Below are 57,671 nucleotides of genomic sequence, written 5' to 3'. Positions count from 1 at the left end.
CTACGAACTCGCTCGCCCGGGACGATTGTTCCGGGTCGAATTCGACCTGACCCAACCGGTGCCGGCGCCTCCGCCGCCGTGGGGCAGCTGAGCAACGCCTGACACGCCGACACTCGCCAGGCCACGCCGGCTGGCGATAATGCGCCGACGCTTTCTCCCGTGATCGTGCCGCATGCACGCCCATGACCCGCCGATGCCATCGCCTCGGTCCATCGCCCACACGGATGCCACGCCATGAACCTGTTGCGCCACGCTCTGTCGATCGCCCTGCCCATCGCCCAGCTGGTCGCTTCGCCGCTCGCGCAAGCCGCCGACTTCGTCGTCGAAAGCCCGGACATCCGCGAAGGCGACACGATCGACGCGCGCTTCGTGTCCAACGGCTTCGGCTGCAAGGGCGGCAACCGTTCGCCGGCCCTGGCCTGGCACAACCCGCCGGCCGGCACCCGCAGCTTCGCGGTCACCGTGCACGATCCCGATGCGGCGGGCGGCAAGGGTTGGTGGCATTGGGTGGTGGTCAATATTCCGGTCAAGGCAGCGTTTCTCGACAGCGGCGCAAGCTCGGTCGCGAAAGCCTTCCCGCCCGGCGCGGTGCAGACCCGCAACGATTTCGGCCGGGCCGGCTATGCCGGGCCCTGCCCGCCCGTGGGCACCACCCACCGCTACGAATTCACCGTCTGGGCGCTTAAGGTCGACAAGCTCAAGGTCGACGGCAACGCCGGCGGCGCCCTGGCCGCCTTCATGCTGCGCGACCAGGTCATCGGCCAGGCACGGATCACCGCGAACTACGGCCGCTGAGTCCGCGCCGGCGCCTCCCCACGCCCCAGGTCGGCATCCGCCTGCGCACAGGGACCGGGCGGCGGCCGATTCCGCCGTTCGCCACATTCTCGCCGACCCCCACTTGACGCGCCGCACAACGGCGGGGTATTGCTAGCCCCATGCACCCCGCCTTCGCCATCGCCCGCAACGTCTCGACCCAGCCGCAAGGCGGGGTATCGGCGATTGCGTCGATGTCGATTACCACCACCGGTACCGGTACCACCTCTCACAAGGTGCGGACGGGCGTGTCCAGCTAATCGACCACGCCGCTCCGCACCCGACCAGGGTGCGGGCTGCCAGCCTCACCCGAACCGGGACACGGAGCTCCAACAGGAGTTTCCCATGTCGTCCGCTCAGCCTCAGCCCGCTCTAGACGACCAGCCCGAAGCGGCTGGGTCCGACGCCGAAGCGTCCAAACCGGCGCAAGCCTTCTCGCCGCCAGCGCAGGGCTCGGCCTATGCGCCGGCCCGCGCGCCCGCACGCCATGCCCACAAATTCGGCGGCAGCAGCCTGGCCGACGCCGGCCGCTACCGCACCGCCGCCGCCCTGCTCGACGATGGCGCGCCGCAACGCGTGGTCGTGGTCTCGGCGATGCAAGGCATTACCGACGCCCTGGTCGCCCTGGTCGCCAGCGCACGCGCCGGCCGGGACTGGGCTCCGGCCTGGTCGCAGTTGCGCCAGCGCCACCTAGACACCGCCGACGCCCTCGACAGCCAGCACCAACACGGCGCCAAGGCCGCGATCGAAGCCGAGCTGGAAACCCTGCGCGCGGCGCTCGAATCGCTGGCGCACGCAGCCGACCCCGCCCACGGCGAGGCCCTGCCCGGCCTCGGCGAGGTGCTGTCCTCGCACCTCATGCACGCCGCGCTCGGCGGCGACGCCGCGGGCTGGACGCGGCTCGACGCACGCGAGGTGCTGGTGGTGCATCCGGGCGAGATGGGCGTCGGCGTGGATTGGGCGCTGAGCCGTGCGCGCCTCGCCGACTGGCGCAAGCAACATGCCGACGGCGATATCGTCGTCACCGGCTTCGTCGCCCGCGACGGACAGGGCCGCGACACCACCCTCGGACGCAACGGCAGCGACTACTCCGCGGCGATCTTCGCCAACCTGTTCGATGCCGATGCATTGACGATCTGGACCGACGTCGACGGCGTGCTGTCGGCCGACCCGCGCCTGGTGCCCGATGCGGTGTGTCTACCGACCATGTCGTACGCCGAAGCCTGCGAGCTCGCCTACTTCGGCGCGAAAGTCCTGCATCCGCAGACCCTCGCGCCGGTGCAGCAACGCGGCATCCCGCTGCGCATCCGCAATACCCGCAACCCGCAGGCGCCCGGCACCCTGATCAGCCTGGTGTCGGAACCCGATGCGGCGCCGGTCAAAGGCCTGAGCCTGGTCCACGACCTGGCGGTGCTCGAATTGATCGGCAACGGCATGGTCGGCGTGCCCGGTACCGCCGAGCGCCTGTTCGGCGCGCTGCGCAGCGCCGGCGTGTCGGTGACGATGATTTCGCAAGGCTCGTCCGAGCATTCGATCTGTTGCGTGGTGCGCGCCGACCAGGCCGCGCGCGGCCGCGACGCCATCGTCGCCGCGTTCGCCGATGCCATGGCCGACGGCCAGGCCCAGGAAGTCACCGTCACCCCGGACATCTGCGTGCTCGCCGCGGTCGGCGACGGCATGGTCGGCACGCCCGGCGTCGCCGCGCAATTGTTCGACGGCCTGGCCAAGGCGCGCATCAACCTGCGCGCGATCGCCCAGGGCGCCGGCGAGCGCAACATCTCGGTCGCCATCGCTGCGCGCGACGCCACCCGCGCCCTGCGCGCGGCGCATTCGGCGTTCTGGCTGTCGCCGCATTGCCTCTCGATCGGGTTGATCGGCCCCGGCAAGGTCGGCCGCGCCCTGCTCGCGCAACTGCACGAAGCGCAATCGCGTTTCCAGCGCGACAGCCGCCACAACAAGGTCGACCTGCGCCTGCGCGCGATCGCCGACAGCCGCCGCATGCAGTTGGCGCCGCGCGCGATGGCCTTCGACGATGCCCACGAAGCGCTGACCGCCGACGGCGTGGAAACCCTGGATCTGGAACGCTTCGCCGCCCACGTGCGCGCCGAGCACATCCCGCATGCGCTGATCGTCGACTGCAGCGGCAGCGATGCGGTCGCGGCGTTCTATCCGCAATGGATCGCCGCCGGCATCCACATCGTCACCCCGAGCAAGCACGCCGGTTCCGGCCCGTTGGCGCGCTACGAAGCGATCCGCGAGGCCGAACGCAGCGGCGGCCAGTTCCGTTACGAAGCCACGGTCGGCGCCGGCCTGCCGGTGATCCAGACCCTGCGCTCGCTGCTCGACACCGGCGACGAACTGACCGAGGTCGAAGGCATTCTCTCGGGCACGCTGGCCTGGTTGTTCAACCGTTACGACGGCCAGACCGCGTTTTCCGAACTGGTGCGCGAAGCGCATGCGCTGGGCTATACCGAACCCGACCCGCGCGACGACCTGTCCGGCACCGACGTCGCCCGCAAGCTGGTGATCCTGGCTCGCGAAGCCGGCCGCGCCTTGTCGCTGGACCAGATCGAGGTCGAGAGCCTGGTGCCGGAAGCGCTGCGCAGTGTATCGAAGGAAGAATTCTTCGAGCGCCTGCACGAACTCGATGCGCCCTTGCAGCAACGCTTCGACGCCGCGCGCGCCGCCGGCCTGAGCCTGCGCTACCTCGCCCGCCTCGATCGCGAGGGTCGCGCCAGCGTCGGCGTGGTCTCGCCGCCGCCGGGCCACGCCGCCTTGCACGGCGCGCTCACCGACAATCTGATCCAGTTCCGCACCCGCCGTTACGCCGATAATCCGCTGGTGGTGCAGGGCCCCGGCGCGGGCCCGGACGTCACCGCCGCCGGCGTCTTCGGCGACCTGCTGACGATCGCGCAAACCCTTGGAGCCCGTGCATGAGCGCCGCTTTTTCGTACCGATCCTCGTCCGCTTCGTCCGGCTCCGGCGCCGCCGCGGAACGGTGCCAGGCCAGCGCGTTCGCGCCGGCCAGCGTCGGCAACATCGGCGTGGGTTTCGATCTGCTCGGGCATTCGATCGAAGGGCCGCGCGACGTCGCCACGGTGCGTCGCATCGAGGCGCCCGAAGTACGCATCCGCGCGATCCGCGGCGACGTGCCCGGCGCCGATTCGCTGCCGTTGGAAGCCGCGCGCAATACCGCCGGACAGGCCTTGATCGCGCTGCGCGAAAAACTCGGCCTCGAACATGGCTTCGAACTCGAACTCGACAAGGGCATTCCGCTCGGTTCCGGACTGGGCGGCTCGGCGGCGTCCTGCGTCGCCGCACTGGTCGCGGCCAATGCGGTGCTGGCGCAACCGCTGTCGCGCGATGCCTTGTACGAATTCGCCCTCGACGGCGAGTCGGTGTCGAGCGGCAGCCGCCACGGCGACAACGTCGCACCGATGCTGCTCGGCGGCGTGGTCATGGCGACCTCGACCCGGATGATTCCGCTGTCGGTGCCGGAGTGGCTGCATGCGGTCGTGGTGCATCCCGACCAGGTGCTGGAGACGCGGCGCGCCCGCGCCGTGCTCGCCGACCCGTATGACTTGCCGCTGGTGGTGAAGCAGAGCGCGCACCTGGCCTTGTTCCTGACCGGATTGCAGCGCGGCGATGCGAGCTTGTTGCGCGAAGGCCTGGTCGACCTGTTGGTTGAACCGCGTCGCGCCCCGTTGATCCCCGGCTTCGCCGCGGTCAAGACGGCGGCACTGGATCATGCCGCGCTCGGCGCGAGCATCTCCGGCGCCGGCCCGAGTTGCTTCGCCTGGTTCGCCTCGCGCGCCGAAGCCGCTGCGGCGGCGCCGGCGATGCAGCAGGCCTTCGCCGATGCCGGCTACGATTCGCGCGCCTATGTCACGCCGGTGGCAGGACCGCGTGCGGAGGTGATCGGGTAGGAATACGGCAGAGCAAGAGCAAATCCCCCCTGCCCCCCTTTTCCAAAGGGGGGAACAGCAACGGCAAGAGCTCTCGGCTTTCGGCTTCCGACTTCCGGCTCTCACCTACTTCCGGCTTCCACCTATTCGACGTGCTTGTCTTCCCCCTTTAACAAAGGGGGATCGAGGGGGATTTGCTCTACCCGCAACAAGCGCAACACCATCACTTCCGGACATCGCATGAACTTCCTCAGCACCCGCGGCAACACCCCGCCGACCGCGATCGACCAGGCGCTCGTCGCCGGTCTCGCGCCCGACGGCGGGCTGTACGTGCCCGAACGCATCCCGCCCTTGTCGCAACCGCTCAACGCCGAACGCCTTGCCGACACGGCGCACACCGTCCTGGCACCGTATTTCGAACACTCGCGCCTGCGCGAAGGTCTTGCCGAGATCTGCGAGCACGCCTTCTCCTTCGACGCGCCATTGCGCCCGTTGTCGCGGCCCGACGATTGGCTGCTCGAGTTGTTCCATGGCCCGACCGCCGCGTTCAAGGACTACGCCGCGCGTTTCCTCGCCGAAGCCCTCGCCGGCTTGCGCGAAGCCGACGCGCCGTCGACCACGATCCTGGTCGCGACCTCGGGCGACACCGGCGCCGCGGTCGCGGCCGCGTTTCATCGCCGCCCCGGCTTCGAAGTGGTGATCCTGTATCCCGACGGCCGCGTCTCGCCGCGTCAGGCGCACGGCCTGGGCTGTTGGGGCGACAACGTCCGCGCCCTGCGCGTCGACGGCGATTTCGATGCCTGCCAGCGCCTGGCCAAGCAAGCCTTGTCGGATGAGGCCCTGCGTGCGCAACGGCCGCTGAGTTCGGCCAACAGCATCAGCCTGGGCCGTTTGTTGCCGCAGGCGGCCTACTACGCGCATGCCGCCGCGCGCCATTACGCCGAGCGCGGCGAGCCGCTCAACTTCATCGTCCCGACCGGCAACCTCGGCAACGCCTGCGCCGCCTTCGTCGCCAAGCGCATGGGCCTGCCGATCGGCGAAATCGTGCTGGCGACCAACGCCAACGACACCTTGCCGCGCTACTTCGCCGGCGCCGATTACCTGGCCCAGCCGACCCGCGCCACCCTCGCCAACGCGATGGACGTCGGCGCACCGAGCAACTTCGAGCGCCTGCGCCACTGGCACCGCGACGATGCCGAACTGCGCGCCACCGTGCGCGCGATCGGCGTCGACGACGCCACCATCACCGAGACCATCCGCGACGCGCCGCAGCGCCACGGCATCGTGCCCTGCCCGCACACCGCGACCGGCCTGCACCTGCTCGAGACCCTGCGTGCGCAAGGCGACGAGCGCCCCTGGGCGGTGGTCGCGACCGCGCATCCGGCGAAGTTCGACAGCATCGTCGAGCCGTTGGTCGGTCATGCGGTGGAACCGCCGCCGGCCCTAGCTGAGTCCTTGGCGCGACCGGCGAGCGCCGAGCCGCTGGCTGCCGACTACACGGCGTTGCGCGAGCGTTTGTTGGCGGGTAGCGCCTGAAACGGTTTCCAGCAAACGCACGCGGTCCATGCGCCGCCTTTGGCAAAGGGGGCCACGCCCGGCGCAGACATGAAGTCTGAACGCGCCGACGCGTGGGGGGATTTGCTTTCGCGAAGAGATAAAAGCCAGAGCAAATCCCCCCTGCCCCCCTTTTCCAAAGGGGGGAACTGCATGGGCAACGACAATAGAAGGGCAAAGCACATTGGCTGCGCCAAGCGAGGTGTGACCGCCTACGCGGCCTGCGATTGTTTTCCAAGAAACTATTGACAAGCCCAGAACGGGCATGTTCTTCTCGCTGACATGACGCAGCGCAACAACCACTCGCAGACGACTTCGGTCCAGGCCCAGCAGGCCTCGAACGACGCCGCGCGCGTTGCGCTCCGACTCGGGCCGGCCATCGCCACGCTTATTCTCGTCCTCGTACTTATTACCTCGCTTACAAGCGCGGGAGTCGGGTTCGTGTAGCAAAACCACACAACCCAGGTCGAAAGAACCTAGACCCCGCGCCCGAAAGGCGCGGGGTTTTTCGTTTTAAGGCCCTGGGTTCCTGTCGCCAACGACTTTAGGAACACCCGTTCGTGAGAAGCAACGCCATCAAGCAAGGCCCGGCCCGAGCCCCCGCACGCGCGATGTTGCGTGCGACCGGTCTCGACGACGCGGCCATCGCCAGACCGCTGGTCGCCGTCGTCCACACCTGGTCCGACGTTTCGCCGTGCAACATCACCCTGCGCGACCTGGCCCAGCACGTGCGCCGCGGCGTGCACGACGGCGGCGGCACGCCGATCGAGTTCAACACCATCGCCGTCACCGACGGCATCGCAATGGGCACCGACGGCATGCGCGCCTCGCTGGCCTCGCGCGAAACCATCGCCGATTCGATCGAACTGGCGGTGTCCGGCCATTGCCTCGACGCGATGGTGCTGCTGGTCGGTTGCGACAAGACCATCCCGGCCGCGGCGATGGCCGCGGCGCGCCTGGATATCCCGACCGTGATCCTCTACGGCGGCACGATCATGCCGGGCCACTGTCCGTCGAAGGCCGGCCAGGACGACAAGCCGCTGACCGTGCAGGACGTGTTCGAGGCGGTCGGCGCGCATTCGGCCGGGCGCATCGACGACGCCGAGCTGCATCGCATCGAATCGCATGCCTGCCCCGGCGCCGGCGCCTGCGGCGGCCAGTTCACTGCCAACACCATGGCGATGGTGCTGACCTTCCTGGGCCTGTCGCCGCTGGGCCTCAACGACATCCCGGCGATCCACGCCGACAAGCCCGAGGCCGCGCGCGCCTGCGGCGAAATGGTCATGCAACAGTTGCGCAATGGCGGGCCGAGACCGCGCGCGCTTCTCTCTCCCCATGCGTTGCGCAACGCAGCGCGCGCGGTCTCGGCCACCGCCGGTTCCACCAATGCCGCGCTGCACCTGTTGGCGATCGCCCACGAAGCCGGCGTCGCTTTCGACCTGGAAGAGTTCGAAGCCGCCGCGCATACGCCGGTCATCGCCGACCTGAAACCGGGCGGCCGTTACACCGCCGCGGAGATGTTCGAGTTCGGTGGTGCGGCACTGGTGGCTCGCGAACTCAAGGCGGCCGGTTTGATCGAGGATATTCCGACGGTCACCGGCCGTTCCTTTTTCCAGGAGCTGGCCGAGGCTCGGATGGCCGACACGCAGGACGTGGTGCGTCCGATCTCCAACCCGCTGAAGCCGCGCGGCGGCTATTCGATCCTGTACGGCAACCTCGCGCCCGAGGGCTGCATCCTCAAGCTGGCCGGTCACGGCCGCGAACATTTCGCAGGCCCGGCGCGGGTGTTCGATTCCGAGGAAGCCGCATTCGCCGCGGTGCAGGCGCGCCGGATCAATGCCGGCGACATCGTGGTGATCCGCTTCGAGGGCCCGGCCGGCGGCCCCGGCATGCGCGAAATGCTGGCGGTCACCGCGGCTCTGGTCGGCCAAGGGCTGAGCAACGACGTCGCCTTGATCACCGACGGCCGTTTCAGCGGCGCCACCCACGGTTTCATGGTCGGCCACATCTCGCCGGAAGCCGCGCACGGCGGCCCGATCGCGCGTCTGCGCGAAGGCGACGTGGTCAGCATCGACGTCACCACCCGCCGCCTCGACGTCGCCGCCGACCTGGCCGCGCGCGAGCCGGCACGCATCGAGCCGCGCGTGACCACCGGCGTGTTGGCCAAGTACGCGCGCCTGGTCGGTTCGGCTTCGCAGGGTGCGGTCACCGCGCCCGGCCCGCTGCAATCGCCGACCCCGAAAAAGATCGACGCGGCACTGATCGACACCCCGCTGCCCCAACCAGCCTGATCCGCCTGACCCGCTCCATCGCTCACTCCTCTCCGCTCACTCCTCCTTACGAGACCGTCATGACCACCAGCACCGCCTCCCGCCCCAAGATCGCCATCGTCGGCTACGGCAGCCAGGGCCGCGCCCATGCGCTGAACCTGCGCGACTCCGGCTTCGACGTCACCGTAGGCCTGCGCCCGGGCGGCCCGACCGAGATCAAGGCCAAGGCCGACGGCTTCACCGTCAAGTCGCCGGCCGAAGCCGTCGCCGGCGCCGAGATCGTCGCCGTGCTGACCCCGGACATGGTCCAGGCGCAGCTCTACCGCGACGTGATCGAACCCAACATCGCCCAGGGCGCCTGCCTGCTGTTCGCGCACGGCTTCAACGTGCATTACGGCCAGATCGCGCCGCGCGCCGACCTCGACGTGGTGCTGGTCGCGCCGAAGGGCCCGGGCGCGCTGGTCCGCCGCGAATACGAAATCGGCCGCGGTGTGCCGAGCGTGTACGCCGTGCACCAGGACACCAGCGGTCGCGCCGAAGAGTTCGCCCTGACCTACTGCGGCGGCATCGGCGGCGCACGCCAGAACGCGATCAAGACCACCTTCAAGGAAGAAACCGAGACCGATCTGTTCGGTGAGCAGGCGGTGCTGTGCGGCGGCGCGACCAAGCTGGTCCAGGCCGGCTGGGAAACCCTGGTCGAGGCCGGCTATCAGCCTGAAGTCGCCTACTACGAGTGCCTGCACGAGCTGAAGTTGATCGTCGACCTGTTCTACGAAGGCGGCGTGACCCGCATGCACGAGTTCATCAGCGAGACCGCGCAGTACGGCGCGCTGACCCGCGGCACTTATGTCGTCGACGACAACACCAAGGCGCAGATGCGCAAGGTGCTGACCGAAATCCAGGACGGCACCTTCGCCCGCCAGTGGATCGCCGAGTACGCCTCGGGCAACGCCAACTACAAGAAGCTCAAGCAGGGCGACCTCGACCACCCGATCGAAGCGGTCGGCAAGAAGCTGCGCGCCAACATGAAGTGGCTGGACACCGCGCCCAAAGCGCAGACCGCCGCACCCGCCGCGCCCCGCGGCGAACGACAGGAAGAGGCTGCCTGATGAACGGTGCCCGCTGGCTGGTGCAAGCACTGGCCGCAGAAGGCGTGGACACGCTGTTCGGTTATCCGGGCGGCACGATCATGCCTTTCTACGATGCCCTGCACGGGTCGGACCTCAAGCATGTGCTGGTCCGTCACGAGCAAGGCGCGGCTTTCGCGGCCAACGGCTATGCCCGTGCCAGCGGGCGAGTCGGTGTATGCGTAGCCACGTCCGGTCCGGGCGCGTCCAACCTGGTCACCGGCATCGCCGACGCGATGCTGGACTCGGTGCCGATGGTCGCCATCACCGGCCAGGTCGCGACCTCGCTGATGGGCACCGACGCGTTCCAGGAACTGGACGTGTTCGGCATGACCATGCCGATCGTCAAGCACAGCTTCATCGTGCGCCGGGTCGACGACTTGCCGGGCATGGTCGCCGAGGCCTTCCGGCTGGCGCGTTCGGGCCGTCCGGGCCCGGTCTTGATCGACCTGCCCAAGGACGTGCAAAACGCCGACGCGACCCACCTGGCCGCGCATGTGCCGCTGCCGACCGATCCGGTGCCGAGCGCACCGGATGCGGCCTATCACGAAGCCGCGGCGCTGATCGCGCATGCGCAAAAGCCGCTGATCTATGGCGGCGGCGGCATCGCCCTGGGCGATGCGGTCGAGTCCTTCCGCGCCTTCGTCGACGGCTGCCAGATTCCGGCGGTGTTGACCCTCAAGGGCCTGGGCGCCCTGCCGGCCGCGCATGCCTTGAACCTGGGCATGCTGGGCATGCACGGCAACCGCGCGGCCAATATGTCGGTGCAGGAATGCGACCTGTTGATCGTGGTCGGCGCGCGCTTCGACGACCGCGCCACCGGCAAGCTGGCCGAGTTCGCGCCGAACGCGCGCGTGGTGCACATGGACCTGGACGCCTGCGAGATCGGCAAGCTGCGTCACGCCGACGCCGCGGTCAACGGCGACCTGCGCCGTGCGCTGGACGCGCTGACCCCGCCGTGCACCGCGCAACTGCGCGGCCGCAACGGCAACGCACGCCGCAGCTGGCGCGACACCTGCCTGCAGCGCAAGCGCGACTGCACGCCGCGCTACGACGCACCCGGCGAAAGCGTGTACGCACCCTCGCTGCTGAAGCGTCTGTCGGAGCTGGCGCCGGAAGCGGTGGTCAGCTGCGACGTCGGCCAGCACCAGATGTGGGTCGCCCAGCACTGGCGCTTCGACGACCCGCGCAAGCACCTGACCAGCGGCGCCCTCGGCGCGATGGGCTTCGGCCTGCCCGCGGCGATCGGCGCACAACTGGCGCTGCGCCGCGACGGCGAGCCGGAGCCGCAGGTCATCTGCGTCAGCGGCGACGGCTCGTTCCTGATGAACGTGCAGGAGCTGGCGACTGCCGCGCGCTATCGCCTGCCGGTCAAGATCGTGCTGCTCGACAACCAGGCCCTGGGCATGGTCCGCCAGTGGCAGGAACTGTTCTTCGAACGCCGCTATTCCGAGATCGACCTGTCCGACAACCCGGACTTCTGCGCCCTGGCCACCGCGTTCGGCATCAAGGCCATGTACGTCGACCGCGCCGACTCGGTCGAGGAAGCGCTGGCCTACATGCTCGACACCCCGGGCCCGGTGCTGCTGCACGTCGCCATCGACCAGGCCGCCAACGTCTGGCCGCTGGTGCCGCCGAACCACAACAACGCCCAGATGCTCGACCCCGAGGCCGACGACGCCGACGCGATCGTCGGCCTGACGCCCCCCACCACCGCCGAGAAGGAGGACGCCCATGCGATACCAGCTTGAACTGACCCTGCGCCAGGCCGAAGGCGCGCTGGCTCGCGTATTGGGCGCCGCCGAACGTCGCGGCTTCCGTCCCCTGTCGGTGGACGGCGAAGCGCAACCCGACGGCGATCGTTGGCACCTGCGCATGACGGTGGAGGGCGACCGCGCCGACTCCGCCCTGCAGAGCCAACTCGCCAAGCTGTACGACTGTCTTGCTGTCGAGGTTTCCCCATGCACCTGAATGCCGAAATCCTGGAGCGCCCGGCGCAAGCCGAGGCGCAATCGCCCGCGCAGGCCGCCTCGACGATGCGCGAGCGGGCCTATGCGCCGGCTCGTAGTGAAACGTCGCGTGCTGAAGTCGATGATTCGACCGCGTCTCGTGGTTCTGAGTCCCGCGCTCGGAGCGAAGTCCCCAGCGCTGAAGACGATCGTTCGATCACCTCTGATCGTTCTGAGTCCCATGCTCGCAGTGAAGTCCCGACTTCTTCGCAGCAACCACTCATTTGGTTCGACGGCAACTTCATCGCCGGCGATACGCCGGAAGCGCCGCTGACCACCCATGCCATGCACTACGGCACCGCGGTGTTCGAGGGCATCCGCAGCTACGCCACCGCCGACGGCGGCGCGGCCGTGTTCCGCCTGCCCGAGCACATGGAGCGCATGCGCAAGGGCGCGCAGATGTTCGGCATCGACTTCGACGTCGAACGCGCGAGCGAGGCGACCTTGGCGACCCTGCGCGCCAACGGCCATCGCGACGCCTACATCCGTCCGCTGACCTGGATGGGCACCGGCACCATCGGCCTCGACGTCGATCCGCTGACCCAACACCTGATGATCGCGACCCTGGCCAAGGTCGTGCACCTGGGCGGTGCGCGCACGCGTCTGACCGTGTCGCCGTGGAAGCGCAACCCGGCCACGTCGTTGCCGCCACTGAAGCTGAGCGGCGCCTACGTTAATTCGATCCTGGCCAAGCGCGAAGCCAAGCAGCGCGGTTTCGACGAGGCGCTGTTCACCGACGACAAGGGCTATGTCGTCGAATGCACCGGCGCCAACGTGTTCATGGTCAAGAACGGCGTCATCACCTCGGTCGACCATCGCGACGCCCTGCCCGGCATCACCCGCGACACCATGATCGAACTGTCGGGCGCGCAGTCGCGCGAAGTGACCCTGCACGAACTGCTCGACGCCGACGAAGTCTTCGTCTGCGGCACGGCCGCCGAAGCGACCGCGATCGCCGTGCTGGACCGCCGCGAGTTCGGCGACAACCCGGTCACGCGCGAGCTCGCCGCCCTGTATGCACGCGTGGTGCGGGGCGAGGAATCGCGCTACACCTCGTGGCTGACTCCGGTCTGACGCCGTGGACTGCGACGTAGCCAGCCTGGCCCAAGTCAGCGCCGCCGATCTGTTGGCGGCGCAGGCACGGCTGCGGCGTTATCTGGAACCCACTCCGCTGCACCACGCCGAACGTTTCGGCTGCTGGCTGAAGCTGGAGAACCTGCAGCGCACCGGTTCCTACAAGGTGCGCGGCGCCCTGAACGCCCTGCTGGCCGCGCGCGAACGCGGCGATCACCGCACCGTGATCGCCGCCTCCGCCGGCAACCATGCGCAAGGCCTGGCCTGGGCGGCTTATCGCCTGGGCATCAACGTCATCACGGTGATGCCGCGCTGCGCGCCGCAGACCAAGATCGCCGGCGTCGCCCACTGGGGCGCCACCGTGCGCCTGCACGGCGAGACCTACGACGAGGCCAAGGCGTTCGCGATCGAATTGGCCGACCAACACGATTACCGCCTGCTGTCGGCTTTCGACGACCCCGACGTAATCGCCGGCCAGGGCACGGTCGGCCTGGAACTGGCTGCGTTCGCACCCGACGTGGTGATGGTGCCGATCGGCGGCGGCGGCCTGGCCGCCGGCGTGGTGCTGGCGCTGAAATCCGAGTTGCTGGCGCGCACCCCTGCGGCGCGCCGCATCCGCGTGATCGGTGCCCAGGTCGAGGGCGTCGATTCGATGGCGCGCGCGCTCAAGGGCGACCGCCGCCTGATCGAGCCGGTCGCGACCCTGGCCGACGGCGTGCGGGTCAAGGACCCGGGCCGCCTGACCGAACGCGTGCTCAGCAGCATGCTCGACGACATCGTCATCGTCCGCGAAGCCGAGCTGCGCGAGACCCTGGTCCGCCTGGCCCTGGAAGAACACATCATCGCCGAAGGCGCCGGCGCGCTGGCCCTGGCCGCCGGCCGCCGCATCGTCGGCAAGCGCAAATGCGCGGTCGTCTCCGGCGGCAACCTCGATGCCGGCGTACTCGCGCGCCTGCTCTCGGAAGTGCGCCCGCGCGCGCCCCGGCGTCCGCGCCGGCGCACCCGCGAAGCGCTCGGTCGCGAGACCGCAACCATCGAGGCGGACATTTATACGCTGGCCAATCTTCCTCCCGCGCTGCGACTTAGCCGGGGCCCGAGCGGCCCCGACTCCCCCCCCCGCCACCGACGCCCCGTATTCCACCCGCCCGCATTCCAACCGAAATCCGGCTGCAACAGAGGAAGTCCCCGCATGAACGACTCGCCAGGACCGGTAGTACCGATTACCGACGCGATCACCGACGCGCCTCAACACGTCACCATTTTCGACACCAGCCTGCGCGACGGCGAGCAATCGCCCGGTTGCAGCATGACCGCCTCGCAGAAGCTCCGTTTCGCCCACGCCCTGTCCGAACTCGGCGTCGACGTCATCGAAGCCGGCTTCCCGGCCAGCTCCGAGGCCGATCTCGAAGGCACCCGCGCGATCGTGCGCGAAGTGCGCGGCTCCACCCTCGCCACCCTGGCGCGCTGCCATTCCGGCGACATCGAAGCCTGCGCGCGCGCGCTCGAAGGCGCGGCCAAGCCGCGCATCCACGTCTTCATCTCGACCAGCCCGCTGCATCGCCAGCACAAGCTCAACCTGGACAAGGAGCAGGTGATCGAACGCGCGATCGCCGCGGTCGAGCAGGCGCGTCGATACGTCGACGACGTCGAATTCTCGGCCGAAGACGCGCTGCGCACCGAACACGATTACCTGGCGGAGATCTGCAGCGCCGCGGTCGCCGCCGGCGCACGCACCCTGAATATCCCCGACACCGTCGGCTACACCACGCCGAGCGAGATCCGCAGCCTGTTCGAATACCTGCGCACCCACGTGCGCGACGCCGACCGCGCTATCTTCAGCGCCCACTGCCATAACGACCTGGGCCTGGCCGTGGCCAATAGCCTGGCCGCGATCGAAGGCGGCGCGCGCCAGGTCGAGTGCACCATCAACGGCATCGGCGAGCGCGCCGGCAACTGCGCGCTGGAAGAACTGGTGATGGCGCTGCGCGTGCGCAACGCCTACTACAACGTCGGCACCCGCATCGACACGCGCCGGCTGGTGCCGACCTCGCGCCTGCTGTCGCGCATCACCGGCATGGTGGTACAGCGCAACAAGGCCATCGTCGGCCAGAACGCCTTCGCCCACGAGTCCGGCATCCACCAACACGGCATGCTCAAGCATCGCGGCACCTACGAGATCATGCATCCGGAAGACGTGGGCTGGGCGCAGTCGCAGATGGTGATGGGCCGCCACAGCGGCCGCGCCGCGTTGAGCGACCGCCTGCAGACCCTGGGTTTCACCCTGGACGAGGCGCGCTTGAACGCGGTGTTCGCCGGCTTCAAGGCCCTGGCCGAGAAGAAGCGCGAAGTGTTCGACGCCGACCTGGAATCGCTGGTGCTCGGCGCCGACGCCAAGGCCGGCCGCGGCCATCGCCTGGTGCGCGCGCATGTCAGCACCGGCGTCGCCGACGGCAGCCTGCCGACCGCGAGCGTCCAGCTGCTCGATCCCGACGGCGCCGCGGTCAGCGAAGCGGCGATCGGCGACGGCCCGGTGCACGCCTTGTTCGCCGCGCTCGCGCGCGCGACCGGCATAGCCTTGCGCATCGACAGCTACAACGTGTCGAGCGTGACCACCGGCGACGACGCCCAGGGCCAGGCCAGCGTCACCGCGCGCATCGACGGCGTCGAGATGACCGGCTCGGGTACCAGCACCGACATCATCGAAGCCAGCGCCCTGGCCTGGCTCGATGTCGCCAATCGTATTCGACGTACCCAACAGGCGCCGCAGCGGCTGACGGCTACGGCATGAATCAAGCCCCTCTCCCGCTTGGCGGGAGAGGGGTTGGGGTGAGGGCACGGTTTGAAGCGGTTCAAACACCGAAGCCAGACGCCCTCATCCCAGCCTTCTCCCGCCGAGCGGGAGAAGCAGCAAGAAGCAAACAGCCGGCTCCACTACGAACCACCCCAGCCATAGCAGCCAAACAGAACACCGGACTCCATGACTACCACCTCGGCTCCTCCCAGCACCCTGTTCGACAAACTGTGGGACGCGCATCTGGTATCGCCCGAAAGCGACGCCGTGCCCGCGGTCCTCTACATCGACCTGCACCTGATCCACGAAGTCACCTCACCGCAGGCGTTCGCCGAACTCGAATCGCGCGGGCTGAGCCCGCGCCGCCCGGACCTGACCAAGGGCACGCTCGACCACTCCACGCCGACCCTGCCGGCCGGCGCCGACGGCCGCCTGCCCTACTTCACCGCCGAGGCCGAGAGCCAGGTCGAGACCCTGCGCCGCAACTGCGCGCGCCACGGCGTCGAGCTGTTCGATTTCGACAGCGCCTACCGCGGCATCGTCCACGTGATCGGCCCGGAACTCGGCCTGACCCAGCCCGGCATGACCATCGTCTGCGGCGACAGCCACACCGCCACCCATGGCGCCTTCGGTGCGCTCGCCTTCGGCATCGGCACCAGCGAGGTCGGCCACGTCCTGGCCACCCAGTGCCTGTTGCAACGCAAGCCCAAGACCCTGGCGATCAACGTCGAAGGCGAGCTGGCCCCGGGTGTCGGCGCCAAGGACTTGATCCTGCACATCATCGGCGAGATCGGCGTCAACGGCGGCACCGGCCAGGTCATCGAATACCGCGGCTCGACCATCCGCGCGCTGTCGATGGATCAGCGCATGACCGTGTGCAATATGTCGATCGAAGCGGGCGCACGCGCCGGCCTGATCGCGCCCGACCAGACCACCTTCGATTATCTGGCCGCAACTCCGCGCGCGCCGAGCGGCGCCGACTTCGAGCGCGCCGTCGAACGCTGGAGCGCTTACAAGACCGACGACGGCGCGGTGTTCGATCGCGAAGTGCATATCGATGCGAGCGCGATCAAGCCGACCCTGACCTGGGGCACGCACCCGGGCCAGGTCGCGGCGATCGATGCGCACCTGCCGCAGGCCAACGATGCCGACGAAGCCAAGGCCCTGGCCTACATGGGCTTCGACGGCGGCGCGGCGATGGCCGGCCGCCCGGTCGACGTGGTCTTCGTCGGCAGCTGCACCAACTCGCGTTTGTCGGATCTGCGCGAAGCCGCCGAGGTATTGCGCGGCCGCCACATCCATCCGCGCGTGCGCATGCTGGTGGTGCCGGGCTCGGAACAGGTCAAGCGCGACGCCGAGGCCGAAGGCATCGATCGCATCGTGCGCGAGGCCGGCGCCGAATGGCGCGAGCCGGGCTGTTCGATGTGCATCGCCATGAACGGCGACCTGGTCGGCCCCGGCCAGCTCGCGGTATCGACCAGCAACCGCAATTTCGAAGGCCGCCAGGGCAAGGGCTCGCGGACCTTGTTGGCCTCGCCGCTGACCGCCGCCGCCTGCGCGATCGCCGGCCACGTCACCGACCCGCGTCCTTATCTCACTGCCGTGAAGGAGGTCGCGTAATGTCCGCGTCCCAATTGTCCAGCACGCCCCCTACCGCTACTCCGTCGAGCGACGGCTTCGTCGAGCTGATCGCGCGCACCGTGGTGCTGCGCGAACGCAATATCGACACCGACCAGATCATCCCGGCGCGTTTTCTGACCACCACCGAGCGCAAGGGCCTGGGCCGCTTCGCCTTCAACGATTGGCGCGCGCTGCCGGACGGTTCGCCGAACCCGGAGTTCGTATTCAACCGCCCCGAGAACGCCGGTGCCGCGATCCTGGTCGCCGGCCGCAACTTCGGCTGCGGCTCCTCGCGCGAACACGCGCCGTGGGCGCTGACCGACCTGGGCCTGCGCGCGGTCGTCAGCAGCGAGATCGCCGACATCTTCCGCAGCAACTCGCTCAAGAACGGCCTGCTGCCGATCGTGGTATCGCAGGAGCTGCTGGACGAACTGCTGGACCAGCCCGGCATCGAGCTGCGCATCGACGTGCGCACGCGCCGCCTGCACCTGCCCGACGGCCGCGCGATCGAGTTCCCGCTCGACGCCTTCGCCCAGACCTGTCTGATCGAAGGCGTGGACCAGCTCGGTTATCTGCTGCGCCAACTCGACACCATCAACCAGTACGAACAGCGCCGCGCGACGGCGCTGAACCCCCGTCAGGAGAATCAACATGCGCGCTGACATCGTCGTTCTGCCGGGCGACGGCATCGGTCCGGAAGTCACCGCCGCCGCAGTCGAAGTGCTGCGCGCGGTCGGCCGCCGCTACAGCCATCAGTTCACCCTCAACGAACACCTGATCGGCGGCGCCGCGATCGATGCCACCGGCGAGCCTTTGCCGGCCGCGACCCTCAGCGCCTGCCAGCGCGCCGATGCGGTCCTGCTCGGCGCGGTCGGCGGCCCTAAGTGGTCCGACCCGAAGGCGAAAGTGCGTCCCGAGCAGGGCCTGTTGGCGCTGCGCAAGGGCCTGGGCCTGTACGCCAACCTGCGCCCGGTGCAGCCGCACTCGGCCACCCTCGGCGCTTCGCCGATCAAGCCGCATCTGCTGGCCGGCGTCGACATGATCGTGGTGCGCGAACTCACCGGCGGCATCTATTTCGGGCAGAAACAACGCAGCGAGACCAGCGCCAGCGACCTGTGCGAATACAGCGTCGAGGAAATCGAACGGGTCGTGCGCCGCGCCTGCCAGCTCGCGCGCGGCCGCCGCCAGCACGTGGTCTCGGTCGACAAGGCCAACGTGCTGGAAACCTCGCGGCTGTGGCGCGAAGTCGCCACCCGCGTCGCCCGCGACGAGTTCCCCGACATCACCCTGGAACACCAGCTGGTCGACTCGATGGCGATGCATCTGATCGCCAAGCCACGCGCGTTCGACGTCATCGTCACCGAGAACATGTTCGGCGACATCCTCACCGACGAGGCCTCGATGCTGGCCGGTTCGCTGGGCCTGCTGCCGTCGGCCTCGCTCGGCGAAGGCAAGGTCGGTCTGTACGAGCCGATCCACGGTTCGGCGCCCGACATCGCCGGCCGCGGCATCGCCAACCCCTGCGGCACCATCCTCAGCGCGGCGCTGTTGCTGCGTCATTCGCTGGGCCTGAATGCGGAAGCCGAGTGCATCGAACAGGCGGTCGCGGCGGTGCTCGAAGCCGGCGTGCTGACCGCCGACCTCGCCCCGGCCGGCCAGGCCGTCGGCACCCGCGCGGTCACCGACGCGGTGCTCGCGCAACTTGAACTGCCGTGCCACATCCCCGAACTGCGCGACTGACGCCTCGATCCATCTTCCGCAGGCCGCACCGACGGCTTGCGGCAGCTGCAGAACCTCTCTCTCCAAAGTTCTGGTAACTCCTAGCCCGATGCTCGTGCATCGGGTTTTTTTTGACCATCGCCCGGCCGCACCGCTACACCGCCGTCACCCGTCGTTGATGTGAACCCCGGCCACAATCGATTCGTCACCGTATGCCATCATCCTGACGTGTCCTGGGTCGACGCCGCGGCCCGCAGCATTCGCGAGAGCGCATGACCGAACCCGCATCCTCTCCCGACCGCCCCAGCCACCAAGCGCCCGCCGCGAATCCGTCCGATGCCGTCCTGCCCGACGTTGATCCGCATGCTGTCGAACTGCCTGCCGTCGATCTGTTGATCGTCGGCGGCGGCATCAACGGCGTCGCCATCGCCCGCGACGCCGCCGGCCGCGGCCTGTCGGTGTTGTTGTGCGAACGCGACGACATCGCCTCGCACACCTCCAGCGCGAGCACCAAACTGATCCACGGCGGCCTGCGCTATCTCGAACAATTCGAGTTCGCCCTGGTCGGCAAGGCCCTGGCCGAACGCAAACGCCTGTTGCGCATGGCGCCGCACATCATCTGGCCGCTGCGCTTCGTCCTGCCGCACCAACCGCATCTGCGCCCGGCCTGGATGATCCGTATCGGCTTGTTCCTGTACGACCGGCTCGGCGGCCGGCGTGGACGCGGCCTGCCGGGCTCGCGTTCGGTCAATCTGCGCAAACACATCACCGGGCGGCCGCTGCGCGACGACTTCATCCACGGCTTCGTCTACTCCGACGCCTGGGTGCAGGACGCGCGGTTGGCGGTGCTCAACGCGATGGATGCGGCCGAACGCGGCGCGACCGTGCTGACCCGCACCGCCTGCGTCTCGGCGCAGCGCGGCGCCGAAGCCTGGGACGTGCAATTGCGCGGTGCCGACGGCGCGCCGCGGCGAGTTCGCGCACGCGTTCTGGTCAACGCCACCGGCCCCTGGGCGGCGCGCTTCCTCGACGAAGTCGCGCAGGTGAAACATCGCCATAACCTGCGCCTGATCAAGGGCAGCCACATCGTCGTGCCGCGGCTGTTCGAGCACGATCACGCCTACATCTTCCAGCAACCCGATCGCCGCATCGTGTTCGCGATCCCTTACGAACACGACTACACCCTGATCGGCACCACCGACGTCGACTACCGCGCCGACCCCTCGGCGCCGCGCATTGACGACGCCGAAATCCATTACTTGTGCGAGGCCGCATCGCGCTATTTCAAGCGCGCGATCCAACCGAGCGACGTGGTCTGGACCTACAGCGGCGTGCGGCCCCTGCTCGACGACGAAAGCGACGCCGCCTCGGAGATCACCCGCGACTACCTGCTCACCCTCGACCGCGACGGCGCGGCCTTGCTCAACGTGTTCGGCGGCAAACTGACCACCGCGCGCAAGCTGGCCGAGGAAGCCTGCGACCAGCTCGCGCCGTTGTTCGGCGGACCGCGCCCGGCCTGGACCGGCGCTGCGCCGTTGCCGGGCGGCGACCTGCCCGAGGCCGATTTCGAGGCCTTCCACGCCGATTTCAGCCTGCGTCGTCCGTGGCTGCCGGATGCGCTGGCCCTGCGCCTGTGCCGTAACTACGGCAGCCGGGCGCTGCGGATCGTCGAGAGTTGCTCGCACCTGGAAGAGCTGGGCGAATGTTTCGGCGCCGACCTGTACACGGCCGAGGTCGATTACCTGGTCGACTGCGAATGGGCGCGCAGCGCCGAGGACATTCTCTGGCGGCGGTCGAAGCTCGGGCTGCGCATCGATGCCGCCGGGGTCATGCAGCTGCAGGGCTATGTCGCGCGACGCGTGGCTGGGCAGGCCGATGTCGCGTGAGTTGCCACATTCTCTCCGGGGGGACCTTACCTGCGTTAACAGACACGCGAATCCCAATCGATTCGCCGCTTTAACCCGCAACGCCATTACCGTCGCCGTCAGCCAACAATCCGCACCAACGCGACACCCAGGAGATCCCTCGCAATGGTCACACCGATGTCGCAATACCTCAGCGAGTTCATCGCCACCGGCATGTTGATCCTGCTCGGCAACGGCGTGGTCGCCGGCGCCCTGCTCCATCGGTCGAAGGCGCAAGGCGCCGGCTGGGGCGTGATCACCGCGGCCTGGGGGCTGGCGGTGCTGATCGGCATCTTCATCGCCGGGCCGAGCAGCGGCGCGATCATGAATCCGGCGCTGACCATCGCCCTGGCCAGCATCGGCAAGCTCTCGTGGGCGGTGGTGCCGGGCTATGTCGCCGCGCAGATCGCCGGCGCCTTCGCCGGCGCGGTGCTGGTGTGGCTGGCCTATCTGGCCCATTGGCGGATCAGCGACGACCCGGGCGCCAAGCTCGCGATCTTCTGCACCGCGCCGGCGGTGCGCGACATCAAGGCCAACGTCTTGACCGAGGTCATCGGCACCTTCGCCCTGACCTTCGGCGCACTGGCGATCGGCGCCAACACGCTCGCGCCCGGCATGGGCCCGCTCGGCGTCGGCCTGCTGGTGGTGGTGGTCGGCATGTCGCTCGGCGGGCCGACCGGTTATGCCATCAACCCCGCGCGCGACCTCGGCCCGCGCATCGCCCACGCGCTGCTGCCGATCGCCGGCAAGGGCGGCTCCGACTGGGGCTATGCCTGGGTGCCGGTGGTGGCGCCGATCGTCGGCGCCTTGCTCGGCGCGTTCGCGTTTCAGGCTGTTTACGGCTAGGCGGAAGCGAGGAGTGAGCGGAGAGGAGTGAGTGGAAGCGGACTTCGCCACCCCTTATCCAGACGCTCTCAGTTCTCGTTTCTCACTTCCGCTTACTCACTTCTCACTCCTCTCCACTCACTCCTGATCAAGCCCATGACCAAATCCTACATCCTCGCCATCGACCAGGGCACGACGAGTTCGCGTGCGATGATGTTCGATCGTAACGGCGCTGTGGTCGGCGTGGCCCAGCGCGAATTCGAGCAGATCTTCCCGCGCCCGGGCTGGGTCGAACACGACCCGCGCGAGATCCTCGCCAGCGTGCAGACCACCGCCATCGAGGTCATGACCAAGGCCCAGATCAGCGCTTCGCAGATCGCCGGCATCGGCATCACCAACCAGCGCGAAACCACGGTGGTGTGGGACCGCCACACCGGCCAGGCGATCCACAACGCCATCGTCTGGCAGTCGCGCCAGACCGCGGCGATCTGCGACCAGCTCAAGGCCGACGGCTATGAAGAACTGGTGCGCGAACGCACCGGCCTGCTGATCGACGCCTACTTCTCCGGCACCAAGGTCAAGTGGATCCTCGACCACGTCGAGGGCGCGCGCGAACGCGCCGAGCGCGGCGACCTGTTGTTCGGCACCATCGACACCTGGCTGATCTGGAACCTGTCGGAGAACAAGGCCCACGTCACCGACTACAGCAACGCCTCGCGCACCTTGATGTACGACATCCATAAGCGCCAGTGGTGCCCCGAACTGTTGAAGATGCTCGGCGTGCCGGCGGCGATGCTGCCGGAAGTGCGCTCCAGCAGCGAGGTCTACGCCCACACCGGCGCGCGCCATTTCTTCAACAACTCGGTGCCGATCTGCGGCGTCGCCGGCGACCAGCAGGCGGCGCTGTTCGGCCAGGCCTGCTTCGAGGCCGGCATGGCCAAGAACACCTACGGCACCGGCTGCTTCCTGCTGATGAACACCGGCGAGAAGGCGGTGCGCTCGGACAATGGCCTGCTCACGACCATCGCCTGGGGCATCGACGGCAAGGTCGAGTACGCGCTCGAAGGCAGCATCTTCGTCGCCGGCTCGGCGGTGCAATGGTTGCGCGACGGCCTGCGCATGCTCGGCAAGGCCGGCGACTCGCAAGCCTATGCCGAACGCGCGCGCTCGACCGAAGGCGTGTACTTCGTGCCGGCTTTCGTCGGCCTGGGCGCGCCGTACTGGCGCAGCGACGTGCGCGGCGCGATGTTCGGCCTGACCCGCGGCACCAGCAAGGAGCATTTCGTCCGCGCCGTGCTCGAATCGCTGGCCTACCAGACCCGCGACGTGCTCAGCGCGATGCAGGCCGATTCGGGCATCGAACTGAAATCCCTGCGGGCCGACGGCGGCGCCATCGCCAACGATTTCACCGCCCAGTTCCAGGCCGACATTCTCGACGTGCCCTTGAAACGCCCGCGGGTCAGCGAGACCACCGCGCTCGGCGCGGCCTATCTGGCCGGGCTGGCGGTCGGGTTCTGGGAAAGCCGCGAGCAGATCGCCCAGCAATGGCAAGTCGAACGCAGCTTCGAACCGCAGATGCTGGAAGCCGAGCGCGAGCGTTTGTATGCGGGCTGGAAGCGGGCCATCGACGCGACCTTGGCGTTCAGCGTCGAGCACGCTTGAAGCAATGGGGCTCGGTTTTAACCCCTCTCCCATGCAGGGGAGAGGGCTTGGGGTGAGGGCACGCGAAATTTCAATCCCGCAACGCACGCAAGCTGTCGCTGACCCTCACCCCAGCCCTCTCCCGTAAACGGGAGAGGGAGTGTTCGGCGCAGTCGGTAGCTATGTCTTCCCTCGGACTTCGATAGCCCCTTTCCCGTTTACGGGAGAGGGGTTGGGGTGAGGGCCTGCTTCAAGCAGGGGCCCACCTCAAGCGTCGCTCGGCACCTTGATCCGGAACCAGGCCGCGTACAGCGCCGGCAGGAACAGCAGGGTCAACGCGGTCGCGACCATCAGGCCGCCCATGATCGCCACCGCCATCGGGCCGAAGAAGGCGCTGCGCGACAGCGGGATCATCGCCAGGATCGCGGCCAGCGCGGTCAGTACGATCGGGCGGAATCGCCGCACGGTCGCATCGACGATGGCCTTCCACGGTTCGTGCCCTTCGCTGCGGTCCTGTTCGATCTGATCGACCAGGATCACCGAGTTGCGCATGATCATGCCGGCCAGCGCGATCGTGCCGAGCATCGCGACGAAGCCGAACGGCACCCGGAACACCAGCAGGAACAGGGTCACGCCGATCAGGCCCAGCGGCGCGGTCAACAGCACCATGAAGCTGCGCGAGAAGCTGCGCAACTGGATCATCAACAGGGTGAACACCGCGAACAGGAACAGCGGCATGCCGGCGTTGATCGACTTCTGCCCGCGCGCCGAGTCCTCGACGCTGCCGCCGATGTCGATCGAATAGCCGTACGGCAACTTGGCGCGCAGTCCGTCCAGGGTCGGCGAAATCTGCGCCATCACGCTCGAAGGCTGGGTACCGTCGTAGATGTCGGCGCGAACGGTCATGGTCGGCAGGCGGTCGCGATGCCAGATGATGCCCTCCTCGAAACCGTATTCGAGGGTAGCGATCTGGGTCAACGGCACGCTGCGGTTGTTGCCGGTCGGCACCATCAGGCTGCCGAGCATGTCGAGCTGCAGGCGCTCCTGGTCGGGTCCGCGCAGCAGCATTTCGATCAGTTCGTTGCTTTCGCGGTAGGTGCTGATGTGCGAGCCCGACAGCGAACTCGACAGGAACTGCGACAACTGCGCCGAGCTGATGCCGAGCGCACGCGCGCGCTCCTGGTCGACCTGCAGGCGCACGACCTTGCTCGGCTCGTCCCAGTCGAGATTGACGTTCGCCACGTGCGGGTTGGCGCGGATCTGCTCGCGTACCCGGTTGGCGATCTTGCGCACCTGGTCGATGTGTTCGCCGGACACGCGGAACTGCACCGGGTAACCGACCGGCGGGCCGTTTTCCAGTCGCGTCACCCGCAACTGCAGTTCGGGGAAACGCGGCGCCACGTCGCGGATGATCCAGGTGCGCAGGGTTTCGCGTGCCTGCAAGTCCTTCGGCATCAGCACGAACTGGGCGAAGTTCGCCGCCGGCAGTTGCTGATCGAGCGGCAGGTAGAAGCGCGGCGAGCCGGTGCCGACGTAGGACACGTAGTTGGCCAGGTCCTTGCGCTGCTTGAGCATGGCTTCCAGGCGCTTGACCTGTTCGCCGGTCTGGCGCAGCGAACTGCCTTCGGCCAGTTCCATGTCGACCATCAGTTCGGGGCGCACCGAGTCCGGGAAGAACTGCTGCGGCACGAAGCGGAACATGAACACCGACAGCAGGAAGGCGCCGACGGTGATGCCGATCACCAGCCAGCGCCGGCGCACGCACCAGGTCACCCAGCCGCGGAAGCGCACGTAGAACTTCGACTCGTAGGGGTCGTGGGCGTGGCCGTCGATCGGCGGCTTCGGCGCGATCACACCGGCCAACATCGGCAGGCGCCGGGCCCAGGCCACACGCGCATCGTGCCAGCGCGCGGCCAGCGAACCCGGCTTCGGCGGCGCCGCGGCGTGGCCGTAGTCGGGCAGCAGCTTGTCGCCGAGGAAGGGAATGAAGGCGACCGCGGCGATCCACGACACCAGCAAGGCGATGGTTACCACCTGGAACAGCGAGCGCGTGTACTCGCCGGTGCTCGATGCGGCGGTCGCGATCGGCAGGAAGCCGGCCGCGGTGACCAAGGTGCCGGTCAGCATCGGGAAGGCGGTGCTGTCCCAGGCGAAGGCGGCGGCGCGCAGGCGGTCGAAGCCCTGCTCCATCTTGATCGCCATCATCTCGACCGCGATGATCGCGTCGTCGACCAACAAGCCCAGCGCCAGCACCAGCGCGCCCAGCGAAATCTTGTGCAGGCCGACGCCGAAGAAGTCCATGACCGCGAAGGTCATCGCCAGCACCAGCGGAATCGACAACGCCACCACCAGGCCGGTGCGCAGGCCGAGCGAGAAGAAACTCACCAGCAACACGATCGCGACCGCTTCGGCGAGCACGCGCACGAACTCGCCGACCGATTCCTCGACCGCGGCGGGCTGGTCGGCGACCTTGCGCAGTTCCATGCCGGCCGGCAGGGTCTTCTGCAGACGCGCGAATTCCGATTCCAGGGTCTTGCCGAGGTGCAGGATGTCGCCGCCCTGCTTCATCGACACGCCGATGCCGATCGCGTCCTGGCCCATGAAGCGCATGCGCGGCTGCGGCGGATCGGAGAAACCGCGACGCACGTCGGCGACGTCGGCCAGGCGGAAGGTGCGATCGCCGACCCGGATCGGGAATTCGCGGATCTGCTCGACCGACGTGAATTGGCCGCCGACGCGCAAGGGCACGCGGCTGCTCGGGGTCTCGAAGAAACCGGCCGTCACCAGCGCGTTCTGCTGATTGAGCGCTTCCTGCACGGCCTGTGCCGGCACGCCCAGGGTCGACAGCTTCACGTTCGACAGCTCGACCCAGATCTTTTCGTCCTGCACGCCGATCAGTTCGATCTTGCCGACATCGGTCTGGCTCTGCAGCGCGAGTTGCACGCGCTCGGCGTAATCCTTGAGCACGGCGTAGTCGAAGCCCTCGCCGGTCAGCGCGTAGATGTTGCCGAAGGTGTCGCCGAATTCGTCGTTGAAGAACGGGCCGACCACATCGCTGGGCAAGCTCGGGCGGATGTCGCCGATCTTCTTGCGCACCTGATACCACAACGGCGCGACCTCCTTGGAGCGCATCGAGTCGCGCGCGGCGAAGATCACCTGCGATTCGCCGGCGCGCGAGTACGAACGGATGAACTCGTACTCGCCGGTCTCCATGAGTTTCTTCTCGATGCGCTCGGTGACCTGGCGCGAGACTTCCTCGGCGGTCGCGCCGGGCCACAGGGTGCGCACCACCATCACCTTGAAGGTGAAAGCCGGGTCCTCGCTGCGGCCGAGGCGCAGGTAGGACATCGCACCGGCGATGGCCAGCACCAGCATGGCGTAGACGATCAGGCTGCGATGGCGCAGGGCCCATTCGGAAAGATTGAAGCGCATGGATCAGCTCACTTCGTAGGCCCCTGTCCAGGCGACGGGACAGGGTTGGGGTGAGGGTGCGGGCGGTCGCGCGAGGGCATGGCCGGCCTGGTCGGGGTCGCGGGGCGGTTAACGCTTTACGTCGCTGAGCGACTGGGGCTTTACGCCGCTGGGCGACTCACGTTTTCCGTCGCTGGGCGACTGCGGCTCGACCGGATGGTTGTCGCGGTCGACGGCGACGACTTTCTGGCCGTCGCGCAGCAGATGGCCGCCGGCGGCGACGACCCAGTCGCCGGGTTGCAGGCCCGAACTCACCGGCACCCGCTCGGGGCCGTAGGCGCCGGTCTGCACCGGTCGCAGCTTGACCGTGCCGCTCTTGAGGTCGGCGACGAACACCGCCGAGCCGCCGGCCGCGGTGCGCTGCAGGGCCGCGAGCGGCACGCTGAGCCCGCTGGCGGCCTGGTTGGGCAGGTAGATGCGTGCGCTCTGGCCCAGTTCCAGGGTGCCGGCCGGCGCGTCGACGGTGACCCGCGCGGCATAGGTGCGCGAGGCCGGATCGGCCGCCGGCGAGACTTCGCGGACCCGGCCCGGCCAACGCTGGCCGGACTGCGACCACAGTTCGATCAACACCTCCTGGCCCGGCTTGAAGGTCGCGATCGCGCCCTCGGGCACGGCGAAGGCGACTTCTCGGGCGCCGTCGGCGGCCAGCGCGAACACCTGCTGGCCGGCGGCGACCACCTGGCCGGCCTCGGCACTGCGGCTGGCGATCACGCCGGCGCTCGGCGAGCGCAGATGGGTGTAGGCGGACTGATTGCGCGCGACTTCGAGGTTGGCGCGGGCGGCGTTGACCTGGCCCAGCGCGGCCTTGGCCGCGGCGTCCTGGGCGTCCTGGGTCGAACGACTGACCAATTGGTCCTTGGCGAGCTGCGAGTAGCGGACCTGGTCGGCGCGGGCGCGGCCGTAGTCGGCCTCGGCGGCGGCGAGCTGGGCCTGGGCGGCGCGCGCCTGGGCCTCCAGATCGCCGGCGTCGAGTATCGCCAGCACCTGGCCTGCGGCAACATGGGCGCCGATGTCGACCTTGCGTTCGACCAGCTTGCCGCCGACCCGGAACGACAGGGGGCTCTCTTCGCGGGCCCGCACTTCGCCGGCGAAGGCCGAGACCCCATTGACCGCGCCGCTCGGCCGGGCGACCAGCACCGGCCGCGGCGATTCTTCGACCTGCTGGCCGTTGCCGCAGGCCGACAGGACCAGCATGAGCGCCGCGCCGAACAGCCTCGGGGCGGTGGTCGCAGCGGAAAAAGTCCGGTGGCGCATTGCGGTTGGCCTCATCGCGAATTAATGTACTTGCCAGTACTGTATAAATAACGAACCCGGTAGTCCAGTATTCCTTATGTCTTCGCCCCGACCCTCCAGCCCCCCTACGCCCCCGGCCAAGCCGGCCGGCCCAGGCCGCCCGAAGGACCTCAGCAAGCGCAACGCGATCCTCGACGCGGCCAAGCGCCTGTTCCTGGTCGACGGCTTCGACGGGGTCAGCATGGACCAGATCGCCGCGGGGGCCGGGGTCTCCAAGCTCACCGTCTACAGCCATTTCGGCGACAAAGAGAGCCTGTTCGGCGCCGCGGTCCAGGCCTATTGCGAGCAGCACTTGCCGCCGCTGATGTTCGTGCCCGACCCGGCCACGCCGCTGCGCGAGCGCCTGCTGGCGATCGCCAACGCCTTCTACGAGATGGTCAGCTCGCCCGAGGCGATCCAGATTCATCGCCTGTTGTGCTCGCCCCAGGTCGCCCAATCGCCGCTGTCGAAGATGTTCTGGGAGGCCGGGCCGCAGCGCCTGCACGACGAATTCACCGCCTTGCTGCAGCGCCGGGTCGACGCCGGCGAACTGGAAATCGACGACGTGGCCCGCGCCGCGCCGCAGTTTTTCTGCCTGCTCAAGGGCGAACCGCACGCTTTGCTGATGTTCGGCTGCGGCGCGCCGGGCCGGACCGAGGTGCGTGCGCACATCGACGCCTCGGTGACGATGTTCCTGCGCGCCTATGCCCGCCGCGAGCGCTGAAACCGCCGCGCTACGGCCCGAAACCCGCACGGTGCCGAGAGTTCCGGTGACTTTCGGCACTAAGCCCGGACCCGGGCGTGGTTAATTCTTTTGCTCCGGGGGTCGCGTGGTCCCGGTAGAATTCGCAGTTCCCACGCACCATGAAGACGCCCGAATGACTACGCTCGATTACGCAAAAGCACGTGAACTGATGGTCGAACAACAGGTTCGGCCGTGGGACGTGCTCGACCCGCGCGTGCTCGATGTGCTGGCGGCTTTGCCGCGCGAGGCCTTCGTCGACGAAGCGCACCGCAATCTGGCCTATACCGACGTGCAGCTGCCGTTGGCGCACGGCGAATTCATGATGAAGCCGGTGCTCGAAGGCCGCACGCTGCAGTCGCTTGCGGTCGACCCGACCGACGACGTGCTCGAGATCGGCACCGGCAGCGGTTACCTGACCGCCTGCCTCGGCCGCCTCGCCCGCGAAGTGGTCAGCCTGGAATGCCATGCCGACCTCGCCGCGACCGCGCGCAAGCGCCTGGCCGCGCAATCGATCAACAACGTCCAGGTCGTCGACGCCGACGCCCTGACTTACCGCACCGACCGCCGCTTCAACGCGATCTGCGTGACCGGCGCGGTCTCGGAAATTCCGCCGCAGTGGTTGCAGTGGTTGCAGCCGAACGGCCGTTTGTTCGTCGTCCGCGGCCGTTCGCCGGCCATGGAAGGACTGCGGGTCACCGCCGGCGAACGCAACGATGTCAACGCTGCGCGCATCCAATCGTTGTTCGAAACCGACCTCCCCTATCTCGTCGGCGCGGCCCCCACGCCTGCCTTCGAGTTCTGAACGCTCAAGGAAGCCGCATGATCCGCCGCCCTCTCGTTCTTGCCCTGGCCTTATCCCTGCTGCCGGCCGTCGCGTCGGCGGAAGACTTGTTGCAGACCTATGAACTCGCGCGCCAGGGCGACCCGCAGCTGTCGGCGGCCGAATCCAACCGTCTGGCGACCAAGGAAGACCGCATCCAGGCCCGCGCCGCATTGCTGCCGTCCCTGTCGGGCACGGCGCGGCTGACCCGCAGCCGCACCACCACCGAAGGCGGCTCGGGCAGCAGCGATCCGACCGATCCGATCCCGGCCGGCATCGACTTTCGTTCCGACAGCACTTCGCGCAACTACTCGCTCGCCGCGAGCCAGATGATCTACAACCGCGCCAGCATCAAGACCTACCAGGGTCAGAATGCGATCAGCCAGGCCAGCGACTTCACTCTGGAGTCGGCCAGCCAGGAACTGATCACGCGCACCTCGGCGGCCTACTTCGACGTGCTGGTCAAGCTCGAAAACCTCGCCGCCGCCGAAGCGGCCGAAACCGCGCTGCAGAAGCAGTTCGACTACGCCTCCAAGCGCCTGGAAGTCGGCCTGGCGCCGATCACCGACGTGCACGAAGCGCGCGCCCAGTACGACACCGCTCGCGCCGGCACCATCACCGCACGCAACGCGGTCGAGGACGCCTATCAGGGCCTGAGCCAGATCACCGGCCAGCCGGTGCGCACGCTCAAGGCGCTGCCGGCCGACTTCAAGCCGAACCTGCCGGAAGCGCAGGACGTCGAAGGCTGGGTCAACAACGCGGTGCAGAACAATCCCTCGCTGCGTGCGCAGGACCTGCAGGTGCGTGCCGCCGAGATCGGCGTGGAAACCGCGCGCGCCGGTCACTGGCCGACCCTGAGCTTGAACGGCAGCTACGGCGACAACGCCAATTGGGGCGACCGCACCTTCATGGGCCAGACCTTGAACTCGCCCGGCAACGCCAACCACGGCCCGAGCATCGGCCTGGAACTGTCGGTGCCGTTGTACGCCGGTGGCCGCATCCAGTCCGGCGTGCGCCAGGCCCTGGCGCGTCGCGACTCCGCCCAGGACGAACTCGAACGCCAGAAGCGCCTGCTCGTGCGCACCACCCGCAATGCCTACCAGACCCTGGTCGCCGGCATCAGCGAAGTCGAAGCGCGCCGCCTCGCCCTGGTCTCGGCGCAGGCCGCCTACGACGCCTCGCAAGTCGGCCTGGAAGTCGGCACCCGCACCGTGCTGGACGTGTTGAACAACCAGCGCACCCTGCTGGAAGCGCAGCAGGCCTATGCCCAGTCCAAGTACAACTACCTGCAGAACCGCCTGCTGCTGGAACAGGCCGCCGGCTCGCTCGACGTCGCCGACGTGCAGGACATCAACCGCCTGCTGACCGCCGACGCGGCGACCAACCTGGCACCGCCGCAGGCGCAGTAACGCGGCGACCCGGATACGATCGAAGTCCTACAAAAAACCGCCGGCCTCCGGCGGTTTTTTCGTTTGCGGCTGCGGACACCCCATCGTCGACATGGTCGATCGAAGCGCCGTACCAGGGTAGGAGCGGCGCAAGCCGCGACCACGGGACGCGCAGCAACCCCAACGTCGTCCTAATCCATCGACGCCGCGCCGCTTCACCGGGGTAGGAGCGGCGCAAGCCGCGACCGCGCCCTGGCACCGACGGCGCGACCACGGGCACCGCTGCGTATACGGCGCTCTGCGGATGGCGGCTCAATGGTTGCAGGTTCGCGGTCGCGGCTTGCGCCGCTCCTACTCCTGAAAGCGAAGGCCGCCGGCGAACCGGGGAAGCGACGGATGCGCTCAGCGCAGCGGCGGCAACGCCGGCTGCAACAAGGCCATGGTGCGGGCCAAGGCGCCACGGCCGAGTTCGACCAGGGCGCGGCCGGCGTCGATCATCCTGGCGCGTTCGATCGGGTCGGCCAGCAGGCGCTCGACCGCCGCCTCGACCGCTTCGGCATCGGCGCCGATCCGCAAGGCACCGGCGGTTTCCAGGCGCTGCGCGATCTCGACGAAGTTGTGCAGGTGCGGGCCGGTCACGATCGGGGTGCCGGTGGCGGCCGGCTCGAGCAGGTTGTGGCCGCCGATCGCCTGCAAGCTGCCGCCGACGAAGGCGACGTCGGCGCAGGCGTAGAAGCTCATCAGTTCGCCCAGGGTGTCGATCACGAACACATCGTCGCCGGGCTGCGGCCAGCGCGCTCGCGAACGCGTCGACACTTGCCAGCCGGCGCTGCGGGCATTTTCGGCGACCACCCGGAAGCGTTCCGGATGGCGCGGCGCCCACAACAGCAACAGGCCGGGGAAACGCTCGCGCAGGCGCCGGTGCATGCTCACTGTCGCGGCTTCCTCGTCCTCGTGCGTGCTCGCCGCGATCCATACCGGCCGCTCGCCGGTGTGGCGGTGGCATTCGAGGGCGAATTCGTCGAGCGCATCGGGCACGTTGACGTCGAACTTGAGGTTGCCGGTCTCGGTGACCTGCTCGGGCCGCGCGCCGAGTTCGACGAAACGCTCGCCGTCGGCGCGCGATTGCGCCGCCACCGTGCGCACCGTGCGCAGGGCGCGGCCGACCAGGGGCGCGAGCACGCGGTAGCCGCGCAGCGAACGCTCCGACAATCGGGCATTGAGGATGTAGGCCGGAATGCCGCGGTCGCGGCAGCCGAACAACAGGTTCGGCCACAACTCGGTTTCCATGATCAGCGCCGCGCAGGGCTGGTGATGGCGCAAGAAACGCCCGACCGCGCCGGGCAGGTCGTAAGGCAGGTACACGTGTTCGACCGAATCGCCCCAGGCCGAACGCGCGCGGTCCGAACCGGTCGGGGTGATCGTGGTCACCAGCAGGCGCAGGTCGGGGCGGCCGCGGCGCAAGGCGTTCACCAGTGGAATCGCGGCGTTGACCTCGCCCACCGAGACCGCGTGCAGCCACAGAGTGCGGGTCTGCGCGGGGCCGCGATAGATCGCATAACGCTCGAGCCAGCGCTGGAAATAGGCGGGCTGGCGGAAGCCGCGCCAGATCAGGTGATAGATCGTCACCGGCGCCAACAGATACAGCGCGACCGAATACAGGCCGCGCAACAGGCGCTCGATCAAGTCCTTCCGCATCCGACAAGGATAAAGCTTGCGGAGGTGATCCGGTCGTGGATGCCGTCATCGCACACCGGGCCGGACTCGACCGGGCGCGCAAAACCGGCGATGCGCAGGCATCCGCGGCACATCGGCGCGGCAGGCCGCGAGGCCCGCAGCGCACGCTAAACCACACGATGGCAGGCATCGGGACCCGCCGCGCGAATGCCGCTGCGCCCGCGCTGATGGCCGCAGTGCACCGGCATTACACGCTCACCGCATAAACTATCGCCATGGCCAAACCTGTCCTGCCCCCTCGCCCTTCCCTGCTGGTGCCGCGCCTGTGGCCGATGTGGCTCGCGCTGGCCGCGATGTGTTTCGGCGCGCGCCTGCCCTGGGGTCTGCAACGTGCGCTCGGCCGCCTGATCGGGGTCTTCGCCCTGCGCGTGGCGGGCCAGCGCCGGCGCGCGGCCCGCATCAACCTGGCCCTGTGCTTCCCGGAAAAGACCGAGGCCGAGCGCGAGACTCTGCTGCGGCAGAGCTTCCGCGACCTCGGCATCGGCTTCTTCGAATTCGCCCGCGCCTGGTGGGGCGGGGTCGCGCCGATGCGGCGCACGGTGCGCATCGAAGGCCTGGAACGGCTCGACGAGGTACGCGCGGCCGGCCGAGGCGTGCTGATGATCTCGGGCCATTTCATGACCCTGGAGATGTGCGGGCGGCTGATGTGCGACCACCTGCCGCTGGCCGGCATGTACCGCAAGCACCGCAACCCGGTCATGGAATGGGCGGTCAAGCGCGGCCGCCTGCGCTACGCCGCGGCCATGTTCACCAACGAAGAGATCCGCCCGGCGATGCGCCACCTCAAGCAGGGCGGCTTCCTGTGGTATGCGCCGGACCAGGACATGCGCGGCAAGGACACGGTGTTCGCGCCGTTCTTCGGCGTGCCGGCGGCGACGATCACGGCCACCCACCAGTTCGCGCGCCTCAGCGGTTGCGCGGTGGTGCCGTTCTTCCATCGCCGCGAGGGCGCCGATTACATATTGCGGGTCGGCACACCGCTGGCCGAGTTCCCGTCCAGCGATGCCACGCAGGACAGCACCCGCGTGAATGCCCAGATCGAGGCGATGGTGCGCGAAGCGCCGAGCCAGTACCTGTGGATCCACCGCCGCTTCAAGCGCCGCCCACCGGGCCTGCGCTCGCCGTACAAGAAGCCCGCTGCGAACCAGGACGCCGAGAACGCTCCGGCCTGAGCTGACCTGAGCGGATCGGACCTGAGCGGAGCTGACCTGAGCTGACCTGAGCGGAGCGGCCCCGAACAGCCCGAGCGCATGCGATCGCTCAAGCCGTCGCGTCGCCCTCGTCCGGCGGTTGCGCCAGCAGGCTGCCGGCGTACAGCGCCGCCAGCAGCAAGGTCAGCCCGCCCCAGAAGGTCGAATAGAAGGCCAGGTGGGTGTTGAACGGGAACACCGTCACCAGCAAGGCCAGCATCGCCGGCCGCGCCGCTTCGCGCGCGCGCGCATCGGCCACCGCCCAGGCGCGCCAGGCCAATGCGGCGCCGGCCAGCCACAGCAATAGACCGAAGGCGCCGGTTTCGGCGAGCACTTCGAGCAGCAACTGATGCGCATGCAGGGCCGGCCCCTCGCCCCAGGACGTGGTGCGTCCAGGTTGCGGGTCGCAGGCCGGGAAGGCCTCGCGGAAACCGCGCGCGCCGACGCCGTTGAGCGGATGCTCGCCGACCATGCACAGCGCCGCGCGCCAGATCCGCGTGCGCCCGGACAGCGCGCTGTCGAGACCTTCGACATCGGCGCTGACGATGTGCGCGGTGCGGGCGAGGCGGTCGTGCACCTGCGGCGTGGTCTGGTCGAGTACCGCCAAAGCCAGCACGCCGAACGCGAACACGCCGAGCAGGCGCTTCCAACCGAGCAGACGCCAGCCCGACAGCACCAGTACCAGACCGTAGGTGATCCACGAGGCGCGCGAACCGGCCAGCACCACCACCACGCCGACCGCGGCCGCCGCGATCAGCCAACCGCCGAGACGGAAACGGCGGCCGACCGCGTACAGCACGAACGGCGAGAAGCTCGCGATGACCTGGCCGAGCTTGAGATTGCACGGACCGAGCACGCCGCTGAGGCGGTCGACGCTGGCGATCTCGGCGTCCGAACACATGCCGTGGCCGCTGATCGCCTGCTTCAGCGAGTCGATGCCGAAGAACAGCGGGCTGGTGCCGGTGAGACCTTGCAGCAAGGCGTCGACGGTCCACAGGCCGATGATGATGCCCAGGCCGCCGAAGGTGGTGCGTTGCCCCTGCCGGGTCGCGACCGCGGCCGCGACCAGCCACAGGAACGGCAGATAGCGCAGATCGACCGCGGCTTCGCGCAAGGCGCGGCCCGGGTCGACCGCGTCGATCGCCGAGATCAGTTCCGGCAACCAGTACGCCGCGAACAGGGCGCTGGTCAGCACCCAGGCCGGATCGCTGAGCAGGCGCGCGCCGGTGTTGAAGCGCACCAGCACCAGCCGCACCAGGGCGGTCAGCGCACCGAGGGTGAGGACGGTTTCGGCATACCCCGGCGCGAACAGCAGCGCGACATAGGCCAGGATCCAGGCCGGCGCCCAGCGCCAACCGACGATCGCGTTGGGGGTCTCGCCGGGCGGCGGCCCGGCCGTCGCCGTCGCCGGCTCAGGCGCGGTGTGCGGCATCGACGAGTTCGGCATAGACGGCAAGCGTGGCCTCCTGCATCGCCCGCAGGGAAAACGCCATCGTATCCACAGGCGCGGGCGCTTGCGTTAGCAATTCGCAAGCCGCCGCACGCAAGGCCTGCAGGTCGAACGGCGCGACCGCGCCGCGCGGCTGCAGCTGGCTCAGCAGTTCGCCGACGCCACCGTGGTTCCAGCCGACCACCGGCCGCCCGCAGGACAGCGCCTCGACCACGGTGCGGCCGAAGGCTTCGGGCTTGCGCGAGAGCTGCAGGACCAGGTCGCTGGCGGCATAGGCGCGGGCGATTGCGTCGGTCGGCGCGGTGAAGGCGATCGCATCGGCGATGCCGAGCTGCTGCGCGGCCTGTTCGAGTTCGAGGATGTAGGCCTCGCGCCCGGCCTCGCGCGCGCCCGGCAGCCACAACCGCGCGTCGCGGCCGTCGGCGCGGATCGCCGCGAGCAGAGCCAGCGCATCGGCATGCCCTTTCAGGCGGGTGCCGCGGCCCGGCAGCAACAGCAAGGGGCCGTCGCCGGCGAGCGCGGGATGCTGCGCCGCGGCCCAGGCGCGCGCCTGCGGGTCGGGCCAGGACGCGTGCGGAAACGCCGCCGGGTCGATGCCGCGCGGAATCACCCGCAGCCTGGCCGGGTCGGTGTCGGGATAGTGTTCGAGCACATAGTCGCGGACCGTGCGCGACACGCAAATGCTGCGCTCGCCGCGGGTCATCACCGCGCTGTAGCGCGACGGCGAGTTGAGCCCGTGCACAGTGGTGACGAAGCGCGGCCGCGTGGTTTCGTCCATGCCGCGCCAGGCCAGCAGGCCGATCCAGGCCGGCAGGCGCGAACGCGCGTGGACGATGTCGACCGAGTGCTCGGCCCACAGCCGACGCAGGGTGAAGGCATGGCGCAGGGTCGACGGCGATTTGCGCCCGATCGCCAGTTCGATGTGTTCGGCGCCCGATGCCACCAGTTGCGGCACCAGGCGGCCGCCGGCCGAGACCACTACGGCGCGGTGGCCGGCGCGCACCAGCGCCTCGGCGATTTCGAGGGTCGAACGTTCGACGCCGCCGGATTCCAGCTTCGGCAGCAATTGCATCACCGTCAGCCGGCGCGTGGTCGGCATGGGCGGTGTCACGCGGCGACGATCAGTCGTCGACCAGGGTGAAAAGCGCGCCGCAGTACGGGCACTGGCATTCGCGCTCGGCCTCGATCGGCAGATACACGCGCGGGTGCGAGTTCCACAGCGCCATCGACGGCAGCGGGCAGCTCAACGGCAGGTCGGCGCGCGTGACGGTATAGCGCTGCTCGGCGTTGGCCTGGGTGGGATGGGCGTTGGCTGCGGTCATGAGGGACGACGGATGGCGACGCGGGGGTGGCAGTTTAGCAGCGTTGCGGGGTTGGGCCGTGTGCGGGGCGCGGCGGCCGGCTGGGTGCCTAAGAGCCCCCCCCCCAGCCCCCCTTTTCCAAAGGGGGGAAAGCTTCGGCTAAGCGCTGCAGCAATTGCCGCTTGATCGCCCGACGACCGATCGAGGTGAGGAACGCCAAGCCCAGGAAGCACTCCAAGATGGGTTCCCCCCTTGGAAAAGGGGGGCCAGGGGGGATTTGCTCTTGCTCTTAACCCACCGGCGGCAAATCGAAAAACAGCAGGTCGGCCGTCGTATCGCCCAACCCGGTCAACACCAGCTCGGCGGATTCTTCGCGGAAGCCCAGCGCGTCGCCGGCTTCGAGCCTGCGCTCGCCCACTTCGACTCGCCCCCGCGCGACCTGCAGCCAATACAGCCGCCCCGCATCGAGCACACGGCGCGCGCTGGAGCCGGGCGTCAGCGCCAGCGCATACAGGCGCAGGTCCTGGCGCACCGGCAAACCGCCGTCGACACCGTCGCGCGAGGCCAGCAGGACGAATTCGCCGTCGCGCGCTTCGGCCGCTTCGAGCTGGGCGTAAGCGGGTTGGGCGTTGAGCCGGTCCGGCTGGACCCATATTTGCAGGAAATGCACCGGCTCGCTGTCGGAGGCGTTGTATTCGCTGTGTTCGACACCGTGTCCGGCGCTCATCCACTGCAGTTCGCCGACGCGGATGACCCCGCCGTCGTCGGCGCTGCCTTTATGCGACAGGCTACCGCTCAGCACGTAGCTGAGGATTTCCATGTTGGCGTGGCGATGCGGCGCGAAGCCCGCGCCGGCGGCGACGCGGTCTTCGTTGATCACGCGCAAGGCACCGAAGCCCATCCAGGCCGGGTCGTAATAGCTGCCGAACGAAAACGTGTGGCGGCTGTCGAGCCAACCCGCCTGGACCTGGCCGCGGGCGCTGGATGGGCGTTCGATGATCATGCGGTCGCGCTTACTTCTTGGCTTCGGGCTTGGGTACCAACGCTTCGGTGGTGATGCGGATGCTGACTTCGTCGCTGACGTTCGGCGCGTACTTGCCGAGGCCGAAATCGCTGCGCTTGAGCGTGGTGCTGGCGTCGAAGCCGGCCGCGGCGCGCTTGGCCATCGGCTGCTCGCCGACCTTGTTGATGGTGACGTCGAGCACGGCCGGCTTGGTCACGCCGTGCACGGTCAAATCGCCGCTGACCTTGAGCTTCTTGTCGCCGGCCGCTTCGACCTTGGTGCTCTTGAAGGTGATGGTCGGGAATTTCTCGGCGTCGAAGAAATCGGCGCTCTTGAGGTGCTCGTCGAAATCCGGCACGTGCGAATCCAGGCCGTCCAGCGGGATGGTCACCTGCACCGAGGACGCCGCCGGCTTGGCCGGATCGTAGGTGATGGTGCCGTCGACCTTGCCGAAATGCGCGACCGGGTTGGAGAAGCCGAAATGGCTCCAGCCGACCACCACGTCGGTGTGGTTGGGGTCGATCTTGTAGGTCAGGGCGGCGGCGCTGGCGGTGCCGGCGAAGGCCAGGCCCAGGGCAGCGGCAAGCAGGATGCGCTTCATGGTGAGCTCCTCGAAAGGGGAAAATCGTAAGGGATGGAGCGTATGGGTCGGGGGTAAAGACATCACGGCACTATCGCGCGAGCAGGCGTGGACCGGGTTCGGCCCACGCCGGAAGCGTGGCGGCGCGCGCGCCTCAATCGATGCGCGCGGCCTCGTCGAACGGCAGGCGCGGCGAGCGCGGGAACAGCGCCGCCGGCGCACCGACGCCGAGGTTGATCAGGAAGTTGGATTTGATCTTCGTGCCGGCGAAGAAGGCCTCGTCGACCTTGCCGTTGTCGAAGCCCGACATCGCGCCGGTGTCCAGGCCGAGCGAGCGCGCCGCCAGGATCAGGTAGGCGCCCTGCAGGCTGCCGTTGCGGAAAGCGGTGGTGCGGATGTGCTCCTCGTTGCCGGCGAACCAGCTGCGGGCATCGGCGTGCGGGAACAGGTAGGGCAGCTTGTCGTGGAATTCCAGGTCGTGGGCGACGATCACCGTGACCGGGGAGGCCATGGTCTTGGCCAGGTTGCCCTCGGACAGCGCCGGGCGCAGCTTTTCCTTGGCTTGCGCCGATTTCACGAACACGAAGCGCGCCGGCGAGCCGTTGGCGCTGGTCGGCGCCCATTTGACCAGGTCGTACAGCTGGCGCAGCGTCTCGTCGCTGACCTCGCCGCCGAGCTCGTTGTGCGTGCGGGCGGTGCGGAACAGTTGATCGAGGGCTTCGTCGTTCAGGGGCCTGGACATCGTCTTCTCCATGAGGCTGCCGCGCTGGGCATTGATCGGGAGACGAAGTGTAGAGTCTCAATCTGACCTTAGAACCGACAATCCCGGAACGGATTAAGCGCATCTGTGCAACGAAACAACCTTTCTGCCAAAACTAACTCCACGGCTGCAACCTGGATCCTGACCGACGGCCATGCCGGCAATCAGCGCCAAGCCAACGCCCTGACCCAAGCCCTGGGCCGGCCGGCGATCGACTGGACGCTGAGCCCGCGCGCGCCCTGGCGCTGGGCCTCGCCGCGGCGCCTGCCCGGCGCCGGCCAGGCCTTCGGCCCGGAGTTCGTCCGCGCTCGCGGCAGCCGCCCGCCGCTGGTGATCGGCTGCGGCCGCCAGGCTGCGCTCGCCACCCGCCTGCTGCGCGGCGACGGCTGCGCGGCGGTGCAGATCCTCGACCCGCGCATCGCGCCGAAGCATTGGGACCTGATCATCGCTCCCGAGCACGACGGCCTGCACGGCAACAACGTCGTCACCCTGCTCGGCAGCCTCAACCCGGTCGACGACCTGTGGCTGGCAGGCGCGCGCAGCGCCTTTCCCGCGTTCGGCGCCCTGCCCGGGCCGCGCACGGCCCTGTTGCTCGGCGGCCCAAGTGCGCATGCGAAGTTCGACCAGGCCGCGTTCGACGTGCTGGCGACGCAATTGCAGACCTTGCTCGAACGCGAGTCCGGCAGCCTGTTGGCGACCACTTCGCGGCGCACCCCGGTCGAGATCCGCGCGCGCCTGCGCCAACGTCTGGCGCGTCTGCCGCGGGTCTCTTGGTACGAGCCCGGCGAGGGCGCCAACCCCTACCCCGGCCTGCTCGGCTGGGCCGACCGCATCGTCTGCACCGCCGACTCGGTCAACATGCTGTCGGAAGCCGCGGCCACGCGGGTGCCGGTGTTCGCCTTCGGCATCGAACGCGTCGACGGCCGGCCCGGCCGTTTCGTCGACAGCCTGCTCAGCCTCGGTCGCGTGCGTCCCTTCGATCAACGCTTGTCGGCCTACCCGGTGACGCCGCTGCGCGAGACCGCGCGGGTCGCGCAGGAAGTCCGGCAACGACTGGGCCTGCCGGACTGAGTATTCGGACCGAATCGGACGTTGGTCAGGCGCGCTGACGCGGGTTGGCGAAGTTGCCGATGAAATGCAGCTCGTTATAGCGCCGGCCGGGCTGCGCCTCGTGGAAGACGGCGTGGTCGTAGAAGTACAACGCATTGCCTTCGACCACGCCGAGCTCATGGCAACGCGCGAGGATCGCGCGCTCGGCCTGCGGCGTATGCGTGCCGACTTCCAACACCAAGGTCTCCACCGGCACCAGCCGATGCCCGGCGGTCGCATAGGCGATGAAGAAATCCTCGTCGAGGAAATCGCAGCCGAGGTCGCGGTGCGCCGGGCAGCCCGAACCGCTCGCTTCCATGCCGTCGAGATAGCGCTCGAACATCTGCTGCGATTGGGTGGTCGTGCCCATCCACACCGAGATCATCCCGCGCGCGGTGTCGTCGATCATGGTCGCGCCCTGCTCATGCTGCGCCGCTCATGACGCTTCACGCAGGCCCTGCGCCTGCAGCGCCGCCGAAATCGCCGTGCGCGAGGCGGCGATCGCCTCGGTCTCGACCACCCGGCGCGGGCGGCGGTCGAGCGTGCATTCCAGCCCCGCCGCCAGCAAGGTCGTATGGGCGACGCGCAGCGAAGCGGCCTGGGTGTCGTCGATGGCGCCGCAACGCCGCGCCGCCTCGATCAGGCCGGCCGAGTCGCGCGGCGGCAACAGCGCGCGCTCGCGCACCGAATCGCGCAGCACCAGGTACTGCAACAGGAACTCCAGATCGACCAGGCCGCCCTCGCCCTGCTTGAGGTCGAAATAGGCGGCGTCGCTGCGGTCGAGTTCGGCGCGCATCTTCACTCGCATCTTGGCGACGTCGTCGCGCAACTTGGCGCCGTCGCGCTCGCGCGCCAGGGTGCGCTCGCGCACCGCCTCGAAGCGCTCGTGCAGGCCGGCGTCGCCAGCGACGAAGCGCGCACGCACCAGGGCCTGGTGCTCCCAGGTCCAGGCGCGTTCGTACTGGTACTCGCTGAAGCTCGCCAGGGACGACACCAGCAGGCCCTTGGCGCCGTCCGGGCGCAGCCGCACGTCGACGTCGAACAAACGCCCGGCCGCGGTGACCGCGCCGAGCAGGGCGACGATCTTCTGCGCCAGCCGCGCGAACCAGCGCCCGGCGTCGAGCGGACGCGCGCCGTCGGACTGCGCACCGCCTTCGATCGCCGGCGCGTCGTAGAGAAACACCAGGTCGAGATCGGAACCGAAGCCGAGCTCCTCGCCGCCGAGGCTGCCGTAGCCGAGCACGGCGAAGCGCGCATCGGGCACGCGGCCATGCGCGCTGGCCACCTCTTGCTCGGCCAGGGCGAGAATGCGCATGACCACGCCGTCGGCGAGCCAGGCGAGCTGGCGCGCGCTCTGCTCGGCCGACTGGCGGCCGTCGCGCAAGGCCATGGCGATGCGGAAGCTCAGCGACTGCCGCACCTCGTTGAGCGCCTGCAAGGTCGCCTCGGCATCGTCGCCGCCGTCGACCTCGGCGCTGGCCTCCTGCAGTTCCTCGCGCCCCGGCAAGGGGCCGACCACGCGCGCGTCGAGCAATTCATCGAGCAACAAGGGATGCGAAGCCAGGCGCTCGGCCAACAAGGCGCTGCGCGAGACCGCCTCGACCAGCCGCGACAACGCTGCCGGCTGCTCGTCGAGCAAGGCCAGGTAGGCGCTGCGACGCAGGACGTTGTGCAACAGCGCAAGCAAACGCTTGAGCGCGAGCATCGGTTGCGACGAAGTCGCCGCGCCCTGCAACAGCGCCGGCAACACCCGGTCCAGCCGCGTACGCGCCGCATCCGACAGGCCGCGCACGCCGGGGCTGCGGGCGAAATCGCGCAACGCCCCATCGGCTTCCGAGGCCGCATCGAAACCGGCCTCAGCCAGGGTCTCGGCGTCGCCCGACTCGGGCAGTGCGCGCCAGTACGCGGTCAGGGCGTCCGGCGCGGCGCGGCGGCGGCGCGGCGCGAGTAAGGCCTCGAACTCGCCGGTGACGCGTTCGCGGCGTCGTTCCAGATCGCTCAGCAAATCGTCCCAGTCGGCATGGCCCAGGCCGACCGCGATGCGCAGGCGGTCGGCGTCGGCCGCCGGCAAGGCGTGGGTCTGGGCGTCGCGCAGCATCTGCAGGCGGTTCTCCAGGCGGCGCAGAAAGCGATAGGCCTCGGCCAGCGACTCGCCGGTTTCTTCGGCGATCTGGCGCAGGGCGATCAACTCGCGCAGCGCCGGCAACAAACGCCGCCCGCGCAGTTCGGCCTCGCGGCCACCGCGGATCAGCTGCAAGGCCTGGACCAGGAATTCGATCTCGCGGATGCCGCCAGGGCCGCGTTTGATGTCGTCGGCGAGTTCCTTGCGCGCGACCTCGGCACTGATCGCCGCCTTCATCGCGCGCAAACCGTCGAGCGCGCCAAAGTCGAGGTAGCGCCGATACACGAACGGCCGCAACGCCTCCAGGAAGCGCTCGCCGGCCTCGGTGTCGCCGGCCACCGGGCGCGCCTTCTGCCAGGCGTAACGCTCCCAATCGCGGCCTTCGCGCTGGAAATACTGCTCCATCGCCGCGAACGACCAGGCCACCCGGCCGGCGTTGCCGTAAGGGCGCAGGCGCAGGTCGACGCGATGGCAGAAGCCGTCGGCGGTGATCTCGTCGAGCAAGCGCGCCAACTGCTGGCCGAGTTTGGCGAAGTAGGCCTCCGCGTCGAGCGCGCGCGCGGCGTCGCGGCCGTCGAACTCGGTGCTGCCGTCGTGCTCGTAGGCATAGACCAGATCGACGTCGGAGCTGAAATTGAGTTCGCCGCCGCCGAGCTTGCCGAGCCCGAACACGACCAGGCGCACGCGTTCGCCCTCGCGCGTGCGCACCGCGCCGTGGCGGCGTTCGAACTCGTCTTCGAGCGCGCTCAATGCGATCTGCAGGCAGATCTCGGCCAGGCGCGTGCTGCCCTCCAGGGTGTCCTCGACCCGGTCCAGGCCGAGCGAGTCGCGCCAGATCAACCGGGTCGAACCGGCCGCGCGGTAACGACGCAGACGCGCGCCCCAATCGGCGCGGAACTCGGCCTCGAGCGAAGGCGGCGGCGGTTCGGCGGCGCCGTCGTCGGCGCCGAGCGCGAGCAGCAGCGCCGGTTGCCGCACCAAGGTATCGATGGCGAAGTCGCTGACCAAGGCGACACGCGACACGCGCGCGGCCAGGCCGGCATCGTCGAGCGCGGCGCGCGCTTCCGGCGAAGCCGCGCGCAAGCGCGTCAACGCACGCTCGGCGAGCGCATGTTCGAGTGCCGGGCCGTCGTGGGGAAGAGCCGAAGAGAAAGACGCAGACATGCGGCGATGATGGCATGCCGTCGCGCGTGGTCGGAATCGAGGAGCGAGGAGTGAGGAACGAGGAACGAGGAACGAAACGAGCGGCGAGCGATGCCGCTCTGGTTGCTCGCGTGGGCGGTGCATAGATCGAATGGCGCCACCGATGCCGATGCTCATCCTGTGCCGCGCCGTGCGGCTGCAGTCACCGATGCTCCCGCCGACGCTGTTCGCACGGGCCCGAGTGGCCGATCCAGGAGTCGCGGCGCTGCCGAACCCGCTGCAAAACCTTCGGGCATAAAAAAGCCCGCTTCCGGTAGAACCGGTTGCGGGCTTGCTCCCTCCCCCACGTCGGGATGCGGGGCGATCGTGAAGGAAGCGTTATCCCCTTTGCACGCTGCACTGCAAAACAGAACTCGCCAGTTCATTTGAAACACTGAGAACGATTCCCGATACGCATCGGCAAAGCCTGTCGTGACGCGGATGTTACCGATGACATCGGATTCACCGCTGTGACCGTACGCGCGTGGCGCTCTGTTTGCCGAAGAAACCTGAATAGGGAAGCTCTGCACTCGCTTGCGCCAAACGATCGCCGCCCGGCGGCATGAACAGCCAGCCGCCGACCACCCTCGTCAACCGCTTTGTCCTGTCGGCCACGCTCCTGCCGTTGATTTGGCGTGCTCCCCGTATCTATATGGAAGCCACCCGCGTCCACGGAGGAGGCGCTATGCCCCGCAATCCAGCATCCCCCCGCAACTTGCTGACGGCCTGGGCCGCGTGCCTCGCCTTGTCGGCCTGCAGCCATGCCTCATCGCCCCGTTCAAGTACCGACGCAACCCAGGAGGACCCCATGACCGCCACCGGCACCACCCCACTCAGCGGCGACGAGGTCAGCCGCCGCATGCTCAAGCTGATCGGCAGCCTGGCGTCCAGTGCCGACCTGACCGCCGAGCATCTGGAGAAACACACCGGCCTGGCCATGCGGCAGGCCGACAGCGGCGACGGCTCGTTCGGCGCCGGCGCCCAGATCCACCCGGACTGGTCGTACAACCTTTACGTCACCCGCCCGGCCGGCTCACAAACGAACAAGCTGATCTTCGACTTCGCCCGCACCGGCAACGAGCGCGCGCCGATGACCCCGGTCTGCGGCCTCGACTTCGACGCCTATGCCAGGGAACTCAAGGGCATGGGCTTCAAGGACAGCGCCTCGTACGGCGAACACGGCCGCGTCGACCACTGGAATTTCCAGCGTCCGACGCTGGCGCTGCAGGTCTTCATCGAGGGCGAGTCGAACGATTCGCCGGAGAAGATCGGCCATCGCTGCGTCAAGACCATCACCATCGAATAAGGCAGGGAAGCCGTCATGCCGACTCCGACCAGTACCGAGCTGCAGAAGCTGCTCGACGAATTCGCCAAGCAACCCGGCGTCACCGCCGAGGTCGCCGCGAACCTCAAGACCACCATCGCCAACTCGCCCACCCTGGCGGCGCAGGTCGACGACGCCATCGCCAAGGGGCATTTGAAATCGTTCAAGCCGCTGACCGACGCGCATGCCGGCGGCGCCTACAACGGCACAGAGCAAGCGATGCTGTTGCCGATCAACGGCCTGACCAAGCCGCCGGCGGGCAGCTACGACGCCGGCAACATGACCTTCGTGCTCGGCCATGAAGTGCAGCACGGCTTCTATCGCAACGACCGCGATACCGCACTGAAGACCTTCGCCACCGAAGCCACCGCGCTGGCCAAGACCGTCGGCGACAAGCACGACTACACCGCGACCATCGGCAAGGTCATCCAGGCCGACCGCGACAACGAAGCCAAGGCGCACATCGCCGGCTGGAACGCATTGGTCGGCAGCGTGCGCGAGGCCAAGCCGACCGCGACCCTGGCCGACGTCTACAACGCCTCGCCCGGCCGCGCCGGCGATTTCATGACCCGCGGCGGCACCGCGCCCAACTTCACCTATGCGCTGAAGGCCGACCTGACCGTCGACGCGAACCTGTCGATGGCGATGAGCGCCGACAACGTCAAGGCGATGGGCAAGTACTACTTCGACATGCCGCCGGCGCAGGCGCGCCTGGGCCACAACGGCAATTCGGACTACGCCAACTACTACGGCGCCGGCTACATCAGCTACGTCAGCCAGCTCGAACACGCCCACGGCAAGACCGCGGCCGGCGGCAAGCCCGAACTGCACGTCAACCTGACCCAGCTCAAGCTCAACGAAAACATCATGGAGCAGAACGGCATCGACCTCGGCGCCAATTCCGCCAACCGTCAGCCCTACTTCGACACCAGCGCCACGCCGCCCAGGGCCGGGCATTTCGACCACACCAAGTCGACCCACACCCACGTCAACATCAACGCCTCGCCGCTCGACCTGCTCAACGAGTTGCGCGGCGACCCGCATGCGCACGGCAAAGGCGACCCGCGCCATGCCGAGCACCCCGACCACGCGCTGTTCCGCGGCATCCTCGACAAGGTCAACGGCGAGTTCAACAAACACGGCGGCCATGTGTCCGAACGCGACGCCGACCGCATCGCCGCCGGCCTGACCCTGGAGAGCAAGCGCAACCAGCTCACCCCGGATCACGTCGTGCTGAGCGTCGACCCCGCCACCAAGGAAGTCGGCAAGACCGCGTTCCTGGTCCAGGGCGACCTCGCCAGCCCCACCCATACCCGCGTCAGCGTGGCGACCGACCGTACCGCGCCGGCGGAAGAATCCTTCCGCCAGCTCGAAGCCCTGAACCGGGCCCAGGCGCCGGCCCAGCAGGCCGCGCAAGGACAGCAACCGACCGCATCGCGAGCGACCCCCGCACTGTAAACGGCAGCAACGACACCGCGGCGATTCAGACCGCCGGCGCGCAAGGCGCCGGCGGCCCACCGAGACACCTTCCAGTGCCGATCCGGCACTTCACCGAAGTGCCACCAGGAACCCAAGCATGGATCGCAATTCCCAGACCTCGGCTGTGAATGCGCAGCGCTGGCCGCTGCGAGCGCAACCGCTCGCCCTCGCCTGCCTGCTCGCCGCTGCACCCCTGACCCTCGCCGCGCAAGACAACGCGCCGCGCGAGCTCGACCAACCAGTGATGGCGCGCATGCTGCGCTCGGGCGACGCCAAGACGCCTTCCCTGCTTCTGACCAAGAGCGGCCCGCAGCCGCTGGACACCCACGAAGCGATCCTCGACCTGCGCATTACCTACACCGTGTCGGATATCTGGAACCCTCAGCACAACCGCTTCGACAAGGTCAAACTGCGTTCGTATCAGAGCCCCGGCACCAATCCCAAGGTGCCGTTCGTGGCGCCGACCATCGTCACTTCGCCCGGCGAAACCGTGCGCGTGCGCCTCGACAACGCCCTGCCGCCGGAGCAATGCGGCTCCTCGGGCATCAACGTGCCGCACTGTTTCAATTCGACCAACCTGCACTCGCACGGCCTGTGGGTCAGCCCGACCGGCAACAGCGACAACGTGCTGCTGACCCTGCGTCCCGGGGTGAAGTTCGAGTACGAATACAACCTGCCCGCCGATCATCCGGCCGGCACCTTCTGGTATCACCCGCACCTGCACGGCTCGACTGCGCTGCAAGTCTCCAGCGGCATGGCCGGCGCGCTGCTGGTACGCGGCAACCGTCTGCCTTCGGCCGACCGCAACGGCGACCTGGACACTTTGCTGCGCGACCCGGGCGGCACGTCCTACCCCGACCGCGTGCTGCTGTTCCAGCAGGTCGCCTATGCCTGCCGCGGCGCGCCGACGCCCACCGATCCGCTCGGCAAGATCAAGACCGACGACGCCACCGGCGCCTGGGTCTGCGATCCCGGCGACGTCGGCAGCCTCGAGGCCTACGACCAGTTCGGTTTCACCGCCGACGGCAAGAACCTGTGGAACGTCTCCGGCCGCTACACCAGCATCAACGGCGAAGTGCTGCCGACCTTCTTCGGCCTGACCGCAGGCCGCGCCGAACGCTGGCGCCTGCTGCACGCCGGCGTGCGCAACACCATCAACCTGCAACTGCGCGCGGTACGCGCGGGCGCCGCCAGCATCGAGGGCCTGTCCGGAACGGCGCTCGACGGCTGGGTGACCCAGAACTGCACCGGCCCGTTGCTGCCGCAGTTCGAAGTCGCCGCCGACGGCCTGAGCCATGCCCAGGCGATCGAGAAAGGCGAAAACATCCTGCAGCCCGGCTACCGCAGCGATGCCCTGGTGGTGTTCCCGCAGGGCGGCCGGTACTGCGTGATCGACGGTGCCGCACCGCCCGGCGGCAGCATCACCAATGCCGCTGAAGACCGGCAATTGCTCGGCCTGGCCAGCGTGGCCGCCGGCAGCGGCCCCCCGGTCACCGACATCCGCGCCTACCTGACCCAGAACCTGATCACCTCGGCGAAGTACCTGATGCCGGCGGACATCCGCGCCAAGGTCGTCGCCGACCTCAGCGACCGCCTGCGCTTGAATGCGTTCGTACCGCACAAGGACATCGCCACCGGCGAGATCACCGGCAAGCAGGAACTGGTGTTCGACATCGACACCAAGGCGGTTCCGCTGGAATACAAGGTCAACGGCAAGTCCTACGACCCGCTCAGCGCACGCGATCTGGTACTCGGCGGCGTCGAGGAATGGACGCTCACCTCGAAGCTCGGCGGCCACCCCTTCCACATCCACGTCAATCCGTTCCAGGTGGTCAGCATCCTCAATCCGCAGGGCGTCGAGGTCAGCGTCACCGGCGAACCCGGCGACCCGCAATACGCCAATATGCAGGGCACCTGGAAGGACACCTTGTTCGTCAAGCCGAACTACAAATTGTTCGTGCGTACCCGCTACGAGCGCTACATCGGCGAGTACGTCCTGCATTGCCACATCCTCGACCACGAGGACCAGGGCATGATGCAGAACGTGCGCATGCTGGTGCCCGACGGCAAGGGTGGCGGCATTGGCAACGCCCACCATTAAGGCGATGACGGGATCGCGGCGCGAGGCGGATCGCTTCGTGCCGCGATGTCTCCATACCTTGGTAGGAGCGGCGCAAGCCGCGACCGCGTATTTGCGATAACGACGCAGGCCAGGTTTCGCGTGAGGGGTTCCGGGCTTCGGGTTGTCGGGTGGTATTGATCGCTTCGGTTGGTCGCGGCTTGCGCCGCTCCTACCCAAGAGCCTCACGCGCTGTTGAAAGAGCTGCGCGAGCTGCGACCACGCAACTCCGGCAACGACGCGTGTCGCGGCTTACGCCGCTCCTACCCAGAAGCAGCGCGAACTCTCACGGAACCACGAACCGCCTTCTGTAGGGGCGGCGTAAGCCGCGATCGCGCCATTGCGGCAGCGACGCAGGCGTGATTTTCGCGCATGCGGGTCCCGGGCTTCGGGGTGTGAGGTGGTATTGATCGCTTCGGTTGGTCGCGGCTTGCGCCGCTCCTACCCGGGAATATCGCGAGCCGAGAACGATCGCGTGTGTCGTTACGCCACGACGCCCCAACCAGCCCTCAACGCTGCACCCGCTTCGCATACTCGGCCATGTCGATGCGCAGGATGCGGCGCAGCTCGAGGATCGCCTGCGGGGTCTCCTGCACGCTGTGGCCGGAAGGGATCACCTTCTCCGACAAGGCGCCATCGAGATGCGCGCTGCGATACGGCACCGCGCCGTCGCTCGACTGCAGCAACGGCAGCTTGGGATCGCGCTGACCGACGATGGTGTGGTACGGCAAGCCGGCTTCGATCGGCAGATTTTCGGTGCTGCGCATGAACAACGAATTCGGGCTGAGGTCGTCCGGGCCGGTCGGCGGGCGGCCCTTGCGGAAGCCGATCTTCTGCAATTCGTCCTGGCCGACTTCATTGCGCTGGGCGAGCTCGGCGGTTTCGCGCAGCACATCGAACGGCAGCCGGATCAGCTTGCGCACCATCCGCAAGGGCCAACCGTCGGTGACCACCGCGCCGCGATGCGGCGAGGCCAGGAACACCGCGCGTTCGAACTGCGGCATCGCCTTGAACACGGTCAACTCGCGCACCATCGGCTCGTTGCGCAGGCGCTGCGCCGCGGCCGGGTCGAAGGCTTGCAGGGTCGTGTCGAGGGCGCGGTCGCCGCTGTCGCTGACCAGCAGGCGCGAGATCACCCCGCCCATGCTGTGCCCCACCAGCACCGCATCGCGGCCGGCGACGTCGTCGCCCTCGGGATCGTAGTGGGCGAAGGTCTGGGTCAGGGCCGAATCGATCGCGGCGCGGTTCGAGAGAATGCTGAGGTTGGTCGGATAGAACACCTGCCACAGCTGGTAATGCTTGCGCAGGGTTTCGTCGCCGAGCAGTTCGTTGGCGAGGTTGACCCAGGCCTCCGGGCTGCTGGCCAGGCCGTGCACCAGCACGATCACGCGCTTGTCCGGGTCGTAGGGCTGGTTGAGGTAGATGCGCGGCTTGAACGCACGCGCCTGCTTCGGCCGCAACAGGCTCGACAGGCTCAGTCGCGCCAGTTCCGAACGCGCCAGCCAGATGCCGTAGGCGGCCGAGTAATTCGCCGCCAGCGGCACCTTGCGCCCGGCGATGGTCTCGCTGTCGATGCGGTAGGGGTTGTAGACATCCATGCGCGCGGTGCGGCTGGCGAGCACCGCGTCGAGCCCGCCGTCGCCGTCGAAGCGCAGGGTCGCGGTGACCGGCAGATAGCGGGTGTCGCGGTACGGCGTGTCGGCGGCATCGGGGTCGCTGCGCGAACGACGCGGGAACACCGCGACCAGGGCGGTGCCGAAACCGTCGCGGCGATACACCGCGCGCAGATTGTCGAAGCCCAGAGTGTCCGAGGCGAGCAAGGCTTCCGGCTGCTGGGTCAGTTCGGTGGCTTCGTAACCGTGCAGGGCGATGCTCAGTTCGAGCCCGCCGACCTGCAGCGGCGTGCTGCCGATCTGGCCCCGGCTGGCCTCGAATGCGGCCTGGGCGACGACGTCGATGGCGCGGTTGTAGAAACGCAGCACGCGCTCCTGGCGCGCCTCGAACACGCGCTGCTCGGGCGTGCGCGGGCTCAGGAACAGATAGGCATAGGCATAACGCGCGGTCTCGATCGCCGCGCGCGTGCGCAGGTCGCTGTCGACATCGGGCGCCACGGCCGGACTCTGCGACGGCTCTGCACTCTGCGACGGCTCTGCATTCTTCGACCGCTGGGCGCGCTTCGCCATCCCGGCACTCTCGGCGGCCTTCGCCACCGTCGCGGGCGCGGCGTTCATGCGCAGCAGTTGCAACTCCGCCGCGGTCGCCAGCCAGTCTTCGACCGGCGCCAGCGGCCGCAGTTGCGCGATGCAGGGCTCGGGCTCGCGCGCGCATTGCTCGGGGTCGAGGCCGGCCGAGCCCAGCGCGGTCGCCGCCGCGGTGCTCAGGCGTCCGCCGCTGAGGGCGTCGACGTTGCGTTCGACCGCTACATCGCCGAACGCGCGTTCCTTGACCTTGACCACGGCGCAGCCGCTGCCGCCGAGCAGCGCCAGTCCCGCCAACAATCCGACCAAACCACGCATGTCCTCTCCACCGGGCAAAAACCGTTGGCATTGTCGAGCGCGCCCGCCCCGGCGTAAACACCGGCGCGCCTTCACGCCCAGCCCGCCAGGGCGTTTCCCGTATCGACTCCTCCGCTTTCTGTCTTGCGCGCACGAGGCGCCCGTCATGCATCCATCCGGAAATCCCGCAGAGTCGGGCCAGCCCGAACTTCACGTCCAGCACATCGCCTGCGCCAACAACGCCGCGTTCGTGCTGCGTTTCATCGTCCAGCGCCTGGACGGCGACCGGGCGATCAGCCAGGCCCCGGCCGGCGGCGCATTCGCGGCCGGGCAGACCCGCAGCGTCGATTTGTCCGCGATGCGCTTCCACGGCGACGCGCTGCGCGTGGGCGAGCGCGTGCGCATCCGCGCGCGCGCGATCGGAGGGACGCGCCGCGACGGCCCATCGGTGGCCTATGCGCCCAATGGCCACACCGCCACCTTCAGCGTGCGCGGCACCACCTTGAGCTTCTCGATCAACCGTATCTGAGGCATCCGACATGGCCGCGTCCCACGCGCTGGAAGGTCAATCCACCGATTGGCTGCGCGACAGCGAAGATCTGCTGGTCCGCTTCGGCCTCAACGACGAGGATGCCGATGCCCGCCATCGCAATCGTGGCGCGCAGGCGCATATGTTCACCGACGCACGCCTGCCGCAGCTCGCGCCCGATCGCGTGTTTCCGAATCTGGTCGCGGTGAGCCGCGGCGCGGCGCTGTCGATCCAGATCCGCGCGCGATCGCGTGGGCCGCTGGGCTTCGGTTTCCGCATCGCCACCGGTGCCGAGCCGGTGGTGGATCGCCTCTACGCGGTCCAGCGCGACGACGCGTGGGGCTATCGTAGCGTCACCGTGCGCCGGTTCCAGCACGAAGCGAATCTGATCACCGTCGATCTGATGCGCGCGCGGCTCGGCCATTCGCACCGCCTGGACGCGCTGCAACAGCTGTGGACCTGCGACATCATCACCTGGGACGTGCACCAGTTTCTCGACCCGATCACCGCGCAGGTCTATACCCGGAGCAATCGGCGCTTCCCGCCGACGCCGCGCGCCGGGCCGCTGGGCACCCGGCGCGGCACCGCGCTGGAGGCGGGCGGCGGCGGCGCGCTGCAGGTCAACGCCGGGGTCATCTGGGCCGACGGCAGCGCCGAGCAAACCTTCGAACGCATCCAGGTGCAGGCCGAAGACGATCCGGATCGGGATTTCTTCGGCCGGCTGCGGGTGCATTTTTTCGTCGTCGACCCGGATTGAGCGGCCGCGCGCCGCGCCCGCCACAGCGCCCAAGCGAGGGCTCCGCATGCTCGTCACCATCGCATTCGCCGGCGAACCCGATCGCGACCTCGTCCTGCGCCTCATGCCGGACACGTCGTTGTGGCAGGTTCGCGAACAACTCGTGGGCCTGGACGCGATGGCGCCGGGGGACCGCTTCGGTTTCGGCAATGCCCGCCTGGATCCGTCGATCGAGGCCGAGACCAAACTCAAGGAAGTGATCGGCGAGGACGGCGTGCTCAACGTGCGTCCGGCGCCGCGCGCGCCGGAACCGGAACCGGAACCTGAGCCAGAACCCGAGCCGGAGCCCGAACCGGCACCGGCGCCCGCGCCGCCGCGTCCGGCGCTGCGCCCCACCGCGCCCACGGCGCAGCCCGCCGAAGCGAACTGGGGACTGCGCAACGAAGACGAAGCGCCGGACTTGCTCGCGAACCTGCAGGGCCGGCTGGCCGGGTTCAGCGTGCGCACGCCCGACGAGTTCACCGCGCTGCCGCTGGCGACGGTGCAGGCGCTGTTCGCCGCCCGCCGGCTCGACCGCGGCCTGCGCTTCGGCCCCGATCCGGGCGACGCCTTGTTCGGCGCACGCTCGCCGCGTTCGCCGGTGGTCTACCGGCATCCGCAGCGGCCGCCGCGTTCGGGCGGAGTGTCCTTCACCTCGCGCTGGACCATCAGCGCCACCGCCAGCCGGGTGCTGCACGAACTGCACACGCGCAGCATCCACAACGCCAACGCCGGCGGCGGCGTCAACGGCTTCGGCCTGGCCGCGGATTTTCGCCGCGATCTCGAGCGTTTGCGACGCAACGAAGTCACCACGATCCATCTGACCGACGAGATGATCGCGCCCAGAGTCGTGCTGATGCTGGACCCGGACACCGATCTGGACGTCGCGCCCGAGTTGGTCGAAGCGGTCGAACGCGCGCTGGCGACGCCCGGCCGGGCCGGACAATACGAAGCGCTGCACGAACGCGTGTTCGCCGCGTTCGGCTATTTCTTCCCGTGCGAGGCCTTGCTCGGCGGCACCCGCATGCGCACGCTCAGCGCGATCAGCGAAGACCTGCAGGAGCAGGAGCAGTTGCTGTCGGGCTTCGGTTTCGGCGCCGCCGCGAAGGACGCGCCGACCCGCTTCGGCCCGGCCAGCGGCGACATCGGCTTCGCCAGCGCCGACCAGCAGCGCTCCAATCATCGCCACATCCGCCAGTTGCGCGAGCAGAGCATCCGCACCGTCGGCGGGCATCCGGCGCTGGGCCTGTCGGACGAGTTGGCCCTGCAATGGATGGCCGGATTGGACGCGGTGGAGCTATGGAAAACCATCGGCCATCGCCGGCTGGTGCCGATCCTGCGCTTCCTGCCTGCCCGGCAACGCGACCGCTGCGTCAGCGTGATCGATCAGTTCGCCGGTTCCGGCGCCAGCGCGCGCTATACCGTGCTGGACATGGCCGCTTACGTGATGCCGCTCAATCGCGATTTCCTCGGCACGATTCTCTAGTCCGCGGTCGCGCGCGCCGCGGTCCGAATCGACAGAAACCCCGCCTTTCGACGTGGTTTTTCGATGCCTGCGACGGCGAACGGCTGGATCAGAAATCCATACCGCGATCGTGATACGCGGCGCGATCGGCGCCGCAAGACATGTCGCAAAAAAAGAACCCCGCCTTTCGGCGGGGTTCCTCATGTTGCTTCATGGCGAACGGTCAGATCAGAAATCCATGCCGCCCATGCCGCCCATGCCACCGCCGCCCGGCATCGCCGGCTCGTCCTTCTTCGGCAGCTCGGCGACCATCGCTTCGGTCGTGATCATCAGACCGGCGATCGACGCGGCGTTCTGCAGCGCGGTGCGGGTGACCTTGGTCGGGTCCAGGATGCCGAACTCGAGCATGTCGCCGTATTCGCCGTTGGCGGCGTTGTAACCGAACGCGCCTTTGCCTTCCTGGACCTTGTTCAGGATGACCGACGGCTCTTCGCCGGCGTTGGTGACGATTTCGCGCAGCGGGGCTTCCATCGCGCGCAGGGCGATCTGGATGCCGTGGTTCTGGTCTTCGTTGATGCCCTTGAGGCCCGAGATCGCGGCCTTGGCGCGCAGCAGCGCGACGCCGCCGCCCGGGACGATGCCTTCTTCCACGGCAGCGCGGGTGGCGTGCAGCGCGTCTTCGACGCGAGCCTTCTTTTCCTTCATCTCGATCTCGGTCGATGCGCCGACCTTGATCACCGCCACGCCGCCGGCCAGCTTGGCCACGCGCTCCTGCAGCTTCTCGCGGTCGTAGTCCGAAGAGGTCTCTTCGATCTGCGCCTTGATCTGCTTGATGCGGGCCTGGATCGAATCGCCGTCGCCGGCGCCGTCGATGATGGTGGTGTTCTCCTTGGAGACCTGCACCTTCTTCGCGCGGCCCAGATCCTTGATCGTGGCCTTCTCGAGCTGCAGGCCGACTTCCTCGGAGATCACTGTGCCGCCGGTCAGCACGGCCATGTCTTCCAGCATCGCCTTGCGACGGTCGCCGAAGCCCGGGGCCTTGACGGCGCAGACCTTGACGATGCCGCGGATGGTGTTGACGACCAGGGTCGCCAGCGCTTCGCCTTCGACTTCCTCGGCGACGATCAGCAGCGGCTTACCGGCCTTGGCGACGCCTTCCAGCACCGGCAGCAGGTCGCGGACGTTGGAGATCTTCTTGTCGTACAGCAGCACGAACGGGTCGTCGAGCTCGGCCGACATCGACTGCTGGTTGTTGATGAAGTACGGCGACAGGTAGCCGCGGTCGAACTGCATGCCCTCGACGACGTCGAGTTCGTTTTCCAGGCCCGAACCGTCTTCGACGGTGATCACGCCTTCCTTGCCGACCTTGTCCATCGCCTGGGCGATCAGGTCGCCGATGTCGGCGTCGGAGTTGGCGGAGATCGCGCCGACCTGGGCGATTTCCTTGCTGGTCGAGGACGGCTTGGAGAGCTTCTTGAGCTCGGCCACGGCCTCGATCACGGCCTTGTCGATGCCGCGCTTGAGGTCCATCGGGTTCATGCCGGCCGCAACGGCCTTCATGCCTTCGCGGATCAGCGCCTGGGCCAGCACGGTCGCGGTGGTGGTGCCGTCGCCGGCGTTGTCGGAGGTCTTGGAAGCGACTTCCTTGACCATCTGCGCGCCCATGTTCTCGAACTTGTCGGCCAGTTCGATCTCCTTGGCGACGGACACGCCGTCCTTGGTGATCGTCGGCGCGCCGAAGCTCTTCTCGAGCACGACGTTGCGGCCCTTCGGACCGAGGGTGGCCTTCACGGCATTGGCGAGAATATTGACGCCGCGCACCATCTTGGCGCGCGCGTCCTCACCGAAACGAATTTCTTTGGCGGACATGGGTAACTCCGGGATTTGGGATTAGGGATTCGGGATTAGCAAGAGCGAAAGCGGGAGGTCGGGGCGGGGCCGGAGATCGCAGCGCAAGCGCTTGCGAATCGCGCACCCCCAATCCCGAGCCGCGGCTCTTAGCCGACGATCGCGAGGACGTCGTCTTCCTTGAGGATCTTGTATTCGACGCCGTCCTGCTTGTAGGAGCTGCCCGAGTACTGGCCGTAGATGACCTTGTCGCCGACCTTGAGCTTCGGCGCGCGGACGCTGCCGTTGTCCAGGGCCTTGCCTTCGCCGATGGCGACGACTTCACCCTTGGTCGACTTTTCCTTGGCGGCGTCGGGAATGATGATTCCGCCGGCCGAGATTTCGTCGGCTTCGATCGGCTTGACCACAACGCGGTCGTAAAGCGGCTTGAGATTCATGGCAACCCTCTGTAAGTGCTTGAATGGGTGGAGAAAGGACGGGAATTTTAGCAGTCGCCCCCGGAGAGTGCCAACGCCGGGGACAAAAGCGCCCGGACGAACCGGGACTGCACGCTAAATGAGGCGGTCCCGGGAGCCTTTCAAGGGGTGGGCGATGAAATCCTGGCGCCGGTCGATGACAGCCCGGGGACGGGGCCCCGCTCGCGGCGCCGCTCCCGGCCCGGCCGGTCAGGTCCCCAGCCGCTTCAGGTAGGCGGTCGGGGTGGCGCCGAGGCTGCGTCGGAACATGGCGATGAAGGCGCTGACGCTGTCGTAGCCGAGGTCCAGGGCGATGGCGGTGACCGCATCGCCGGCGGCCAGGCGCTCCAGGGCCCGCATCAAGCGCGCCCGCTGCCGCCACTGCAGCAGGCTATGACCGGTCTGCGCGGCGAAACGCCGGCTAAGACTGCGCTCGGACAGATGCGCGAACGCGGCCCACTCGGCCAGGCCGCGCGGGTCGGCCGGGTCCTCGATCAGAGCCTGGGCGACACGCAGTACGTGTGGATCGGTCGGCATCGGCAGGCCGATCGGCCGCTGTGCCGGGTCGGCGGGCCCGTCCAGTGCGGGCCTGTCCAGTGCAGCTCCGCCCGGAGCCGGCCCGCCCAGTGCGATCTCGTCGAGCAATACCTGGACGAGCCGGGCCTGTGCCAGGCCCAGGGGCGCATCGCCCGGCCATTGCGCGACGCGCGCGACCGCCTCGCGCAACAGACCGGACACCCGCAGGGCGCAGGCCTGGGCCGGCAGCGCCGCGCAAGCGGGCTCGGCGACGTAGACGCTCCAGCCGGAGAAAGCGGCACCGTGCGATCGCAAGGAATGCTCGGCCTGCGGCGGCACCCACACCGCGTCGGTGGCCGGCACCAGCCAGCGCCCCTGCGCGGTGCCGACGGTCAGCAGGCCGCGATGCGCACCGAACAGCTGCCCGCGCGCATGCCGGTGCGCGGCGGTGTCGCGCACGCCGGCGCTCGTCATCGTCACGGCGATCGCCACCGGTCCGTCGGCGGAATCGGCGCGGAACGCGGCGAGCAAAGGGTCGGACATTGGCCGGAACACGCTATCGAATGGCCGGAGCAACGTAGCAGAGCCTCGCCGCCGAACCCAGCATGGGCGCCTCACCCCGAACGGAGCCGCGCCATGCGAGCCGAAGAACTGTTGCCCGACCATCTCGACCACACCCGCATCGACGGCGTCCTCGTCCGCAAGGGGTCGGTCGGCGCGTTTCTCGCCAATGCGCGGGTCTGGTCGGATGCCGGCGCCGAAGCCGATGCGCGTGCGCAGGCCGAACGGCATATCGCCGAGGCGCTGCCGGCCTTGCGCGCCCTGGGCCTGTTCGAGGTGTTGGAGATTCGCGATCCGCGGCTGCGCGCGCTGATGGCGGAGCGTGGGTGAGTATTGCGGTCGCGTAGGGACGGAGGTTTCGTCGCGTTCGTGGTTCGCGGTCGCGGCTCGCGCCGCTCCTACTCAAGAGCGCCGACGAGCTATCCCGCGGTTGCTGTTGCGGTTGCGGTTGCTGTTGCTGTTGCTGTTGCTTTGCGCAGCTTCGCACTCGCGAAGGCTAAAGAAGACCCGAAGGGCGGCCCGCAGGGATGCGGGCCGTTTTTCATCGGGACAGGGATGTCCCGTATGAAAAATCCCTGCGGATGCACCGCTCGTGCGGGCTGGTGATTCAAAAAGAAGCATTTTTCTTTGGTTAGGCGGTCTCTAAGCTTAAGTGCATCACCCACCGAAGGGTTCTGCACATGGGCCACCACTACACCCACCTGAGTCCCGAAGAGCGCGGCGCCATCATGGCCTGGGTCCGC

General features: G+C 68.5%; 44 protein-coding genes and 3 pseudogenes (1 of these 47 running past the window's edge). 31 read left to right on the top strand and 16 right to left on the bottom strand.

What is annotated here, in order from left to right:
* The 18 genes and pseudogenes from ACTOWK_RS16775 to glpK all read left to right on the top strand — a co-directional run.
* A protein-coding gene (locus ACTOWK_RS16775) for a hypothetical protein (protein ID WP_441331249.1) crosses the window boundary here: on the top strand, window positions 1-91 show its final stretch. The gene continues 575 nt to the left of window position 1, outside the view; only the last 91 of its 666 coding nucleotides appear in the window; the start codon falls outside the window, past its left edge; its stop codon occupies window positions 89-91.
* Between the two features lie 143 nt (window positions 92-234).
* On the top strand, window positions 235-795 hold the full coding sequence (locus tag ACTOWK_RS16770; RefSeq protein WP_441331248.1) for a YbhB/YbcL family Raf kinase inhibitor-like protein: 561 nt from the start codon (window positions 235-237) through the stop codon (window positions 793-795).
* A gap of 363 nt (window positions 796-1,158) precedes the next feature.
* Window positions 1,159-3,750: a bifunctional aspartate kinase/homoserine dehydrogenase I gene (gene thrA, locus ACTOWK_RS16765; RefSeq protein ID WP_441331247.1), complete on the top strand. Its 2,592-nt coding sequence runs from the start codon at window positions 1,159-1,161 to the stop codon at window positions 3,748-3,750.
* Window positions 3,747-4,739: a homoserine kinase gene (locus ACTOWK_RS16760; RefSeq protein ID WP_441331246.1), complete on the top strand. Its 993-nt coding sequence runs from the start codon at window positions 3,747-3,749 to the stop codon at window positions 4,737-4,739. Before thrA ends, ACTOWK_RS16760 begins: the two co-directional genes overlap by 4 nt.
* A gap of 219 nt (window positions 4,740-4,958) precedes the next feature.
* Complete coding sequence (gene thrC / locus ACTOWK_RS16755; RefSeq protein ID WP_441331245.1) at window positions 4,959-6,254, top strand: threonine synthase; 1,296 nt, start codon at window positions 4,959-4,961, stop codon at window positions 6,252-6,254.
* Between the two features lie 578 nt (window positions 6,255-6,832).
* Complete coding sequence (gene ilvD / locus ACTOWK_RS16750) at window positions 6,833-8,563, top strand: dihydroxy-acid dehydratase (RefSeq protein ID WP_441331244.1); 1,731 nt, start codon at window positions 6,833-6,835, stop codon at window positions 8,561-8,563.
* Between the two features lie 59 nt (window positions 8,564-8,622).
* Window positions 8,623-9,651, top strand: coding sequence for a ketol-acid reductoisomerase (ilvC, locus tag ACTOWK_RS16745; RefSeq protein WP_057919117.1), 1,029 nt, complete (start codon window positions 8,623-8,625; stop codon window positions 9,649-9,651).
* Window positions 9,651-11,420 carry an acetolactate synthase 2 catalytic subunit gene (gene ilvG, locus ACTOWK_RS16740; RefSeq protein WP_441331243.1) on the top strand — a complete coding sequence of 590 codons (1,770 nt, stop codon included), beginning with the start codon at window positions 9,651-9,653 and terminating at the stop codon, window positions 11,418-11,420. The genes ilvC and ilvG overlap by 1 nt, the downstream gene beginning before the upstream one ends.
* Window positions 11,404-11,640 (top strand): ACT domain-containing protein, encoded by a 237-nt coding sequence (locus ACTOWK_RS16735; protein ID WP_031370333.1) that lies wholly within the window; start codon window positions 11,404-11,406, stop codon window positions 11,638-11,640. The genes ilvG and ACTOWK_RS16735 overlap by 17 nt, the downstream gene beginning before the upstream one ends.
* Window positions 11,641-11,963: 323 nt before the next feature.
* Window positions 11,964-12,752 (top strand): aminotransferase class IV, encoded by a 789-nt coding sequence (locus tag ACTOWK_RS16730; RefSeq protein WP_441331242.1) that lies wholly within the window; start codon window positions 11,964-11,966, stop codon window positions 12,750-12,752.
* Window positions 12,753-12,756: 4 nt separating this feature from the next.
* Window positions 12,757-13,869: pseudogene (locus ACTOWK_RS16725) on the top strand (threonine dehydratase); the annotation flags it as partial.
* Between the two features lie 102 nt (window positions 13,870-13,971).
* The gene (locus ACTOWK_RS16720) at window positions 13,972-15,540 is read left to right on the top strand and encodes a 2-isopropylmalate synthase (RefSeq protein WP_441331276.1); all 1,569 of its coding nucleotides are present in this window, start codon (window positions 13,972-13,974) and stop codon (window positions 15,538-15,540) included.
* Window positions 15,541-15,729: 189 nt separating this feature from the next.
* A complete protein-coding gene (leuC, locus tag ACTOWK_RS16715) occupies window positions 15,730-17,163 on the top strand; it encodes a 3-isopropylmalate dehydratase large subunit (RefSeq protein ID WP_441331241.1) in 1,434 nt (477 codons plus the stop codon).
* Complete coding sequence (leuD, locus tag ACTOWK_RS16710; protein WP_441331240.1) at window positions 17,163-17,825, top strand: 3-isopropylmalate dehydratase small subunit; 663 nt, start codon at window positions 17,163-17,165, stop codon at window positions 17,823-17,825. Before leuC ends, leuD begins: the two co-directional genes overlap by 1 nt.
* A complete protein-coding gene (gene leuB, locus ACTOWK_RS16705; protein ID WP_441331239.1) occupies window positions 17,815-18,903 on the top strand; it encodes a 3-isopropylmalate dehydrogenase in 1,089 nt (362 codons plus the stop codon). Before leuD ends, leuB begins: the two co-directional genes overlap by 11 nt.
* Window positions 18,904-19,154: 251 nt before the next feature.
* Complete coding sequence (glpD, locus tag ACTOWK_RS16700) at window positions 19,155-20,768, top strand: glycerol-3-phosphate dehydrogenase (RefSeq protein WP_441331238.1); 1,614 nt, start codon at window positions 19,155-19,157, stop codon at window positions 20,766-20,768.
* Between the two features lie 144 nt (window positions 20,769-20,912).
* The gene (locus ACTOWK_RS16695) at window positions 20,913-21,632 is read left to right on the top strand and encodes an MIP/aquaporin family protein (RefSeq protein ID WP_441331237.1); all 720 of its coding nucleotides are present in this window, start codon (window positions 20,913-20,915) and stop codon (window positions 21,630-21,632) included.
* 135 nt (window positions 21,633-21,767) lie between these two features.
* Window positions 21,768-23,273: a glycerol kinase GlpK gene (gene glpK, locus ACTOWK_RS16690; RefSeq protein ID WP_441331236.1), complete on the top strand. Its 1,506-nt coding sequence runs from the start codon at window positions 21,768-21,770 to the stop codon at window positions 23,271-23,273.
* Between the two features lie 246 nt (window positions 23,274-23,519).
* Here glpK and ACTOWK_RS16685 read toward each other — a convergent pair whose 3' ends face one another.
* Together ACTOWK_RS16685 and ACTOWK_RS16680 are read right to left on the bottom strand one after the other, a co-directional pair.
* Window positions 23,520-26,684, bottom strand: a complete 3,165-nt coding sequence (locus tag ACTOWK_RS16685; RefSeq protein WP_441331235.1) for an efflux RND transporter permease subunit — start codon at window positions 26,682-26,684, stop codon at window positions 23,520-23,522.
* A gap of 108 nt (window positions 26,685-26,792) precedes the next feature.
* Window positions 26,793-27,977, bottom strand: coding sequence for an efflux RND transporter periplasmic adaptor subunit (locus ACTOWK_RS16680; protein ID WP_441331234.1), 1,185 nt, complete (start codon window positions 27,975-27,977; stop codon window positions 26,793-26,795).
* Window positions 27,978-28,053: 76 nt separating this feature from the next.
* Here ACTOWK_RS16680 and ACTOWK_RS16675 point away from each other — a divergent pair, with 76 nt between their 5' ends.
* The 3 genes from ACTOWK_RS16675 to ACTOWK_RS16665 all read left to right on the top strand — a co-directional run bounded on the left by ACTOWK_RS16675 (window position 28,054) and on the right by ACTOWK_RS16665 (window position 30,969).
* Entirely contained in the window at window positions 28,054-28,719 is a 666-nt protein-coding gene (locus ACTOWK_RS16675; RefSeq protein ID WP_441331233.1) for a TetR/AcrR family transcriptional regulator, read from the top strand.
* A gap of 154 nt (window positions 28,720-28,873) precedes the next feature.
* The gene (locus ACTOWK_RS16670; RefSeq protein ID WP_441331232.1) at window positions 28,874-29,542 is read left to right on the top strand and encodes a protein-L-isoaspartate O-methyltransferase family protein; all 669 of its coding nucleotides are present in this window, start codon (window positions 28,874-28,876) and stop codon (window positions 29,540-29,542) included.
* 17 nt (window positions 29,543-29,559) lie between these two features.
* Window positions 29,560-30,969, top strand: coding sequence for a TolC family outer membrane protein (locus ACTOWK_RS16665; protein WP_441331231.1), 1,410 nt, complete (start codon window positions 29,560-29,562; stop codon window positions 30,967-30,969).
* Window positions 30,970-31,350: 381 nt separating this feature from the next.
* Here the strand turns inward: ACTOWK_RS16665 and waaA are convergent, their stop codons facing one another.
* Window positions 31,351-32,646: a lipid IV(A) 3-deoxy-D-manno-octulosonic acid transferase gene (gene waaA, locus ACTOWK_RS16660; RefSeq protein ID WP_441331230.1), complete on the bottom strand. Its 1,296-nt coding sequence runs from the start codon at window positions 32,644-32,646 to the stop codon at window positions 31,351-31,353.
* A gap of 254 nt (window positions 32,647-32,900) precedes the next feature.
* Between waaA and lpxL the strand changes: the two genes are divergently transcribed.
* Both lpxL and ACTOWK_RS16650 read left to right on the top strand, forming a co-directional pair.
* Entirely contained in the window at window positions 32,901-33,857 is a 957-nt protein-coding gene (gene lpxL / locus ACTOWK_RS16655) for an LpxL/LpxP family Kdo(2)-lipid IV(A) lauroyl/palmitoleoyl acyltransferase (protein WP_441331229.1), read from the top strand.
* Window positions 33,858-33,902: pseudogene (locus ACTOWK_RS16650) on the top strand (pentapeptide repeat-containing protein); the annotation flags it as partial.
* 43 nt (window positions 33,903-33,945) lie between these two features.
* On the opposite strand, the gene ACTOWK_RS16645 reads toward ACTOWK_RS16650, so the two are convergent.
* From ACTOWK_RS16645 to ACTOWK_RS16620, 6 genes are all read right to left on the bottom strand, one after another.
* On the bottom strand, window positions 33,946-35,307 hold the full coding sequence (locus ACTOWK_RS16645) for an O-antigen ligase family protein (protein WP_441331275.1): 1,362 nt from the start codon (window positions 35,305-35,307) through the stop codon (window positions 33,946-33,948).
* Window positions 35,288-36,424 (bottom strand): glycosyltransferase family 4 protein, encoded by a 1,137-nt coding sequence (locus ACTOWK_RS16640; RefSeq protein ID WP_441331228.1) that lies wholly within the window; start codon window positions 36,422-36,424, stop codon window positions 35,288-35,290. Before ACTOWK_RS16640 ends, ACTOWK_RS16645 begins: the two co-directional genes overlap by 20 nt.
* Before the next feature lie 22 nt (window positions 36,425-36,446).
* Complete coding sequence (locus tag ACTOWK_RS16635) at window positions 36,447-36,647, bottom strand: zinc-finger domain-containing protein (protein ID WP_056180259.1); 201 nt, start codon at window positions 36,645-36,647, stop codon at window positions 36,447-36,449.
* 268 nt (window positions 36,648-36,915) lie between these two features.
* The gene (locus tag ACTOWK_RS16630) at window positions 36,916-37,629 is read right to left on the bottom strand and encodes a pirin family protein (protein WP_441331227.1); all 714 of its coding nucleotides are present in this window, start codon (window positions 37,627-37,629) and stop codon (window positions 36,916-36,918) included.
* A gap of 10 nt (window positions 37,630-37,639) precedes the next feature.
* Window positions 37,640-38,230, bottom strand: a complete 591-nt coding sequence (locus ACTOWK_RS16625; RefSeq protein WP_441331226.1) for a YceI family protein — start codon at window positions 38,228-38,230, stop codon at window positions 37,640-37,642.
* 133 nt (window positions 38,231-38,363) lie between these two features.
* A complete protein-coding gene (locus ACTOWK_RS16620; protein ID WP_441331225.1) occupies window positions 38,364-38,951 on the bottom strand; it encodes a malonic semialdehyde reductase in 588 nt (195 codons plus the stop codon).
* A 105-nt stretch (window positions 38,952-39,056) separates the two neighbouring features.
* On the opposite strand from ACTOWK_RS16620, the gene ACTOWK_RS16615 reads away from it, so the two are divergent.
* Window positions 39,057-40,040, top strand: a complete 984-nt coding sequence (locus ACTOWK_RS16615; protein WP_441331224.1) for a mitochondrial fission ELM1 family protein — start codon at window positions 39,057-39,059, stop codon at window positions 40,038-40,040.
* A gap of 25 nt (window positions 40,041-40,065) precedes the next feature.
* Here ACTOWK_RS16615 and ACTOWK_RS16610 read toward each other — a convergent pair whose 3' ends face one another.
* Complete coding sequence (locus ACTOWK_RS16610; protein WP_441331223.1) at window positions 40,066-40,467, bottom strand: hypothetical protein; 402 nt, start codon at window positions 40,465-40,467, stop codon at window positions 40,066-40,068.
* Window positions 40,468-40,494: 27 nt separating this feature from the next.
* Window positions 40,495-43,344, bottom strand: coding sequence for a bifunctional [glutamate--ammonia ligase]-adenylyl-L-tyrosine phosphorylase/[glutamate--ammonia-ligase] adenylyltransferase (gene glnE, locus ACTOWK_RS16605; RefSeq protein WP_441331222.1), 2,850 nt, complete (start codon window positions 43,342-43,344; stop codon window positions 40,495-40,497).
* An 826-nt stretch (window positions 43,345-44,170) separates the two neighbouring features.
* Between glnE and ACTOWK_RS16600 the strand changes: the two genes are divergently transcribed.
* From ACTOWK_RS16600 to ACTOWK_RS16590, 3 genes are all read left to right on the top strand, one after another.
* Entirely contained in the window at window positions 44,171-44,668 is a 498-nt protein-coding gene (locus ACTOWK_RS16600; RefSeq protein ID WP_441331221.1) for a hypothetical protein, read from the top strand.
* 15 nt (window positions 44,669-44,683) lie between these two features.
* Window positions 44,684-46,144, top strand: a complete 1,461-nt coding sequence (locus ACTOWK_RS16595) for an XVIPCD domain-containing protein (RefSeq protein WP_441331220.1) — start codon at window positions 44,684-44,686, stop codon at window positions 46,142-46,144.
* Window positions 46,145-46,262: 118 nt separating this feature from the next.
* Window positions 46,263-48,266, top strand: a complete 2,004-nt coding sequence (locus ACTOWK_RS16590) for a multicopper oxidase family protein (RefSeq protein ID WP_441331219.1) — start codon at window positions 46,263-46,265, stop codon at window positions 48,264-48,266.
* A gap of 527 nt (window positions 48,267-48,793) precedes the next feature.
* Here the strand turns inward: ACTOWK_RS16590 and ACTOWK_RS16585 are convergent.
* Window positions 48,794-50,800, bottom strand: a complete 2,007-nt coding sequence (locus ACTOWK_RS16585; protein ID WP_441331218.1) for an esterase/lipase family protein — start codon at window positions 50,798-50,800, stop codon at window positions 48,794-48,796.
* Between the two features lie 145 nt (window positions 50,801-50,945).
* Between ACTOWK_RS16585 and ACTOWK_RS16580 the strand changes: the two genes are divergently transcribed.
* From ACTOWK_RS16580 to ACTOWK_RS16570, 3 genes are read left to right on the top strand one after another with little or no spacing between them, the layout of a single operon-like run.
* Window positions 50,946-51,308: a hypothetical protein gene (locus ACTOWK_RS16580; protein WP_441331217.1), complete on the top strand. Its 363-nt coding sequence runs from the start codon at window positions 50,946-50,948 to the stop codon at window positions 51,306-51,308.
* Window positions 51,309-51,318: 10 nt separating this feature from the next.
* Window positions 51,319-52,065, top strand: a complete 747-nt coding sequence (locus tag ACTOWK_RS16575) for a hypothetical protein (protein ID WP_441331216.1) — start codon at window positions 51,319-51,321, stop codon at window positions 52,063-52,065.
* 46 nt (window positions 52,066-52,111) lie between these two features.
* A complete protein-coding gene (locus ACTOWK_RS16570) occupies window positions 52,112-53,569 on the top strand; it encodes a hypothetical protein (protein ID WP_441331215.1) in 1,458 nt (485 codons plus the stop codon).
* Between the two features lie 207 nt (window positions 53,570-53,776).
* Here ACTOWK_RS16570 and groL read toward each other — a convergent pair whose 3' ends face one another.
* The 3 genes from groL to ACTOWK_RS16555 all read right to left on the bottom strand — a co-directional run bounded on the left by groL (window position 53,777) and on the right by ACTOWK_RS16555 (window position 56,910).
* Window positions 53,777-55,417 carry a chaperonin GroEL gene (gene groL, locus ACTOWK_RS16565; protein WP_441331214.1) on the bottom strand — a complete coding sequence of 547 codons (1,641 nt, stop codon included), beginning with the start codon at window positions 55,415-55,417 and terminating at the stop codon, window positions 53,777-53,779.
* A gap of 128 nt (window positions 55,418-55,545) precedes the next feature.
* Entirely contained in the window at window positions 55,546-55,833 is a 288-nt protein-coding gene (locus tag ACTOWK_RS16560; RefSeq protein ID WP_031370299.1) for a co-chaperone GroES, read from the bottom strand.
* Window positions 55,834-56,061: 228 nt separating this feature from the next.
* Entirely contained in the window at window positions 56,062-56,910 is an 849-nt protein-coding gene (locus tag ACTOWK_RS16555; RefSeq protein WP_441331213.1) for an AraC family transcriptional regulator, read from the bottom strand.
* A 93-nt stretch (window positions 56,911-57,003) separates the two neighbouring features.
* On the opposite strand from ACTOWK_RS16555, the gene ACTOWK_RS16550 reads away from it, so the two are divergent.
* Complete coding sequence (locus ACTOWK_RS16550; RefSeq protein ID WP_441331212.1) at window positions 57,004-57,258, top strand: hypothetical protein; 255 nt, start codon at window positions 57,004-57,006, stop codon at window positions 57,256-57,258.
* Window positions 57,259-57,347: 89 nt separating this feature from the next.
* Here the strand turns inward: ACTOWK_RS16550 and ACTOWK_RS16545 are convergent.
* A pseudogene (locus ACTOWK_RS16545) lies at window positions 57,348-57,671 on the bottom strand (hypothetical protein); the annotation flags it as partial.

Origin of the sequence: Lysobacter sp. CA196 (assembly GCF_052078695.1) — a bacterium.
Lineage (GTDB): Bacteria > Pseudomonadota > Gammaproteobacteria > Xanthomonadales > Xanthomonadaceae > Lysobacter.
This window is presented reverse-complemented; position numbering and strand designations above follow the sequence as displayed.

Excerpts from the sequence above, each read along its gene's own strand:
- ACTOWK_RS16630 (WP_441331227.1), bottom strand. The coding sequence starts at position 37,629 with ATGATCATCGAACGCCCATCCAGCGCCCGCGGCCAGGTCCAGGCGGGT.
- ACTOWK_RS16560 (WP_031370299.1), bottom strand. The coding sequence starts at position 55,833 with ATGAATCTCAAGCCGCTTTACGACCGCGTTGTGGTCAAGCCGATCGAA.
- ACTOWK_RS16570 (WP_441331215.1), top strand. The coding sequence starts at position 52,112 with ATGCTCGTCACCATCGCATTCGCCGGCGAACCCGATCGCGACCTCGTC.
- ACTOWK_RS16580 (WP_441331217.1), top strand. The coding sequence starts at position 50,946 with ATGCATCCATCCGGAAATCCCGCAGAGTCGGGCCAGCCCGAACTTCAC.
- ACTOWK_RS16590 (WP_441331219.1), top strand. The coding sequence starts at position 46,263 with ATGGATCGCAATTCCCAGACCTCGGCTGTGAATGCGCAGCGCTGGCCG.
- ACTOWK_RS16600 (WP_441331221.1), top strand. The coding sequence starts at position 44,171 with ATGACCGCCACCGGCACCACCCCACTCAGCGGCGACGAGGTCAGCCGC.
- leuC (WP_441331241.1), top strand. The coding sequence starts at position 15,730 with ATGACTACCACCTCGGCTCCTCCCAGCACCCTGTTCGACAAACTGTGG.
- glpD (WP_441331238.1), top strand. The coding sequence starts at position 19,155 with ATGACCGAACCCGCATCCTCTCCCGACCGCCCCAGCCACCAAGCGCCC.
- ACTOWK_RS16555 (WP_441331213.1), bottom strand. The coding sequence starts at position 56,910 with ATGTCCGACCCTTTGCTCGCCGCGTTCCGCGCCGATTCCGCCGACGGA.
- ACTOWK_RS16625 (WP_441331226.1), bottom strand. The coding sequence starts at position 38,230 with ATGAAGCGCATCCTGCTTGCCGCTGCCCTGGGCCTGGCCTTCGCCGGC.
- thrA (WP_441331247.1), top strand. The coding sequence starts at position 1,159 with ATGTCGTCCGCTCAGCCTCAGCCCGCTCTAGACGACCAGCCCGAAGCG.
- ACTOWK_RS16680 (WP_441331234.1), bottom strand. The coding sequence starts at position 27,977 with ATGCGCCACCGGACTTTTTCCGCTGCGACCACCGCCCCGAGGCTGTTC.
- thrC (WP_441331245.1), top strand. The coding sequence starts at position 4,959 with ATGAACTTCCTCAGCACCCGCGGCAACACCCCGCCGACCGCGATCGAC.
- ACTOWK_RS16595 (WP_441331220.1), top strand. The coding sequence starts at position 44,684 with ATGCCGACTCCGACCAGTACCGAGCTGCAGAAGCTGCTCGACGAATTC.
- ilvG (WP_441331243.1), top strand. The coding sequence starts at position 9,651 with ATGAACGGTGCCCGCTGGCTGGTGCAAGCACTGGCCGCAGAAGGCGTG.
- ACTOWK_RS16640 (WP_441331228.1), bottom strand. The coding sequence starts at position 36,424 with ATGCCGACCACGCGCCGGCTGACGGTGATGCAATTGCTGCCGAAGCTG.
- ACTOWK_RS16645 (WP_441331275.1), bottom strand. The coding sequence starts at position 35,307 with ATGCCGCACACCGCGCCTGAGCCGGCGACGGCGACGGCCGGGCCGCCG.
- glnE (WP_441331222.1), bottom strand. The coding sequence starts at position 43,344 with ATGTCTGCGTCTTTCTCTTCGGCTCTTCCCCACGACGGCCCGGCACTC.
- ACTOWK_RS16760 (WP_441331246.1), top strand. The coding sequence starts at position 3,747 with ATGAGCGCCGCTTTTTCGTACCGATCCTCGTCCGCTTCGTCCGGCTCC.
- ACTOWK_RS16675 (WP_441331233.1), top strand. The coding sequence starts at position 28,054 with ATGTCTTCGCCCCGACCCTCCAGCCCCCCTACGCCCCCGGCCAAGCCG.
- leuB (WP_441331239.1), top strand. The coding sequence starts at position 17,815 with ATGCGCGCTGACATCGTCGTTCTGCCGGGCGACGGCATCGGTCCGGAA.
- ACTOWK_RS16575 (WP_441331216.1), top strand. The coding sequence starts at position 51,319 with ATGGCCGCGTCCCACGCGCTGGAAGGTCAATCCACCGATTGGCTGCGC.
- ACTOWK_RS16695 (WP_441331237.1), top strand. The coding sequence starts at position 20,913 with ATGGTCACACCGATGTCGCAATACCTCAGCGAGTTCATCGCCACCGGC.
- ACTOWK_RS16665 (WP_441331231.1), top strand. The coding sequence starts at position 29,560 with ATGATCCGCCGCCCTCTCGTTCTTGCCCTGGCCTTATCCCTGCTGCCG.
- waaA (WP_441331230.1), bottom strand. The coding sequence starts at position 32,646 with ATGCGGAAGGACTTGATCGAGCGCCTGTTGCGCGGCCTGTATTCGGTC.
- ACTOWK_RS16550 (WP_441331212.1), top strand. The coding sequence starts at position 57,004 with ATGCGAGCCGAAGAACTGTTGCCCGACCATCTCGACCACACCCGCATC.
- ilvC (WP_057919117.1), top strand. The coding sequence starts at position 8,623 with ATGACCACCAGCACCGCCTCCCGCCCCAAGATCGCCATCGTCGGCTAC.
- leuD (WP_441331240.1), top strand. The coding sequence starts at position 17,163 with ATGTCCGCGTCCCAATTGTCCAGCACGCCCCCTACCGCTACTCCGTCG.
- lpxL (WP_441331229.1), top strand. The coding sequence starts at position 32,901 with ATGGCCAAACCTGTCCTGCCCCCTCGCCCTTCCCTGCTGGTGCCGCGC.
- ACTOWK_RS16770 (WP_441331248.1), top strand. The coding sequence starts at position 235 with ATGAACCTGTTGCGCCACGCTCTGTCGATCGCCCTGCCCATCGCCCAG.
- glpK (WP_441331236.1), top strand. The coding sequence starts at position 21,768 with ATGACCAAATCCTACATCCTCGCCATCGACCAGGGCACGACGAGTTCG.
- ACTOWK_RS16730 (WP_441331242.1), top strand. The coding sequence starts at position 11,964 with ATGCACTACGGCACCGCGGTGTTCGAGGGCATCCGCAGCTACGCCACC.
- ACTOWK_RS16735 (WP_031370333.1), top strand. The coding sequence starts at position 11,404 with ATGCGATACCAGCTTGAACTGACCCTGCGCCAGGCCGAAGGCGCGCTG.
- ACTOWK_RS16670 (WP_441331232.1), top strand. The coding sequence starts at position 28,874 with ATGACTACGCTCGATTACGCAAAAGCACGTGAACTGATGGTCGAACAA.
- ACTOWK_RS16685 (WP_441331235.1), bottom strand. The coding sequence starts at position 26,684 with ATGCGCTTCAATCTTTCCGAATGGGCCCTGCGCCATCGCAGCCTGATC.
- ACTOWK_RS16585 (WP_441331218.1), bottom strand. The coding sequence starts at position 50,800 with ATGCGTGGTTTGGTCGGATTGTTGGCGGGACTGGCGCTGCTCGGCGGC.
- ACTOWK_RS16610 (WP_441331223.1), bottom strand. The coding sequence starts at position 40,467 with ATGATCGACGACACCGCGCGCGGGATGATCTCGGTGTGGATGGGCACG.
- groL (WP_441331214.1), bottom strand. The coding sequence starts at position 55,417 with ATGTCCGCCAAAGAAATTCGTTTCGGTGAGGACGCGCGCGCCAAGATG.
- ACTOWK_RS16620 (WP_441331225.1), bottom strand. The coding sequence starts at position 38,951 with ATGTCCAGGCCCCTGAACGACGAAGCCCTCGATCAACTGTTCCGCACC.
- ACTOWK_RS16635 (WP_056180259.1), bottom strand. The coding sequence starts at position 36,647 with ATGACCGCAGCCAACGCCCATCCCACCCAGGCCAACGCCGAGCAGCGC.